The sequence below is a fragment of the Hymenobacter montanus genome, from assembly GCF_014699115.1.
Taxonomy (GTDB): domain Bacteria; phylum Bacteroidota; class Bacteroidia; order Cytophagales; family Hymenobacteraceae; genus Hymenobacter; species Hymenobacter montanus.
Genome location: NZ_JACXAD010000010.1, coordinates 1 through 57,671, shown reverse-complemented (window position 1 = coordinate 57,671; position 57,671 = coordinate 1). Strand labels below are relative to the sequence as shown.

Below are 57,671 nucleotides of genomic sequence, written 5' to 3'. Positions count from 1 at the left end.
TATGCTGGGGCCGCCAGCGGGGTTGGCGTAGTTGATGTATTCGACGTAGGGCGCAATGGCCACCGAAATCAGGTAATAATCAATGGGATGGCGGGATTTCCACTCGTAGCGCACCTTATTGCCGGGCAAGGGCACCGTGCGCACCAGCACGCCATTCGAGCCCACTTTGTTGGGCAGCGTGGTCGTTACCCACACATCCGACGAGTCGGCTTTGTCGGTGAGCACCTGCTTGCACGGAAACCACTCGTGCGCCGAAAATGGCTCCGACAGCGACCAGGTAATGTTGTAAGGAAATGAGGGAGCCCCACTATACGTGTCGAGGTGTACCTGGCTGCGATTATTTAATCCATTACCGATGGCGGCCGAACTGCCGCTTGGGGCGGTGCCGTGGTAGTAAATGCGGGCATCCGCCAAGGAGTTGGCGGGAGCGGGCTGGGCCAACCGGGCTGTGGCATCGGGCCCGGCCCGGCGGATGCCGGGCGAGCGGCGCCCGTTTACCACCACTGAGTCGATGAGCAGCGTGGCCGTGCCGTCGGGCGAGCCCACCGGCGCTTGATATAGCTCGAACGCTAACGAATCCAGGTCCTCACCCTTGACCCGGACGCGCATCCAAACGGAGCCGGCTACGTTCAGCGAGTTGTTTTCGAGCGCGACGTCCAGCTTGTAGTACTTCACGTCGTACCGCTCCATCTTGCGGCGGTGCGGCACCGAGGCAGTGGCCTCGCGCGGGGCGGATGGCACCCGCGCCGCGGCGCAGGCCCGGCCGCCATCCGGGGCTTCCTCACTGAGTTGGGGAACGTAGGCCGCCCTCAACGGCTCCTGGGCCCTGGGCCGAAATGGCAACGCCGCCAGTACACTGACCGCGAAAACGTAAATTAACGGGCGCATAGATAACTAGAAGTGACAAGAAAAGAACCTTACAAAGTAGTTATAAACGACTACTCTGATTTAGCGTCCGCTCCAAAAGACGAATTTTAGCTCCCGAAGGTAAGACGGACAAATCAAAATCCGATTTATACCACCTGGGAGTCAGGGCTATTTGCCGCCTCGCTCCCGAAATCGGGCGTTGGCTTTCGGCAGCGTATATTTCGCATTAATTAGGGTATTAGTTACTTGTTTTTTTGTCGAATGCCTTTTCGCCTTTGCTTACCAGACCCGGGACTTCCTGCTTTGCTGCTGTTTATCTGCGGTTGGCTGGCATGCATCGGCCCGGCGTGGGGGACCCACATCGTGGGCGGCGAAATGGAGCTGGTTCATACTAGTGGCAGCTCCTACACCCTGGTACTCAACCTCTACATTGATGCGGTGAATGGTAGCGCCTCCGCCCTGGATGGTGACCTGACGGCTTCCATTTTCGAGAAAGGCAGCAACAGGCGCATGGCCAACGTCTTGCTGCCCCTGGCCAGCAACACCTTCGTTAACTACACCAACCCGGCCTGCACCAAGCCCACCCTCAGCACCCGCAAGCTGGTATACAGCCGGAACATTACTCTGGCGGCCGATACCTATGATAGTCCGCAAGGATACTACGTGGCCGTGGAGCGGTGCTGTCGCAACGTGAGCATCGGCAACATCGTGGCCCCCTCCAATGCCGCGCAGACGTTTTACCTGGAGTTTCCGGCGGTAGTGCGGCGCGGCCGACCGTTCCTCGATTCCACGCCGCGCATTTTCCCGGCCCTGGCCGATTATGCCTGCGTCAACGAGCTCTTTTACTACGAGTTCGGCGGCGTCGACCCCGACGGTGACTCCCTGGTATACAGCCTAGTAACCCCGCTCAACGGACACGCCGACAACAACGTGCCCAAGCCCGCCGTGGCCGCTCCCGCGCCCTATGCCCCCATTACGTGGAGCCCTTCGCCCCCACCTATTCCGGGCGTGCCGATCCGCCCCCCGCTGGGCACGCTCAACCAGATCCCGGGCAGCCCCACGCTGGCGATTGATCCGGCCACGGGCCGGCTCACGGTACGGCCCCTCGACCAGGGCTTATTCGCGTTCGGAGTGAGCTGCTCGGAATACCGCAGAGGTGAGAAAATCGGCGAAGTCCGGCGCGATTTCCAGCTGATGGTTTTAAGCTGCCCCTTCAATACCAAGCCCAAAGTGCTGCTGCTGCCCAACCCCGCCAGCAAAGTACCCTACCGGCCCGGCCGCGACACCCTGCACCTGACGCCGGGCAGCAACCGCTGCGTGCGGCTACGTTTCACCGACTCCGACCCCCGATCGCAGCTGTCGCTGTCGCTGCATCCGGTCAACTTTGCGGGGCTGCTGCCTAATTTCACCACTGCCACCAGCGGGCTGGTCCGCAGCCCCGGGGCCCCCGACACCCTCACGGCCACGCTCTGCTTCCCGGAATGCTTCGATACCAGGGATCGGGTTTTTTTGCTGGATGTCGTGGTAGCGGACGATGGGTGCAGCCTCCCCAAACGCGATACCGTACGGGTGGCTTTCACCGCCGTGCCGCCGCCCAACTCCCCTTCGACTATTACCACCACGGCCGGCCCAACGCAACCGCTACGAGTGCGGGTGGGCGATTTAGTGAGCTTCGACGTCATCGCTTCCGACCCTGATAATGATCCTCTCCAGTTGGAGATGACCGGCCAGGGGTTTAATCCCAGTACCCTCGGGGCTACCCTCTCGCAAGGCACCGTGGGTAACCAGCAGCACGGCCGCTTCACGTGGCGCGTCGATTGCCCGGCGGTGGGAGCCGACTCGGTTCGCAACTTCCAGTTCACGGCGGTATCGGCGCCGTGCAATGCCCGGGAGGCGGTTACCATTACGGTGCCAGTGGTGGTGCGGTATGCCAATCACCCGCCCGTGCTGGTTTCCGATGTTCAGCCGCCCAAAGCGGGCGAGCCCATTCCTCTAGTGGAGCTGCCACTGGGCCGGCAGTACACCGCCACTTTTAGCGGCACTGATGCGGACCGTGATGGACTTACCCTGACTGCGACCGGCAGCTCGCTCGACGGCAATGGGGGCTTCGACCTGGCTAGTGCCGGCATGCGTTTCACCCCTACCAATGGCACGGGCGGGGCAACGGGCGCCTTCCACTGGGATGTGAGCTGCGCCGCCGCGAACCTACACCGCGACCTCGTCGTGACCTTTCAGCTGATTGATGCGACCTGTAGGCCACTGCCCCAAGTGCAGCAGGTTCGCTTCCGGGTAAAAAGCCCGGATTCGCTGGAGGTGAAGCTCTACAACGTCATTACGCCCAATCGGGACGGGCAAAATGACGAGTTCCGGCTACCCGACCTGCCCGTGAATTTTTGCGACCGGCAATTCATGAGCATTAAGATTTTTACCCGCTGGGGCCAACCGGTGTTTGAGTCGCCCGACCGGGATTTCCACTGGCCCGGCCAAGGCAGCGGAGGCCTGTATTATTATTTCGTCACGTACACCGACGGCCGTAAGTACCGGGGCTGGCTGGAAGTCATTCCGTAGCCGGCCTTGCGCTACGCTGGCTGGGTTGATTTATGCCGCCCCTGCCCCAGAGCAGCCAGCAGCGGCACTTAACGGCTCTTTTTTGGCCGTGGCCCTAGAGTGTTGCTTTTTTTAGTGAGGGTATAACGCTCAGACCATTTGAGGCAGGCGTTTTATTGCGTCTCAACGATTGGCGGGCCGCGATTCTTCTAGTCTAAAAGGGTGGTTGAGCCGGGCGTTTAGCCGGTTAATACATAAACAGGAACACCGCAAAGAGAACAACCCAGAGCACATCAATGAAATGCCAGTACGTGCCGAGCAGGCTCAACTGGCGACGGTGGTAGGGGTTACGGATAAAAACGAGGGTGCGCACCGCATCGCGGTTGGCGTGGATGACGCGCAGCAGCAGCGCCAACAAAAACAGCATGCCACCCAGCAGATGGGCCACGTGCAGGGCCGAAATCAGGTAAATAAACTGGCCGCTACTGCTGCTGGCAGGGCCCTGAAAGGCAACTCCCTGCGTCAGCAGCTCCCGCCAGCCCAGTACTTGCAAACCCGCGAAAATGGCGCCCAGCAGCAGAGTCGCGCCGAGGCAACGCGCGAGGCTGCCCAGGTTGTCCTGCGCGTACAGGCGGGGGGCCTGCCCGATAGTGTAGCTGCTCACCACCAGCACAATGGTGCTCAGCGAGAAATAGCGGGGCAGCGCGTACAGCCCCGTAGGCAAGCCGCTGCGTAGGCGGGTAACGACGTACGCTACGACCAGCATCACGAACATGACGGTGATGGCCACCAACGCCAGGTACAGCGCCACCAGCAACGGCGGCAGCCGCTCGATGCGGCTGAATGGCGATGGACGCCGCCGGGCCCCGACCCGGTGTTCGTGTTCGTGTTCGGAGTTCATTGGGTTGGGGAGGAATGTATCTTTCCAAACTAATCGAGCCAAAATTAGTTGCAGCAAACCCCCATTTGCCCCTAAAAAACGCGCTATCGAAAGAATGATCCTATTTTGCCCAGCACGGCATTGAGGGTAATCTTGGGGGTGCGCTGCACGCCAAAAGTGACGTACGTTTTGCCGCCTACCCGCAAATCGAGCACCCAACCCAACTGCCGGGCTAAGTCGTTGATTTGCTGCATGGGATCGGGGCCCGCAGATTTGGGAGCCTTGGCCGCGCCCGGCGGCCGGGGCGGACCGGCCGTGAGCTGGTCGAGCACCTGCTGGCTGGGAATGTTCAGGATCAGGTAGGTACCGGCGGCGGCGAGCTGCAGGGCATGGCCGTTCCAGGTAAGGACCAGCTGGGCCTCAATTTCGAGGGTACTAGGCACCGGTTTCGGAGGAGCTGGCCGGTAGTTGGGGAGCGGCGGGCGTGGCCCGGGTACCACCGGCCTGTTCGCCCCGGGTACGAATGCGGAGCGAGCCATTTAGCTTCCAGGTGGTCGCGGGCCCGTTGGGGTTCTGCGGATTGGGCATTTGCAGCTCGATCTGGTCGAACGCGCAGCTGAGCTCGACCCCACCCGAAAGCTTGCCGAGCAGCGAGGCAGCCATATCGGCCCAGTTACTGTTATTATTAGAAGAAGAATCTGGCATGGTTGCGGTTAGCTGAGGTGATACGAGAGGGCGCCCTTACGAGCGTCGCCTCCCAACGGGCCGCAAAGTACGGCCTTGGAGTTGCTAACGCAACGAAATGCCCCGGGTTGCTCAGCTCATGGCACCGTTGATGTAGTACCGATTTTCACCACTACTTTCCACTGATTTTCTGCTTTTATGTCCTATTTCACTCTTCGCTCTCTTTCCGCGGCGGCTGGTTTGCTCCTGATTTCGGGCCCCGGCTGGTCTCAGCCTTCGACCGATTCGCTGCGCCGGGCCGACGCGGCCCAGCGGCCCATTCAAGCAAGTGCCACTGGCTGCACGCACCCGTTTGGGCTGCGCGAAGGCCAGAGCATCGACTACCAGCTGCTGGATGCCAAAGGCAAGCCTGTGGGCTCCTGGCGCTACCGGGTGCTCAGCATCCGTACCGAATCGACGGCGGCCAAGAAAAAACAAAAGGCGGTGGTGACGACGAGAGTTCAGCTAAAAAGTGGCTTGTACAGCCCGAGCAACCAGGTGCTGCAACAGCAAGACCTCTCTTACCTGTGCCGCCACGATACCGTCTTCACCGACGGATTAGACGAAATTAACTATGAGGGGCTCAAGCCTTTTCGTGACCGCCGGTTCGCCTACGAGGGCTCGTCCCTGGCCTGGCCTAACCAGCCAACTCCTAACACGGCCTTGCCTCAGGGCGGCGCCATGGTGCAGGTCAGCAGCCCTTCAGTGAGCGTGGCTAAAGTCCGGACCCTGGTGCACCAGCGCAAAGTGCAGGCCGGGCAAACCAGCGTCACTGTTCCGGTCGGAACCTTCAACTGCTACGTCGTAGAAAGCCAGCGCGAACTCGCCACCGAAGCCCGCGTCGACCTCACGCTGAAAAGCACTGGCCGACAAGTCGACTACTACGACCCGGCCGTGGGCCTCATTAAAACCGAGTACTACGACAAAGGAGGCAAGCTGGTGCAAGCCCGGGTGCTGGCCCGCCGGTAAGAAAAACTGCCCCGCCGTGCCGTGGCGGGGCCTACAACATGACCCAGCCGGTTTCGCCCTGCGGGCCGCGCACCAGGCTATAGGCTTCGGCTTGGCCAAGGACTGCGACCGGCGTTCGGGCAGGCAGGGCCCCCTCGGCCGGAGCGCTGGGGGCCGGCTGAGCCAGCAGCTCGGTGGCGGCGGGGAGCCGCAGGCGCCGTAATGGGGTAGCGGCGGCACCCACCACCGCCTGCAAGTCGAGGTAGCCGAGCTGGCCGGCGGGAGTCTGCACGCGCAAGCTCGTTCCTTGCTGGCCTACTACCAACAGCGGCAATTGCCCGGACAGCTGGATCAGCCGCCGCGAAGCGCGGCCTTTTCCGGCGACCAGGGTTGGCCGCAGCCAGGCGGCCGTGCGGAGCCGGACGTACTCGCCCCGCCGGTCGGGCCCGCCGGGCAGGGCGGTAGCCGGGGCGGGGCGGCGCACAAAGGGCAAAGGGTCGAGGGGGCCCTGGCCGCTGCGGTACACGCCGAAGTGCAGGTGCGGGACCGTGGTGCGGGCGTTGCCGGTGTTGCCAACCAGGCCCAGGGTATCGCCGGCCCGCACGTGCTGGCCTGGCTCCACCAACTGCTTATCCAAGTGGGCGTAGTACAAGTGGTTGCCGTGTTCAGTATCGGCGAGCCACACCACCCGGCCGCCGAGGCGCGTTTCGCCGGTGCGGGTGATGTAACCGGCCGTGGCCGCCACCGCCGGGGTGCCGCGCGGGGCAAAGATGTCAATGCCTTCGTGGCGGCGCGTGCCGGCGTCCCGGGCGGCCCCCCAAAAACTACCGACCGCTGCATCGGAGCGGCCTTGCACCGGGAAAACGCCCAAACTGGGCTCGCGGGCCACGCGTAAGGTGTAGCGGCCCGCAGCCAGCAGCTCGGGCTGCACCCGGAGCAGGTGCTGGCCGTCGGCCTCGGCCCGGTAGCGAAACTCCAGTACGAGCGTGTCGGCGCTGGCCAAGGGCGCGGGCGGACGGCCCGGCACTACTTCAAACGCGTCCAGAAACACCCGGACCGCCGCACTTTTGGCCAGCGCAAGGCTTACGTGCACCTGCTCGCCGGCTCGAACGGCGTAGCGGTAGCTGGCGGCCGTGGGCCGCTCGGGCCGGAAGTAGCCCGTTTCGGCAAAGGGCAGGCTCACCACCAGTGAATCGCGCAGGGCCTGGTCGGCAGCGGCGAGCCAAGCCCGGCCCGCCGGCCGCCGGTCAAGGTTGGCCTGGTGCAGCTGGCGGGCGTAGCTCTGGTGGGGAGTCGACTGCTGAAACAACGCTTGCAGCGTCTGTTGCTTGCTACAGCCGCTGAGCCCAAGCAGCCCCCCGAGCAGGACTGGCCGCATCAATCCCAGGAGCGGCTGCGTAAGGCGCCGCTGCGGGATAAAATCCGTGATAAAAAGCATGCCCTCTGAACATGAACCAAGGCGGCGTAGTTCGTTGGCCACCGGGTAGGCACGCCCCGCGGAATTAGTTGATCCACCGGCCATCCTACATTTTAGAACGGTTCTTTTGGAATTAAAAATTAAAAATGAAGAATTAAAAAATGGACCATCTGAATTTTTAATTCTTCATTTTTAATTCTTCATTTTTAATTTTTAATTCTTTTCTCCTAGGCGAGAACTGCTCTAAAAAGCGCATACCGCTGCCCAAGCCCACCCCGGACCGGGCCCGGAGTGAGCTTTGGCAGCGGAGAGAAAGCCTCGCCGCTCGTCGCCCCGCCTGAACCGAGCTGCTACCTTTACGCGGCCGCTTTGGCTGTGCTCACCCTCTCCGACCATGAAGCTAATCGAATGCCCCCGCGACGCCATGCAGGGCCTGCCTGATTTTATTCCCACCGCAACCAAAATCGCCTACCTCAACGCCCTGCTAAAAGTCGGGTTTGATACGCTGGACTTCGGCTCTTTCGTCTCGCCCAAAGCTATTCCGCAGTTGCGCGACACCACCGAGGTGCTGGCGGGCCTGGACTTGACCGACTCCCCCACCAAGCTGCTGGCCATCGTGGCGAACGTACGCGGGGCGGAGACGGCCATTCAGTACCCCGAAATCAGCTACTTAGGGTTTCCGCTTTCGGTGTCGGCCACCTTTCAGCGCCGCAACACCAACCAAACCACCGCCGAGGCCCTGGCCGACGTGGCCACCATGCACGAGCTGTGCGAGCGCACCGGCAAAACCCTGGTCGCCTACTTATCAATGGGCTTCGGCAACCCTTACGGCGACGCCTGGAGCCCGGAAATTGTGACCGACTTCACCCAGCACCTGGCCCAGTTGGGCGTCCGGGTCGTGGCCCTGTCCGACACCATCGGGGCCTCCACGGCGGCCACCATCGCCCCACTGTTCTCGGCCTTGATTCCGGCCTTTCCGGCGATTGAGTTCGGCGCCCACCTCCACACCACGCCGGCCACCTGGCGCGAGAAAGTAAGCGCGGCGTACGAGGCCGGCTGCCGCCGGTTCGACGGTGCCATCGGCGGCATCGGCGGCTGCCCCATGGCCGCCGATCAGCTGACGGGCAACATGGCCACCGAAAACCTCCTGGCTTTTCTGGCCGAGCGCGGGCAGGAGCCCGGCCTGGACCTGGAAGCATTCTCGCGGGCCCGGTCCGCCGCCACGGAGGTCTTTGCCTTACATTAATCCCCTTAGCATTGCTACCCATGCTGCCCACCGTCGATATTTTTATTCCTTGCTTCGTCGACCAGCTTTATCCCGCCACTGCCCTGAACATGGTGAAGGTGCTGGAACGGGTGGGGGTGAAAGTTCAGTATAACCCCGACCAAACCTGCTGCGGCCAGCCGGCTTACAATGCCGGCTACCAGTCCCAGAGCCGGGCGGTGGCCGCGAAGTTTCTCCAGGATTTTGCCGCTCCTCAAGCGTCGGACGACCGTCCACCGCGCTATGTGGTGAGTCCCTCGGCCTCGTGCGTAGGCATGGTGCGCAACAGCTACTCCAGCTTGTTTGCGGGAACCGCGCAGCAAAGCGCCTGCCAGACCGTGCAAGGCCGTACCCATGAGTTGACCGAATTTCTGGTGGACGTGCTGGGCGTTACCGCCATTCCCGGCGCCCGGCTGGCGGGCACCTACACCTACCACGACTCTTGCTCGGCCCTGCGCGAGTGCGGCATCCGCGCCGCGCCCCGGCAACTGCTGGAGGGCGTGGCCGGGCTGGAAAGAATAGAGATGGCCGAAACCACCACCTGCTGCGGCTTCGGCGGCACCTTCGCCGTCAAGTTCGAAGCCATTTCCGTGGCCATGGCCCAGCAGAAAGTCGAACACGCCCTCGACACCGGCGCCGACTTCATCGTGAGCACCGACGTGAGCTGCCTTATGCACCTGGAAGCCTATATCAAGAAAGAAAAACTGCCGCTTAAGTGTCTGCACGTGGCCGACGTGCTGGCCAGTGGCTGGTAAGGGTTCAGCCTGTTATTTATCAATCTGGAATATAGACCAATATCTTCTTGACTAGGCTTTCACCGAAGCTACTGCCGCAAGGGGTACGTGTCCTTCGGGGCGGCGGGACGGAACTAAGCTCTTCAGAGGCTCGCCGGCTGCGTGCGGTACATTACGTCGGACCGAAGCACGTATTTAACCCCCTGCGTTACCTCACTGCCCGCGTGGTACAGGCTGTGCAGGAAGATAAGCGCCATGCCCTGCCGGGGCTGAATGCTCCGCCCCTGAAACACAGTGTCGCCCCCCTGAAAATTATCGTTCAGATAAACCATAAAGGTGAGGTAGCTGGCTTCCTGGTCGCTGCGAATGTAGCTTTCGTCGAAGTGCCCCTTGAACTGGTGGCCGCGCTGGTAGCGGTAGAACCGGAAAAGCTCGTTTAGCCCAATAGCCGTGCTGTGGCCCAGCTGCGCCGGCACAAACGGACGCGCTTTTTCCCAGAGCGCTTGAGCCAGCTCTTCGCTGCGGTAAAATGCGCGGTTATTATTACGGATATCGGTCCTTAACCGGGCACCGGCGGCCGTGTTGACCTTCGCCGGCTCGTAGCCAATTTTTTCGCTGAGTACAATATTAGCCAGGCATTCCTCCCGAGTCAGGAAATCCTCTACCGTGAATATTGAGTCGGTTAACTGGTTGACTTTCATGAGAGCAGGGATGGTTTACAACGCCTTGCTGATGCGCTCCTTCAGGCCCGGCGTGGCTTCGAGCAGAGGCAGGCGCACGGCCGCCCCGCACACGCCCAAGGCCTCCAGCGCGGCTTTGACGCCCACGGGGTTGCTTTCCTCGTACATCAGGGGGTTCAGGGGCAGCAGGCGGAAAAGCTCGTGGCGGGCCGTGGCAAAGTCGCCCGCCAGGGCGGCCCGGGTCATGTCGGAAAAGCGCTTGGGCAGGGCGTTAGCCAGCACGGAGATGGTGCCGACAGCCCCGCAGGCAATGAGCGCCGACGTGAGCAGGTCGTCGCCGGAAAGCAGCAGGAAGTCCCGGGGCTTGAGCGAGGCAATGGTCAGGCACTGTTCCAGCAGGCCGCTGGCTTCCTTGATGCCGATGATGTTGGGGTGCTTAGCCAGGCGCAGCGTGGTTTCGGCAGTTAGGTTAGAGGCCGTGCGACCGGGCACGTTGTACAGAATGAGGGGCACCGGGCTGGCCTCAGCCAAGCGCAGGTAATGGGCAATCAGGCCGGCCTGACTGGGCTTGTTGTAGGCGGGACTGGCCGACAGCACGGCGGCTACACCGCTCAGGTCGGTGGTGCGCAGCAGCTCTTCCGCAGTGGCGGTGTCGTTGCTGCCGATGCCGTACACCAGCGGTACCCGGCCGGCCACGTGGGCTTTAGCAGTGCGCAGCAGCTCGACTTTTTCCGCGGCCGTGGTCGTAGGCGATTCGCCAGTGGTGCCGTTCACCACCAGGTATTCCGCGCCGCCCTCAATGCAGAAGTCCAGCAGATGCCGCCAGCCGGCATAATCCACCGCAAAACCGGGGGTGAACGGAGTGACCAGGGCTACCCCGGTACCATAAAACGCGGGAAGACGAGAGCCGGAGTTGTTCATGCAGGAGCTTACAGAGTAGTTTTGTGCAAAGGTAGGGGCGCGTCGCACGCGCCCGCCACCCCACCGCCGACTGCTCCACTCATTTATTCCCGCTGTCTTTCTTCAGCAGACGCGTGCGACGCGCCCCTATGCCCATGAAATTGCCTTCCGCTTCCCTCCTATCAGCTGCGCTCGTGCTGGCCGCTTGCGATTCAAAACTGGCTACTACCGGCGAAGCCGCCACCAGCTCCACACCGGCGAAGGCCGCGGTGATTGACCCCGCCGCGGGCACCTCCGGCACCCAGGCCACCTCGACCGACGAGGCCAACGCGGCCCCCGACCCCAAAACCATTCCGGCGGGCAGCACCGCCAATGCCGCCGCTATCCTGGCCCGGCCGCAAGTGCCGATTCTCTGCTACCACCAGATTCGTGACTGGACGGCCCGCGACTCGAAAGGCGCCAAAGACTACATTGTGCCGGTTGCTCAGTTCCGGGCTCACATCAAAATGCTGGCCGACTCCGGCTACCACACCGTTTTGCCCGACCAGGTGTATGCTTACCTGACCACCGGGGCCAAGCTGCCGAGCAAGCCCATCATGCTCACCTTCGACGATACCGACCTCGATCAGTTCACCATCGCTCGCCCCGAGCTGGATAAATACGGGTACAAGGCCGTGTACTTCGTGATGACCGTGAGCCTGGGCCGCCCGCACTACATGACCAAGGCCATGGTGAAGCAGCTTTCCGACGAAGGCAACACCATTGGCTCCCACACCTGGGACCACCACAATGTGAAGAAATATCAGGGGAAAGACTGGGAGACGCAAATCGACAAACCCACCAAAACGCTGGAAACCATCACCGGCAAAAAAATCAATTACTTCGCCTACCCCTTCGGTCTTTGGAACGAGCAGGCCTTCCCCGAGCTTAAGAAGCGCGGTTTCGTAGCGGCATTTTCATTAGCTGAAAAACGCGACCAGAACGACCCACTGTTTACCATTCGGCGCATCATTGCCAGCGGATACTGGAAGCCGCGCACCCTGCACAATAGCATCGTGCAGAGCTTTTAGCCTTGCGCGTAAAGCATAAGTAGCTTGGGCGCCCCCAAATCAGGCCAGGAAGATAATTCGCGGCTGAATGCTCCTGCTTTTAGCCCATCCCGGGGGCCGAAGCATACTCGGGCTTCGTTGCAGCGGCGTCACTACTTGCGCAATAGCCATGCTATTGCTTAGTTAAGCAGAACCGCCTGCTTTTCTGCTTACTACTCAAAGGGGTGTCGACTACAAACGCGGAGGCAGCTTGTTACTATTAACCCTCACGCAGGGCTAACAGTAGCAAGCTGCCTCAAGCTAGCCTCCAGTAGAGCGAGCCGTTAGGCTTGCTATTTCTTGGGGGTAGACACGGGGAAGGCCCGTCCATCAAGGATGGCTCCTTTTTGGTCGGCGAGGGCCCGGCTGGTGGTGTCGGTCCTTTTGGCTGGCAGCATCGGCAAAACCACTTTAGCCCCCGAGTTCTTGGTCGCGTTGTCGGCAGCGGGCACTTGGTGCACCACCACTACGAAGGGATAGTCGCCTTTCATTTGGCTGTAAATAGTGGTCTCGAAACCCTCCCCCTGATACCGAAAGGCTTCACAGTTTGGGCAGGTCACGGCCTGCATCGGGAGCTTGCGGCTTTTCAACTCACTGCGTACCTGACGCACGCAGGATCCCTGGGTGGTCCGGAGAATGACGTCCTGCCCCGGCCGCTGAGCCCGTACCATAAGCTGGGACGTGACCAAAGCGCTATTGCCCTCACCCGGAACCGTCCAAAAAGCGTCGCGTGAGGTAACCGTTGGGGCAGTAAATACCCAATCCGAAGAGAGGTGCGCCGTTACCACCTGCGGCGAGGTCAGGGCCGCAGGCTCCGCGCCAATGGAGAGCATATCAGCTAGCGTCAAGCACTGGGCGCGCACCGACAATGAGGTCAATCCTGGCCCGAAAAGCAGAAGCAAAAGGAGCGTTGCGCGCATAGTCTTAGAGGATTTGCTTTACAAATGTCGGAATTCCAGGCCATAGACAAAAACTTATCCTGTTTTTCTGACATTTTTTTCGATAAAAGTAAGTTAAATTCTATTTTTGAATTATCCGATGAAGTATGTCAATATTAAGCAAAATAAGCCTTTTCAAGCATCTGTTCACCAAAATCACTGCATAGCAGGTTTGCAGCTGACCACTCATGGCGGCATGCCCTAATTAGCAAAGTATTATTTTTTAGACAGAGCAGAAAATGAAAGCGTTCATAGAATTATCCAAATATCCTTCGTTGGTGGGGATCCAACCCCGACCGCTACGGAGCTACGTGAAATATACGCTATCGGTTTAAAACAGGCTCCCGTAGTCGGTAGACGCTACCCAAATAACTCACCCTGGCTGCCCGGTCCGGCAGCGGCTACCGCCTCAGGGGCTGACGGTTCTTCGGCCGTAGGCAGCAGCGCCAGCAGTTCGGCTTCCGAAATAATAGGCACTTTAAACGACAGGGCTTTTTCGCGCTTGGCAGGTCCCATGTTGTCCCCGGCCACCAAATAGCTTAGCTTTTTACTGATGGAACCCGTGATTTTGCCCCCGTTGGAGGTGATAAGCTGTTGCAGCTCGTCGCGGCTGTGCTGCTCGAACACTCCGGAAAGCACGAACGTGAGCCCCGCCAACCGGTCCGAGGCGGGCACGGGGGCTTCGCCGGTTACGGCCAGCTGCACCCCGGCTCGGTGCAAGCGCTCCAGCAGCTCGCGGTTTTCGGGCTGCTGAAACCACTGGGCCGCGGCCAGGGCAATCACGCCGCCGACTTCGGGCACGGCGGCCATTTCTTCGGCCGAAGCACTCATCAACGCCTCGGCGCTGCGGTAGTGCGCCGCCAGCTTCTGGGCCACGGTTTCGCCCACGTACCGAATGCCCAGCCCGAAGAGCACCCGCGGAAACGGCACCTGCTTGCTGGCCGCGATGCCGGCCAGCAGATTGTCGATGCTCTTTTCGCCCAGACGTTCCAGCGTCACCAGCTCGGCGCGCCGGGTGGGCAGGTCGTAGATGTCGGCGGGCGTGGCCACGAGGCCCAGGTCGAAGAAGCGGCCCACGGTTTCGGCCCCGAGGCCATCAATGTTCAGCGCCCGGCGCGACACGTAGTGCTCCAGTCGGGCCTTGAGCTGGGGCCGGCAGCCGCGCTCGTTGGGGCAGCGGAAGTGGGCTTCGCCCTCGGGGCGCACCAGTGGCGTGCCGCAGGCGGGGCACTCGGTGGGGTAGGAAATCGGCACCGCCTCGGCGGGCCGGGCCGCTAGGTCGACCCCCGTAATTTTGGGAATAATTTCGCCGCCTTTCTCCACGTACACCAAGTCGCCGAGGCGCAGGTCGAGCAAGCCGATCTGGTTGGCGTTGTGCAGAGTAGCGCGCTTGACCACGGTGCCGGCCAACGGCACGGGCGTGAGCAGGGCCACCGGCGTCACGGCCCCGGTCCGGCCCACGTTGTAGATAACCTCGTTCAGGCGAGTGCGGGCGGCTTCCGCCGGGTACTTGTAGGCAATGGCCCAACGCGGGCTCTTGGCCGTGTACCCCAACTGGTCCTGCTGCCGCAGATTGTCGACTTTGATGACAATGCCATCAGTGGCTACGGGCAGGTCGAAGCGCTTTTTGGCCCAGTAGTGCACAAAGTCGAGCACCTCGCTGATGTTGGCGGCTCGGCGCCAGGTGTCGGACACCGGCAGGCCGTAGCGGCTCAGGGCTTCGAGGGCAGCGCTGTGGCTGGTAAAGTGCCGGCCCGGAGTGAGCAGCGAGTAAGCGTAAAACCGCAGTTTGCGGGCCGCCACCTGGGTCGAGTCCTGCAGCTTCAGGGCGCCGCTGGCCGCGTTACGCGGGTTGGCCAGCAGGGGCTCGCCATTCTGCTCACGCTCGGCGTTCAGCTCCGCAAAAACCGGCAAGGGCATGAACACTTCGCCGCGCACTTCCAAATCCTGGGGTTGGTCGGGGTCGGGGTCGGGGCGCAGCGCCAGGGGCAGCGTGCGAATAGTACGCACGTTGGCCGTCACCACGTCGCCGCGGGTACCATCGCCACGGGTCACGCCCTGCACCAGCTGGCCGTGCTCGTAGCGCAGGCTCATGGCCACGCCGTCGATCTTCAGCTCGCAGACGTAGGCGTACGGGGCTCCTTCCAGGCCCCGCTGCACCCGCTCGTCAAACTCCCGGAGGTCGTCTTCCGAATACGTGTTGCCCAGGCTCAGCATGGGGTAGCGGTGCACGGCCGTAGGAAACTGCTTGGTGATGGTGCCGCCCACGCGGCGCGTGGGCGAGTTGGGCAGGGCCAGGTCGGGATATTCGGCTTCGAGCCCCTGCAACTCGGCCAGGAGCTGGTCGAACTCCTGGTCCGATACCTCGGACACATCCAGCTGGTAATATTGGTGGTTAAGATGGTGCAGCCGCTCGGTGAGGGCCTGGATGCGTTGCTGAACAGCGGAAGTATCGGGCATGATGGAGGTTCGATGTGCGTGGGCGGTAATCGGAACTTGCCCAAAAATAAGGCGGGCCTGCCGAGCGGAGCCCATCGCGGGAATGGCTGGGCTGATTTTGTCGGCACACCCCGGATAAGAGGCTCTCCTTTAGATGAGCTTTTCGTTGGGAACAATTCCAGGTGAGCACGGGGGGCGGACCGCCAGCGCGTGATTTTCACGGAGGCTCCTGATGGAAGGCCCGCCTGCTTCATACTAGTTGAGTTAGTCAGTTCCTTGATCCCATAATCAGTTCGCTGTGAAACTCCAATCGTTCTTGTTTGTCAGCTCAAATACATAATAGCCAATCGCTTTTTTGTCCGTAAGCTAATTAAAGAACCCACCCACTGGGCGTTTGATAAAATCCATTTATTGCAAAACGAGGCTCGGGCACTGGGGCCACTCTTGAGAAATAAAGCGGTTGGGAAAAACTCATGTCCGATTCGCAAATATCGAATTCCTTCATTCCAAATATTAAAGCGTCATGTAGTATGGATAAAGCCAGGGCGTACAGGCCTCTGGTTTCAACCGTTCCTCCTTTAGTTTCAAGATAATCACCAGCTTCCTTCACCTTTCCGGCGGGCAAATCGTGGGGAAGCTGATATTCCTCGTAATTTTTTGAAGCACCAGACATTCTTATATCGTCCAGAGAAAGCTGTGCTTTTCTAGCTACTGGCTTATTTATAAATTGTAAAAGATCCTGATACTGATACTCCTGCACACGGAAACCGCCATAGCCATGCAAAGTCATACCTACTATAGGGTTAGCCTGGCTTTGAGAGGCTTGCCATATCTGGTGTGCATGCTTCCCAACAGGATGTTTGGCATAAGACAAGGATTTGAAAAAAGAAGTAGGTGTTTCGTCTTTTATTTCAGCTATATCCGAAATAGGTTTCAAATGGTGCCTCTTCTCCAATGCATCAAAATCCTCTTCTTCACTTTCGCCATTTGCATATAATGCATCAAACTTCAAAAAGAAATAAGCCTGGCCTACTTTCGCCATTCGGGAGAGCCAAACAAGGTTACTAGGTTGAGAACTTGAATACCTGTATTCAAACCCTTCCTTGGAACGTAGATATCTGCCCATCTTCTAAGTCCATGAGCATACGTAAGCATACGAAAAAGAGCATCCTGCTTCGACCAACGGACGCCAGATGAGGCATGATGCTCTTTTTCGTATGCTTACTTATGGTTGACACTTAAATACATTTTCTCTACTTAAGAAAGACCACAAGTCCACCAAACAAGTTTGCCCGGCGGCCGGCTAGTTATTGCCGATTCAATCCTGCACCAGAACCCCATCAGCCAAAAACGTCACCTGCTCCTCGTTCTGGGTGATGGCCGCAATTTCCTGGCTGGACTTGCCGGCGTCTTTGGCGTAGTGCTGCAGCTCTTCCTTGGGCACGGTGCTGCGGTGGGCCCAGCCGCTCACAACTACGGTGTGGCCGCTCAGGTCTTTGGGTACGAAAAAAGCATAATCCCGAAAGCGCACGCGCATTTGCCGGCCGTCGGCGGTAGGCAGGGTCATCCAGCAACCGCGGGCCTGGCACACGGCCGAGGCTTTGCCCGCCAGCTTCAGCTGGGCCGAATCGCGGGTGCCCAGAGTGGTGTTGAGGGCACTCATCGGCAGGGCGCCCTCGGCGGTGATAACGGCCCCGTAGGTTCGGCCGGGCAACGCGGCGGGCACCTGGCTGCTGGCTCCTTCCTCGGCTTCTTCAGCTTCTTCTGTTTCGTTGGTAGCGTCAGGGTCAGCGTCGCCCGGCGGTACGTCGGCGTTGTGCCCGTTTACCTCTTTTTGGGGCCCAATCGGGAGCACTGGGTTGATGGGGGCGGTGGGCACAAAGCGCACCAACAGTAGAATGGCGGCTAGCACGCCGAAGAAAGAAAGCAAAAACTTCATAGCTCAGAAAGTTGCGAAAGGTTTTAGGCGGTGAAAGTAGTCAATACGTAAAACCTGGGCAACAGCGCCGGGTTTTCCCCAGCTTCGGGCTTAGCTATTTCTTTTCTATTGATCAATGACGATGGTTTTACGCAGCTTACGGACGTAAGCCATGCGGCGCTCGGCTCCGCCCGTGCTGGGGTAGTCGAAACCCACCGCAGTGCTGTCACTGCTCAAAGCCGACCAGATTTTGCTGTCAACTTCCGTCGGCGGCGCGGCATCGGTGGGGATGGCGGGACGGGAGAAGTTGCCCGCCGCGAAGAAGCTGTTCATGCTCTGCAAAATGGCTATTTCCCGGTCGCGTACGCTGCTTGCCAATGGGTCGCGCGAGGCAGACTCGCCGAGCAGGGCCCGGGCGGGGAGCACCTCATGCCGTAGGGTATCACCGGCGCTATTGGTTACAATGAAGTGGGCCTGCCCCGTAAGCACGCGGGGACCGCGCAGCTGCAGCGTGAAGTTGTCCAGAGCTTTAGGGTTAGAGAAGACGTGGGCGATGCTCACGGTGTTCAGCACAGTGCGGCTGTTGACGCGAATTCGCGAGCCGGCAACAGGTGGCCGGTAGATGGCGCGGGCTTCCTGCTTAACAATGCTGGCTTCGTGCTCGGTGCTCACGCAGGAGGCGAGCTGCAACGCCCAGCAGCTGGCAACCAACGCGCGGCCCGCGCTTTTAACGATACAAGATTTCATGGGGAGTATTTAATAAAATATGATAGAATAAAGACGCTAGCAAGAATTTAACACTCGAAAGATAAGCTGGGAAAGCGTAAGTATAAACACCAAAAAAGGGCAACGGCGGAAAAAACCGGCTGGGTGAAAGCATCCGGCTGGGTGAAAGTCTGCGGTAAAGGCCCAACGGCGGTAAAGGCTCGGCGAGAGAGCTAAAAATGGAGCAGCTCTTGCTCAGAATATTCCCAGTTCAACACCCAGCACCCAGCGAGGCAACTCCGGCCAGCTAGCATAGTCCGGGCCAAAAGCCGAGGTCAGCCGGTAGCGGCCCACCAGGGCGTAGCGGTCGAAGCCCAGGCGGGCGCCCGCGCTGCCGGTCCAGCGCCGCAGGTAAGGCAGCCCGTACTCGGTGGTCTCCACCGATTTAATACCAGGATTGGGCTCGTCCTCGGTAGTATGACTCGAGCCGGTTACCAGCCCCACCCCGGCCAGCAAGTCCAGGTACTGCCCGACGACGTTGCCCCGGCGGCCAGTGTTCAGGCGCAGGCTGAATTCCGAGTACAGCTGGTGCAAGCCCAGGCTTTCGCGGCGGTGCGGGGTAGGCGTAGGCACGGTTTTGTGGGCGTTTTGCGCCAGTCCGTAGTGCTGGTAAGCATAGCCCAGGTCCAGGTTCAGCGCGAACGTGTTAGTGAGGCGCGCCTTCAGGCGACCGCCGACGCGCAGCTCGGCGGAAGCAGGCCCGTACCGCAGCGCGGCGCCGGCACCCGCCGGGCCGGCGGCCAGCCCATACCCCAGGCAGGCATGCGCAAAATAGGCGCGGTTGGGTCCAAACCTGGCTTTCACCGTGTCGTCGGCCACGTTAGCTTGCACCAGCACTTGCTGCGCCCGGGCGGCCGGGCACGGCCCCGCCAGCGCCCCAAAACCGAGCGCCAGCCCGAGGCGCCGCCACCGAGCAAGCCGCGCCGCGGGCCGACTGACCATAAACTTTGGGTACACGCGCATCATTCCGAATACCTGGCGGTATAGCCTTTGAAATAAACCTGTAGTACGTCGCCGCCCCGCAGCAGGCGGCGCGGCACCTGCACTACCACCCGCTGGATGACGGCGCGGGTTTCGTACCGGCGGAGCACCCCGCGGCGGTTGGCCAGGTTCCAGTAAAGATAGGCCGGGTAGTTGGGCTCGGGTAGCGGAGCCAACGGGGCAGTACCCGGCGCCAGGGGCTGCTCACGACCCACGGGCGCCACCGCCTCAGCAGGGTTTGCAGGGCCGTCCGGGGCGGGCGCCACGGGCCCGAGCCCTTGGCTTTGGTCGGCCACCAAGGGCAACTCTTCCGCCGGGCGCCGGGCCGCGGCGGGCCGCAGAACCACCGCCACCAAGCTGTCGTGTAGCACGAAGTCGAAGGTCGGCACAACCGCCGCCGGGGCGGACCTGGCCGCCCTGGTGAAGGGCTGGTACCGGGGCCGCCCAAAGCCGTGGGCATAATCGAAGTACGGGTACAGCTCCGCCGACTCCTCCAAGCGGTGAAACAGTTGCACGGCCGTCAACTCGCGGTTCTGCTGCCATAGACAAGCGGCGAACCCGGCCACGAGCGGCGCGGAGAACGACGTGCCTTCCAGGCGCTCGTAGCCAGTAGGTGTGGTGGTGAGCACAATGCCGAAGGCGGCCAGGTTGGGCTTGGCCCGGCGGTCGGCCGTGGGGCCGTAGGAACTGAAATCAATGTGCAGACCGGTTTCCGGGTCGAGGCCGCCGATGGCCAGGACCGAATCGGCATCGGCCGGCGTGCCAATGCGTACCCAGTCGTTGTCGCCGTCGTTGCCAGCAGCGCTTACGACCAGCATGCCTTTGCGGGCGGCCAGGTTGGCGGCGCGGGCAATGAGGCTGCGCCGGCCGTCCATTTGTTCCGGGAAATAGCGTTGCTCGGTGTAGGCCAACGACGAGTTGATGATGTCGGCCCCGAGGCGGTCGGCCCACTCGGCGGCGGCCAGCCAGGCTTCTTCCTCGGCGTACCGCTCGCGGCCCAACTGCTCGGTACGGGCCAACAAGAACTCGGCGCCCGGGGCCAGGCCCAGGACGGGCCCGGGCGCGCCGCTGGGCCCGGCGGGCAGGCGGCCCGCTAAGCACCCTAATACCTCGGTGCCGTGGCTGCCGCCCTGGTACACGTCGGCGCGGTTCTTCAGGAAGTCGTGGGTAGCCACAATACGCCGGCTGGCGACCAGCTCCTGGTAGCCAGGATGCTCGGGTACCCCACGGAAGCCCACGTCAAAGATGGCGATGCGGAGCCCGCGGCCGTTCAGGTTCGCCGCCCGGAGCGCCGGACCGTCGAGGTGCGCGGTTTGGCGGCGAGCCAGGAGGTAGTCGTTAGCCAGAATGGGCTTGGGGGAAGCCCCCGGCGTAGCGTGAGGAAGCAGTGCACGGGCCGCATGCCCCGGCTGAGCCGCCGCGTTGGCGCGGGCCGCCGGCCAGGCCTCCACGCGGGCAACCCCGGGCAGCGCGCGCAGGGTGGCGGCTTGCGCAGCCGTGGCCCGGCAAGCCACCGCGTTAAACCAGCGGCTCACCAAGGTAATAGTATCGACCCGAGCGCGGATGGCGGCCAGGTAATCAGCGCGCACGGGCAGGTCGGTGGGCTCGCAGGGCGGCAGGTGCTGGCGCGCCCGGCGCGCCCGGGCCGCCGCCGTGAAGTAGCGAGTGGGGTCGAAGCGAACTCCAGCCTTGTCGCGCAGGCAAACCCAGTAGCGAGCCGATTCGCTGGCGCCCCTCCCCTGCGCCACGGCCCGCGCCGCCAGGCCCGGCAGCACTCCCAGTCCCCACAAAAGCCACAGCCAGTATTTAACCATTCACGCCTGCTTCTCGTCGTTTAACACCATCAAGAGCCCACCAACTGAGCGAAAAGTTTTCCGGCCAGTGGCGGACCCAATCCTTCCAGCGCCCTGATTCATAGGTTGGCCGGCATCGAGGCTTCGGCCCGGCCCCGGCGGACGGTTTTTCTGCTTATCCGGGCGGTAGGACCATCTATATTCAGCGGGAACCAACGCTACGGGCGGATCACTTATCCAACCCGTGCTCCAATTACAGCCCATACTTGCTCAACAGATAAATCAGGGAAGCCATGCTGGCCCCGCCCAACTCCAGCTCGCGGCGGTTAACCTTGTCGAAGGTATCGGCGGCGCTGTGGTGGAGGTCGAAGTAGCGCTGCGAATCGCAGTCGTAGCCGATAAGGGCCTTGGGGTGCACGGCGGCGCGCAGCGGCTCGATGTCGGTGCCCGCGTGGCCAACGGTGATGTCGGCCGCGTGGTAAGGCCGCAGCAGCGGTGCCCATTTGGCCAGGCTGCTCACCACGCCCGGCTCGGCTTCGACGTTAAAGCCGCGCGGCGTGAACCCCCCACCGTCCGACTCAATGGCCGCCAGGTGGGTTTCCTTGTTCTGGCTGGCCAAGCGGGCGTACTCGTTACCGCCGCGCACGCCGTTTTCCTCGTTCATGAACAGCACGGCCCGCACGGTGCGCTCGGGCTTGAAGCCGGCGGCGCGCAGCAGGCGCAGGGCCTCCATGCTCTGCACCACGCCGGTACCGTCGTCGTGGGCGCCCTGGGCCAGGTCCCAGGAGTCGAGGTGGCCGCCCACGGTAATGATTTCCTGCGGAAACTTGGTGCCTTTGATTTCGCCTACCACATTGTAGCTTTTCTCATCGGGCAGCGTAACGCACTCGAGCTCCAGCTCAAACTGCAACTCCGGATTGGCCTTGAGCAGCTGGCTGAGCTGATTGGCGGCGTTGGTGCTCAGGGCCGCCCCGGGCACTTTAGGCACGTTTTCGGCGTAGCGCATGGCTCCCGTGTGGGGGTTGTCGTCGCGGGCGCTGGTCATGGAGCGAACCAGGGCGCCCACGGCCCCACGTTTGGCCGCCTCGATGGCCCCCAGGGCGCGCTGGTCGACGGCGCCGCCGTAGGCCAGGCCGGGCTCGATAAGGGCATCGTTAAACGGCCGGTTGTAGAACACAAACTTGCCTTTCACGGCCGCCTCGGGCAGCTTTTTTACTTCGTCCAGGCTGTGCACTTCCACCACCCCGGCCTTGAGCTTGCCGTTGGTACCCACTGAGCCGCCCAGCGCACACACTGGCACCTTAATGCCTTTATCTTTATTGCCCACAATTTCGCCGCGCTCCTTGGCGCCGCGCACCCAGTGGGGCACCATCACCTCCTGCAAGTACACGCGGTCGAACCCCGCCTTTTCCATAGTGGCCTTGGCCCATTCCACCGCCTGCTGCGCCTGCGGCGACCCCGACAGACGGGCGCCAATGGTACCAGTGAGATAACGCAGGTTGTCGTAGCTCTCGCCACGCAGCAGGGCCTCGTCGAAGAGTTTGCGCAGGGCCAACGAGTCGGCCCGATCGGGTTCGTGAGCGGTTTTTGAGGGTACCGGCTTGGGGTTTTTAGGGGCCGGCTGCGCATGGGCCGGGGTTAGCCCGGCGAGTAGCAGGGCAGTCAAAGCGGTGCGACAGCACCAGGCCAGCGGATAATAAATAGTAGTCATAAATCGAAAAATAGGCGCCCGACACGCGAGCCAGAGCTACGAAAGTATGTATGCCGGGCCGGCTAATGGAGCTGGGTATGCTTGGTCGGAGCCTCGGCCCAGCCCTTGGGCCCGTAGCCTTGTACGGCCACGGTGGGCAGCGCGCCCTCCCTAAGGTGCACCGTGAAGAGGTAGCCGTATTCCTTATCCCCGATTTCTTTGACCGGGGGCGTGGCACCTAACGCCGCGATGAGCGGCAGCAGGGTGTTGGAGTGGCCCACTACGACCACCGTCTTTCCCCGGTATTCCTGCCGAATCCGAGTGGCCAGGGCGCTTGGCACTTTTGCATCGTACACCTGCGGCTCCACGCCGATGGCGGCGGCTAGGGGGGCCAGGGTAGCGCGGGTGCGCTTGGTATTGGTAGTGAACAATGCCGTCGGCCGGCGGGTAGCCAACATTCGGCTCAGGGCCTGCGCCCGCTCTTCTCCCGCGTCCGACAGGCCCGGGTCGGCCGGATTCGAAGCGGAGTCTTTTTCGGCGTGGCGCACCAGGTAGATGGTCGTTACGCGGGGCTTAGACTTTTGCTGAGCCTTACTGGTAGCGGGGGCCTGAGCAAGACTGCTTTTAGAAAGAGCAATCCCGGCGAATAGCAGAATAAGCCATTGGAAAGAGCGGATGGCCATGGGGCAGAAAGAAATTAGCGGGGCAAAATACACCGCAACCGGCAAAGCCCGAGCGCCCTCGGGCAGATGCAACAGGGGCTTAAGCTTTCGCTGGATGCAAACTAGTTTAGTGGCTCCAAGCAAGGAAGGGGCGTGCCTTCCCTTCGACGGACAATCGCAGACCAGGAGGCGCGAGCGCCGCACGCAAATGTTCCTGACCCGGGCGCCAGTAGCGGTTATCGTCGTCGGAACTGTTGTCAGGATCGTCAGAGTAGCCCAGTACCGCGTAATCGCCGGGCAGGGCCAGCATCTTCATCGGGCCTTAGCCGCTTTCACTTTCATTCATCCACCAGTAATTGAAACCATTTCTTTTGTTGCAAGGCCGGGGGAATATGAGTGAGGGGGTTTTGACGCGCATTCAGTACTTTCAATTTTTTTAACCATCCCAAGCGTTCGGGCAGGGCCTGTAGCTGGTTAGAAAAACAATGAAGTTCTTTCAAGTTTTGTAACGCTCCCAGGCTTTCGGGCAAGGCTTGCAACTGATTACTACTGCAATCGAGCTTTTCCAAGCAGGGTAGCTGGCCGAGGCTTTCGGGTAAGGCTTGGAGCTGGTTATTGAAGCAAATAAGCTTTTCCAGGCTGTGTAGCCCTTCCAGGCTGTGGGGCAGGGCTTGGAGCTGGTTAGAAGAACAACTGAGCGACTGCAGGTTTTGTAACGCCCCCAGGCTTTGGGGTAAGGTTTGTAGCTGATTATGATCGCAATAGAGTCTTTTCAAGTTTTGGAGCTCCCCCAAGCCTTCGGGCAGGGCTTGGAGCTGGTTAGAAGAGCACTGGAGTTCTTGCAATTCGTATAATTGTCCCAAGCTTGTTGGTAAGGCTTGTAGCTGGTTATCAGAGCAATATAGCCATCCCAAGTTTTGTAGCTGCCCGATGCTTTCAGGCAGGGTTTGTAGCCGGTTGTGATCGCACGAGAGAGATTGTAAGTTTTGTAATCGCCCTATACTTTCAGGTAAATTCTGTAACTGATTATAAGAGCAATAGAGCGTTTGCAACTTGTGTAGCTGCCCGATGCTCTCGGGCAGGACTTGGAGCTGGTTAGTCTCGCAAGCTAGCCATCCCAGACTGTGTAGCTGGCCGATGCTTTCGGGCAGGGCCTGTAGGGAGTTAAAACGACAATTGAGCTGTTGTAAGTTTTGCAACTCTCCCAGGCTTTCAGGTAAGGTTTGTAGCTGGTTACGATCGCACCAGAGCTTTTCCAGGCTGTGTAGCCTCCCCAAGCTTTCAGGTAAGGCTTGGAACTGGTTAGAAGCGCAATAGAGCTCTCGTAAGTGGAGTAACTGTCCTAAGCTTTCAGGTAAGACTTGGAGCTGGTTATCCTGGCAATAGAGTTCTTGTAAGTTTTGTAATCCTCCCAAGCTTTCAGGCAGGGCTTGGAGCTGGTTCTTACGGCAATTGAGTTCTTTTAATTGGTGTAGCTGGCCGATGCTTTCCGGCAGTGTTCGTAGCTGGTTATTATGGCAATCAAGCTTTTCTAAGCGGTGTAGCTGCCCTACGCTTTCAGGCAGGGCGGCAAGTTCCTTGCCCGATATTTCAAGCCGGGTAAGTTGAAATAACTTGGCCAGGGCAGCGGCGTCCCACTTTTTTCGCTGGCGCCCAAAAGCGAGTTGGTAAAGGGGTAGCAGTTCGTCCAGGTACTGCTGGAAAGCGGCCGGGTTGCCTAAGTTCTCGGCTAAAAGGAAGGCGAGCTTGATATTAGCCCCCTCCCCGGAGCGCACCAATCGAATTAACTGGGCTACTTGCTCGTCGATTTCGGCTGAGCCGGAACGGGAATCCTGTTCTGAAGGAAACGCTTGGTCGGGAGTCATAGGAAGAAGGGAGCGCTCGAACCACAAAACGAGCACAAATTATGGTGGATAGTACTTTATCGACACTGTTTGCAGCTAGTCGTTATCGCAGTAGACCTCTTGTAAGTTCTACAACTGTCCCATTCGGAAAGGGCTTGGAGTGGGTTAGAAAAGCAGTGAGGTTCTCGTGATTTTTATAACTGCTTCATACTTTTAGAGCGGAGCTGGAAGTTCATTACTACTATAATCGAGTGTTTGCAGGTTATTATAGGGCCTTCTTGCCGGTATCTTTAGGTAAGTACGCAAATCCAAAAGCAAGCAAAAGCTATTGCCATGAACTATGAAATCTTGAAGGACGAACAGCAATTTCTGCAATTTCTGCGCTGGCTACCGGAGCTGGCCAACGACGAGTGCTACCTCCTGTGTCTCTTTGCTCGCAAGAAGTACGCGCCGGTCGGTTCGACTATTAAAGACGACAAGTGCCAGCTCAAGCGGGTTACCTGCACGAAACAGAACATCGGGCAGAAGATTTGTCAAATGCAGGTTGAAATAGGAGCGTACGCTGTTAACGGCATTCCCGTGCCGCAGGAAGCCCTGGCGCTTTACATCACGGTAAATCCCCGCTCACACAGCAAGGCCGCCAAAAACTTACTGATTAAGCTGGCGGAAGTTATTACCAAAGACTATAACGGCTACAACGCGCAATCACTGGCCCTGAGTGAGATTCAGAGGACGCCGAGCCGCAAACCCTTCTTTGACCTGGACATTGATGGCATGAAAGCCGAAGAGGTACGCGCCCTTATCGCAGGCAAAATCAACCTTGATGCGGTGAGTGTACTCACCACCCGGGGCGGAATTCATTTACTGGTGGAAGTAGAGCGCATCCAAGGACAGTTTACCAAAAGCTGGTACCAGCAACTGGTGGCCTTACCAGGTGTCGACGTGCGTGGCGACAATCTTATTCCAGTACCAGGCTGTTGCCAAGGCGGCTTTGTGCCAATGCTGCGGCAGCTTACTGATTGAGCCAACCTCCTGTTTGATTAAGGACTGCTACCGGAGCGCCGCGTTTAGCTCTGTGTGGCCGGGCCATAATCGCCGGAGGGCACGGGCTGAGGAGGAGCCCCGACCTGGGCCGGCTCGGGGAGTGGCAATTGCCAGTGTTCATTCAGGTGCGCCAGGCCGTGGATAGCGGTCAGGTCGAACTGGCAGGGCACCACGGAAACATAATTGTTGGCCAGGGCCCACTCGTCGGTGTCGGTGCCGTGATCGAGGTTCACGAAGGAGCCGATCAACCAGTAGTACGGGCGCTCGTAGGGGTCGAGGCGGCGGTCGAACTCCTCCTGCCACTTAGCCCGGGCTTGGCGGGCCAGGCGTAAGCCGGCAATGGGCTCGGCCGACTTTTTGGGGATGTTCACGTTCAGGGCCGTGCCGGCGGGCACACCATGGTCGAGCGCGTGGCGGCATATCCGTTCTACCCACTCGGCCACGTGCGAGAAATCGGCTTGCGGGCCATACTCGCAGAGGGAGAAACCAATAGCCGGCAAGCCCTCAATAGCCCCTTCAATGGCGGCCGACATGGTGCCCGAGTACAGCACGTTCACCGAAGCGTTGGAGCCGTGGTTGATGCCGGACACTACTAGGTCGGGGTTGCGGCCCTTGAGCACGTAGTGCTTGGCAATCTTCACGCAGTCGGCCGGGGTGCCGGAGCACTCGTAGGCTTCAATGTCGGGGCCGAACACCGGATTTTTGGTGAGCCGCAGGGGGTGGCCGATGGTGATGGCGTGCCCCATGCCCGACTGCGGCGAATCGGGCGCGACCACTACGACTTCGGCCCCCAGCTGGTGCATGATTTCGACGAGGTGGCGAATGCCGGGGGCGGTGATGCCGTCGTCGTTGGAAACGAGGATGAGGGGTTTTTTCAAGGCGGAGAGCACGTAAGGAAATGGAGAGAAGACGTAAAGGTAGGGCCCGACTAGGCGAGCTTTCCCCTCCTTAAACGCGAAAGGGCCCTTTTAGCCCAAGCCGGAACCAGGGTGGTTGCCGTTGTTGAACGCGGGGCGCACGACGAGCCGCGGGCTGATCTGAAGCGGAGTTCCGCCCTACCGTTTCCTAAGCCGTTCTTTTGCACTCATGTTTGCCTTCCTTCTTGCTTCGCTGATGTCCCTCGCTCCTACTCCGCCGCCCGCCGCCTGGCGCACGCCCTTCGAAAACGACCCCACCGGCAACACTACGGCCACGTACGCCGAGTGCATCGCCTATTACCAAAAGCTGGCCGCCGCCTACCCGCAGGGGCTGCACCTGGCCGAGGCTGGCCCAACCGACATCGGCCAGCCCCTGCACGAAGCCGTGCTGTCGGCCGATGGCGACGCTGACCCCGTCAGCACCCGACGGAAGAACCGCCGGGTACTGTTCGTTCAAAACGGCATTCACCCCGGCGAGCCCGAGGGCATCGACGCCAGCATGATGCTGACCCGCGACCTGCTGCAACAGCCCCAACTGCGGAAGCTGCTGGCGGACGTCACGGTGGTGGTCGTGCCCGTCTACAACGTGGACGGCATGCTGAACCGTAGCGCCAGCGGCCGGGCCAACCAGAACGGCCCGGCCGCCTACGGCTTTCGGGGCAACGCCCGGCACCTCGACTTGAACCGCGACTACATCAAGCAAGACTCGCGCAATGCCCGCTCCTTCGCGGCCCTGTTTCAGAAGTGGCAGCCCGACGTGTTCGTGGAAACCCATACCTCGAATGGCGCCGACTACCAGTACACCATGACGCTGATTGCTACTCAGCACAACAAGCTGGCCCCGGCGCTGGGCACCTACCTGCAAAGCCAGCTGCTGCCGGCCCTATACCAGGGCATGGAACAGAAAAAGTGGCCCATGACACCCTACGTGGACTTCGAGGGCTCAACGCCCGAGAGTGGCCTGCAAGCGTTTCTGGAAAGCCCGCGCTACTCTACGGGCTACGCCGCGCTGTTCCACACCATCGGCTTCATGCCCGAAACCCACATGCTGAAGCCCTTCGCGGCGCGCGTGCATTCCACCTACGACTTCCTGAAAACCGTGCTCGAAACCGTGGGGCAGCAGTCGGCCGCGCTGGCGGCGGCCCGCCTCGCGGCGCGGGCCGGGCAAGCAACCCAAACGAGCTTCCCCCTGGCCTGGGCCCTCGACGACACCCAGGCCGAAACGGTTCAGTTCCGCGGCTACGAGGGGCGCATGAAGCCCAGCGAGGTCAGCGGCCAGCCCCGCCTCTACTACGACCGCGCCGCACCCTTTACCCGGCCGGTTAAGTACTTCAACACCTATAAGCCAACTGCCGTGGCCCGCCGCCCCACCGCCTACCTCATCCCCCAGGCCTGGGGCGAAGTAGTGGACCTGCTGCGTCGTAACGGCGCGGCTCCCGAGCCGCTGGCGCAGGACCTGACCATTCCGGTGGAAGTGTACTACCTCGAAGATTATAAAACCACCCCCAAGCCTTTCGAGGGCCACTACCTGCACAGCCAGGTGCAGCTGCGCCTGGTATCCGAAACGGTCACCTACCGCAAAGGTGACTACGTGTGCTACCTCACCGACGCGGCCCCGGTGCGCTACCTCATCGAAACGCTGGAGCCTCAAGCCACCGACTCATTTTTCGCGTGGGGCTTTTTCGACAGCGTGCTGCAGCAAAAAGAGCATTTCTCCGACTACGTGTTCGAGGACGTAGCCGCCGACCTCCTGCGCCGTGACCCTGCTCTACGCCAGCGCCTGGAAGCGCTCAAGGCCCAGAATGCAGCCTTTACCGGCCCCGCGCAGTTGGAGTGGGTGTATTTGAACTCGCCCCACCACGAGCAAGGGTTCAACCGCTACCCGGTGGCGCGCTGGCTGGGCCCGGGCAAGCTCCCCAGCAATTAGAGAGCGGCTCTGTCTGGATCGGCGCACCCGGCTGGATTCAGACGAATCAACGTACTATCATTCTAGAGACCTTCTTAGCAGCTGTTTAAGTTATTTATTCGCTAAAAATCAGATTCTTACCAATGCATTTGCCACCTTTTGGCGCGTTTGAAGGCCCCCTGAATAGTTGTTTCAGCGCACGGCCAGGCTGAGAAGGTGGTCTAACCGCAGGAAGAAGAAATAACTTAAACAACTTCTTAACAGAATTGCGGAAGTCCACGTCTCAAACGCACCGCACCCATTTTAAAACGAACTGCTCGCCATTAACCGTAATCAGTCTAACTCCTTTTTTCGGTAAGGTCATCGCTACAGGTTTATCAGCATGTGTATGGTCACACCAGGCTGCTACTTTACTCCCAGCAAAGGTGGGTAGGTTCAACTGTCAAGTGCCTTGAGATCAATCAAGGAGCGGCAGGAAGTAAGCTTTTGACTCACTCCAAGCTCAGCCAAGCTAAAGAATAGCTGCCATCCCCGTTACCAATTCAACCCTAATCAGAACAAAAAAGCCCCCTACATTGCTGTAGGGCGCTTTTTTTGGCTACTTCATAAATTCAATCTACCGCCGACGGCGCGGCTTTTCGTCCTCTTCCTCATCGTCGTCATCCCCAAAAGTGGGCATGGTGAACATGGAGGAGAGCAAGTCCTTGAACTGGGCACCCGAGGTGAGGCGGTTGCGCGAAATCAGGCTGTGCTCGGACAGGCCGTGGAGCAGGAACTCCATCAGGAAGTAGGTGTGCTCCGGAGTTTCGTGGGGGTGCAGCTCGGTCACGATGTCGCGCAGGCCCGGTACCAGGTCGAGGGCGGCGCGATAGTCGGCCGTGCTGGCGTCGTGCAGCAGGTCGAGGGTGTGGCCATTGCCGAACCACTCCTGCACGGCTTTGTAGGGCGAAGGACGGTTTTTGAGCTTCTTGGACTTGTCGGGGTCGGGGAAGTACTGGAGGAACAGCGTGCGAATGGCCTTGCCCATGAGCTTCTCGGCCACGATGCCCGCCCCTTCCTGCTCGCCCTCATACACCAGCTCCACCTTGCCGGTGATAGCCGGCACGGCCGAAATGAAGTCGCCCACCCGCACGTAGGTGTTCGGCTCGCCGTTTACCAGGGCCCGGCGCTCCGCCCCCGCTACCACCTGCTCGTAAGCCGAGATGGTGAGGCGGGCCGATACGCCCGACTTGGCGTCGACAAACTCGGAGCCGCGGGCTTCCACGGCCACTTGCTCGACCAGGTCGTGGACGATTTCGTTGCTGGTCACCAAACCCTTCTGCTCATCTTTGATGCGGGCCTCCTGCTTGGTGATGCGCTTGCCGATTTCGATGGACTTGGGGTAGTGGGTGATAATCTGGGCGTCAATTCGGTCTTTAAGCGGGGTCACGATGCTGCCGCGGTTGGTGTAGTCCTCGGGGTTGGCCGTGAACACGAACTGGATATCCAGCGGCAGCCGCACCTTAAACCCACGAATCTGGATGTCGCCTTCCTGCAGAATGTTGAACAGCGACACCTGAATCCGGGCCTGCAAGTCGGGCAGCTCATTAATCACGAAAATGCCACGGTGGGCCCGCGGAATCAGGCCGAAGTGAATGACGCGCTCGTCGGAATACGGCAGTTTGAGGGTGGCGGCTTTGATAGGGTCGGCGTCGCCAATCAAGTCGGCTACCGACACGTCGGGCGTGGCCAGCTTCTCGGTGTAGCGCTCGTCGCGGTGCAGCCAGGCCACGGGGGTGTTGTCGCCGTGCTCGGCAATGAGGTTTTTGGCGAATACCGACAGGGGCTGCAGCGGGTCGTCGTTCAGCTCGGCCCCGGCCACCACGGGCAGGTACTCGTCGAGCAGGTTAATCAGCAGGCGTGCGATGCGGGTTTTGGCCTGGCCGCGCAAGCCGAGCAGGTTGATGTGGTGCCCGGCCAGGATGGCGCGCTGCAGGTCCGGAATCACGGTTTCGTCGTAGCCGAAAATGCCTGGGAATACTTCTTCTTTATTGCGCAGCTTGGAAATCAGGTTTTCCCGCAGCTCTTGCTTAACGGTGCGGGGCGTGTAGCCACTGGCGCGGAGCTGGCCCAGGGTGTGGATGGTTTCGTGCTTCATGGAGACAAATAAGGGGAAACCGGTTTCCCGGCCTCCTTAACCGTTAAGGGCGGGCAGAGGTTCAGCGACCCTATGCAACCGGGCCGCGTTCCGTTTCGGCGTCCCGCTCCCTTTCACGAAGTACCGCAGTTTTTTGGGAAGCCCTGTAATATTTCGGCGGGCAACAGCTACTAACTGCTCAACTTTCCCCCTTGCCCCGATGCCGCCCCCGCTGCCCCTTGCTTTCGAAGATGCCCTGCGCCAATACGAAGGCCTGCTGCGGCGCGTAGCCCGCCTGTACTGCGCCGACGCCGACGACCAGCAGGACTTGTACCAGGAAACCCTGGTGCAGCTCTGGCGGGCTTGGTCCAGCTACGAGGGACGCGCCCAACGCAGCACCTGGGTGTACCGCGTGGCCCTGAACGTGGCCGTAGTCCAGCAGCGGCAACGCAACCGGCGGCCCCTTACTCGCTCGCTCGATCAAGCAGCGGTGCGCCAGCTAGCCGCGCCGGCTGCACCGGGGCCCGACGCGGATGAGTTGGCCCAACTCTACCAGGCTATTGGGCACCTCTCCGACGTCGATAAAGCATTGGTGCTACTGCGCCTGGAGGACCGGCCCGACCAGGAAGTGGCCGAAATCCTGGGCATTACGCCCAACAATGTGCGCGTGAAAATGCACCGGGCCCTGGATAAGCTCCGCCGGCTAATGGCCCATTAAACCGACGCGAAAAATCGCCTGGCCTTTTTCATCACCCCAAATTCAAACTTTAAGCACTTTTTACCATGACTACCCCCCACTTTTTCGACGAATTAAGCCGTCGTTGGCAACAGCAGACCCTTGCTCCAGCCGGCACCCCGGGCCAGTGGCAGGCCTTACTGGCCGGCGGCTCGCACGGCCCCGTCACCCAGATGATACGCCACGTATGGGCCGAGCTGATTGCTGGGGCGCTGATTACGGCTCCGCTCCTGGTCGCCTTACTGCGCATGCCCAGCGGTTGGGCCCAAGGGCTAGCTGCGGGCCTGGCTGGCCTCGGCGGACTTTCTCTTTTCTACTATTACAGCCAGCTGCAGCTGTTGCGCCAGCTGCAACACTCCGCCGACCCGCTCCGCAGCCACGCCGCCGGGTACCTGCGCCAGTTGCGCGGCCTGCTGCGTCTTAGCCACCGCGCTAGCCTGGGGCTGACGGTTGTTTTGGCCGCGCTGGCACTCTATGGCGCCAAACAATTCGTGCTGCCAGCCTTGCCCGCGGCAGCCACCTGCTCTTTCCTGCTGTGGTTTGGCTTGACGGTAGCAGCTAGCCTGGCCTTGGTGCACTGGCTCACGAAATGGCACATTCGTGAGTCCTACGGTCAGCATATCGACCGGCTCGAAGCAGTGCTGCAAGAGCTGCCCCCCGAGTAGACCAGTTTCTCTTACAGCCTTACGCATCGGTTTCTTACTGGCCTCAAATACGAAGTACCGAGACCTTTCGCCGCCAAATAATTAAGCCCTGCCCCAGAAAGGCAGGGGCACCAACACAAAAGGAGCTTGAGAACGGCGGCTGGGGCTGCCGTTCTCAAGCTCCTTTCTATTTCTTATTCTTAGCTCTTAAGGCTTATTCTTCGCGCACCACCAGTTGTGTGGCGCGTCCGTCGGCCGTGCGCACTACGTACAGGCCCGCCGCCAGCCCGCTCAAGTCTAGCGTCATAGCCCCCGGCTTGTAGTGGCGCACCATCCGTCCCAACCCGTCAAACAACTCCGTTGCTGCTTTCGGGCTCGCGTCTACCAGGCGCACCGACCGGCTGGCGGGGTTAGGGAAGATGAGCAGCGCCCGGTCGGCCCCAGAGGTAGTGAGTGGCCCTCCGCTTGTGGTCGACAGGGGCGTGCTGCCAAACTCGTACGCACCAGCGTCGGGCTGCCCTACCCGGGGCGCGCCGCGCTGGTCGGTAGCCGGGGCGCCGGGGGCCGTGCCGATGTTGATTGCCGGGCTACCCGCGGGCAGCGCCTGGGTTGGCGTCGGGCCCCCGTTGTTGGCCAGCGGCGCCAGTCGCGCGTCGGCCACGAGCACGTCATTGGTTAGCCAGCCTTCGCGCACGGTGTTACCGTCTACGACGAAGTTTTCCGGCCATTGCAGGTTACCCGCGGCTACCGTCAGCTCACTGCCATTATTGATGGTTCCTCCGGCGTACGCGTTGCTCTGATTGGCGCTGCCCGTCAAGTTGTTATAGAAGATGGAATTACCAAGAGTCAGGGTGCCAATGTTGAAGATGGCACTGCCAAAGTTGCCGGCTCGGTTGGCGCTAAAAGTTGTATTTAGCAAATTAGCTCGTTTTTCGGCGCCGCCGCTAATGGCCAGGCCTCCACCCAAGCCGGCAGTCACATTGCCGGTGAAGGTACAGTTGCGCACGTTCAACAGCGTGTTGGTCAACCACACTCCGCCACCGGCTCCGGGCGTGGTGTTGCGGGCGAAAGTGGAGTTGGTAAGCGTGAGTGGCCCGTTCAGGTAGTAAAGGCCCCCACCGAGGTCCCCATCTGAGTTTACGGTGTTGTCCTCGAACGTGCAGCGGTCAATGGTAGCGGTGCTCTCCTTGTTTTCATAAAAAATCAGGGCTGCAGCACCGCCCTGCTGGTTGGCCGTATTGCGGCGCAACTGACAGCCGCACAGGCTCATGGTGTTGGTCACGCCGTTTTGGTCCACGCCGTCCACGTACACGGCCCCGCCAATACCGCCTTTGTCAAAGGTGCCGCCCGTGCCCGTGGCCTGATTGTTTTCAAAGAGGCAGTTGATGAAACGCTGAGCCGAGCCGATGGTACCCACGGCTCCGCCGTTGGCCCCGCGGTTGTTGGTGAAGGAGCAGCCGACAAAGGAGACGTCGTCGTACACGACGGTGTGAACCGCCCCGCAGGCGTCGGACTGCAATACCGGCCCCACGTTGTTGATAAACTGCACGTTGGTTACTTGCAGCCGGCCGTTGGCCCGGCCCCGGATGGCCGCCCCACCCAAGCGGTCGTCGGTGCCGTTGTCGACCACGAAGCCATCGCGCAGGATCATGTTTTGCAGGCCCAGCAGGGTAGCGTCGCCCGGGCCCGCCGCGGTAGCCTTGTCGAAGATGCGCACCGTATTTCCGCCGCTGATGGTGAGCCGGTTCAGCCCGTCAATTACCACCCGCACGTTGGGAACCTGCAGGGTGCTGGTTAACGTGAGCGTGTACGGTGCGGGGCCGCAGTTGCAGACAATATTTCCCCCCGCGTTTATTAATTGCTGCAAGGCCGCCTGGGTGCAGCTGCCCGGAGTACCGTTGCCAAAAGAGACCGGATTTGTCATAGTAATGGGCGGTGGAGCGGGGCATATAGGGGTTTGAGCCTGGGTAACCAAGTCGCCGCTCAAGATGGCAAACAGAATCAAATAATATTTTTTCATAGTACGATTAAAAAAGAGAGTGGATGAGATAATGTTTTGGTGAGAGCTAAGATACGTAAATCTAGCACAGAGGGCGACTTTTTCTAATAAGTTAGTCAAAACAAGAAACACCTTCATGGCAACCTGAAATGAAATGTTTTCAATATCACCGTAGGCCCTTAGCTATTCGAAGCAATTTTATCGCGAAGTCCGATAGGTTTTCTGAATATATAATAAATATATCTAAAAATACTGAACCGAACCTGTTCAGAGCACTTATCACAATTGTTTACATGCCCAAATACTGGTTGATATTAGTGCCCAAGAGTCCCTCCAGTCCTTGGCTGGGAGAGGGTTTTAAAATTAGGAATTAAAACTAACAGGATAGCAACCGTATTACCCGCCACCCGACCTTCCTTTGTTACAACGGCTTACGCTCATAGCCCATTGGGCTCAGTCAGAAGGCCCTCGCACCTCTGCACAACCAGCCGCTAGCACGCCCAGCTATGCTATAGTTGAAGAATTTTACCTCCCAAAATTAGCACTACGAGCAGGTTTTGGGGCCAAATGAGTGGGTGCTGCAGCGACTAACCAGTAAATATTCTGAAGTGGTTCGGAGCCAGGTATTGAATTTCACTAACTCAGTAAAAGATGAAACAAACCCAATTTCCTTAACCTGGAAACTTCTTTTAAACCGTGCCGAGGCGCTGCCTCGGCTAAGCAAAGCCAGCCTAAGCAGGGCCAAAAATTCAGGTGCGACACCGCTTATTAAATTATTGTTAAATGAAAATGCCAAGCTTTTGGGGTGCTACCCCAAAAGCTTGGCATTTTCATCGAAAGAATTATTCTTTGGGGTAACCCCCTTCTCAATCCTTGAGAACGATGAGGGAGGTATTACCAGTAAGCTTACAGGGTCTTGCGGCGGTTCTTTTTGTAGTCTTCAAACACCAGGTGGCCTAAGCCCTTGAGACCGGAATAATAGGCCTTACCCTGATTTACCTCGGTGAATTCCTCCACGAATTTTTGCAGGTACGGGTCGGAGGTAATCATAAACGTGGTGATGGGAATTTTCACGCGACGGGCGGCGGCGGCCAGGTTCAGGGTTTTGTTCACCACTTTGCGGTCGAGGCCAAAAGCGTTTTTGTAGTAGCCGTTGCCCTCTTTCAGGCAGGTCGGCTTGCCATCGGTAATCATGAAGATCTGCTTGTTGGGCGTTTTGCGCTTGCGCAGCAGGTCCATGGCCAGCTCCAGGCCGGCCACGGTGTTGGTATGGTAGGGGCCCACTTGCAGGTAGGGCAGGTCCTTGACTTCAATCTGCCAGGCATCATTGCCGAACACGATGACGTCGAGGAAATCCTTGGGGTATTTCTGCTTCACGAGCTCGGCCAGGGCCATGGCCACTTTTTTGGCTGGGGTGATGCGGTCCTCACCGTAGAGAATCATCGAGTGCGAGATGTCAATCATGAGCACGGTGCTGGTCTTGGACTTGTGCTCATTCTCACGCACTTCCAGGTCGCCCTCGGTCAGCATAAAGTCGTCGCCGTCCATGCCATGGTTGAGTTGGGCGTTGCGGATGGATTCCGACATCTGAATCTGCTCCAGGGAATCGCCGAAGCGGAACTCGCGCAGGTCGGTGCTTTGCTCGTCGCCCTGACCGGTGTGGGGAGTGCGGTGGTTGCCGGTACTGCTTTTCTTCAGCTTCCCGAAAATCTCCTCCAGGGCGCTTTTGCGGATGCCCTGCTCGGTTTTGGGCGTAATCTTGAATTCGCCCCTCTCTTGCTCGTTTTCGTCGATGTAACCCTTTTTTTTGAGGTCATCAATGAAATTGCCCATGCCGTAGTTATCGTCGGTCAGGCCATACTGCTTGTCGAGCTCATTGAGCCACTGCAGGGCCTCGCCCACGTCGCCGGAAGTGATGGTGACGAGCTGCATAAACAGCTTAAACAACGACTCAAACCCTTTTTCGGGCTGATCTTCAGGTACAAAATCGCGGAAGCGGAAGCCAACGGCCATAAATTCTTATTTCAGGATAGACCCGGAAAACAACGGGCGCGCGGGCAATGTTCAATTCGCAGCCGGCCGCCGCCTTCGTAGCAGCGGCCACCCGGGCCCGGACCGCTTTCCGGCTTACTCTTTTTTTGTAGTTTACCACCGTTCAACACCCCCGCCACCCAGGCCGTACACCACCTAATGAAAGCCATCTGGAACAACACCGTCGTAGCCGAAAGCGACGACACCATCGTGATTGAAAACAATCATTATTTCCCCGCCGACTCCCTCAAAAAGGAGTTTTTTGAAGATAGCATCGCCCAAACTACCTGCCCCTGGAAAGGTCGGGCCAGCTACTATTCGCTGCGCGTGAACGGGGAGCAGAACAAAGATGCCGCCTGGTACTACCCCGACCCCAAAGATGCCGCCAAGGAAATCAAAGGCCGCGTAGCCTTCTGGAAAGGCGTGAAAATTGAAAAGTAGCAGCGGTAGAAAAGCCCGCCGTTAGCGAGCCACCGCACGTCATGCCCCGGCTGCGCTCGGCATGACGTGCTTTATTGATCCCCCACCTTAATCCCCACCGGCAGTTCCAAACTGCGCAAGAATCGGGTTTCCGGGGCGGGCGCACCGGGCGAATTTTGCAGTCACTCAGCCCCCAACTGCCATGACTGACTACCAACGCATTGCCGCCGCGCTCACTTTCGCCGGCACCCATTTCCAGCAGCAGCCCACCCTGGAGGAATTAGCCGAACAGGCCCATTGGAGCCCGTTTCATTTCCAGCGCAAGTTTCAGGAGTGGGCGGGGGTTTCGCCCAAGAAATTCCTGCAATACCTCAGCCTCGACCACGCTAAGCACCTGTTGCGGCAAAGCGCCTCGGTGGCCGAGGCGGCCGAGGAAACCGGCCTTTCCGGCACCGGCCGCCTGCACGACCTGTTCGTGACCCTGGAAGCCATGACGCCCGGCGAATACCGCCAAGGCGGCGCCCACCTGACCATCCACTACAGCTTCGGCGAAAGTCTGTTCGGGCCTTATCTGGTAGCTTCTACCGGCAAAGGCATCTGCAAGCTGGTGTTTATGGACGACGCTGAGACGGCGCTGGCGGAGCTGCGCCGGGAATGGCCCAAGGCCACCCTGACCGCCGTAGAAACTGCATTTCACGCCCAGGTGGCCCGTTTTTTCGCCCGCGACTTCGCTCCCACCACCCGGCTGCGGCTTCACCTTCGAGGCACGCCATTCCAGCTCAAGATTTGGGAATCTCTGCTGCGGATTCCGGAAGGCGAGCGGCGAACGTATGCCCAAGTGGCCCACGCGGCCGAAAATGGGGCGGCCGTGCGGGCGGCCGGCACGGCCATCGGGGCCAATCCAGTGGGCTACCTCATCCCCTGCCACCGCGTAATTCGGCAAACCGGCGAGTTGGGCCACTACCGCTGGGGCCCTACGCGCAAAGCAGCGCTGCTGGGCTGGGAGGCGGCCCGCACTGAGGCAGGGGCCGTTATGACTCCTCTGGACGCGCCGGCCGCTGGAGCTCTGCTTCGCTCGTTTGACGGGGTCGACAAGCGAGCTCCTGAGCCGTAAAAACCATTTGTTCCCGGCAGTTGCCGCTCATCACGAAAGCAGCCGGCTTCTACTCCCCGCCGGGCAGTTGCTGAATTCTTATGTTCCGGGGCTGCAGCGTATCGATGTATACTGCCAGGCGGGTAAAATCGCCCAGGATTTGGTAGCGCTGCTCACGGGGGTGCTGCGGGGGCCGGAACCTGGGCAGCTGCTTTAGTTTCAGTTCGGTAATGTTACCCGGCCGGGCTTTGGGCACCACGACCAGCTTGCCTTCGTCCTCCACGAAAACATAGGCCCGTGCGGCCCTGGCCCACACCCGCAGTAAATCGGAGCCCATTGCTCCGGAAACCTTCAGCCGAAACCGGCGGATTACCCGGCCGCTGGTGCTCATAATAAAAGCCGTAGGCAAACGCCGTTGCGCCGGCGTGGTCACAAAATCGTATCTGGCCGGGGGCGCGGTTACAACCGCCCCGGGCACTGGGAGCGGCCCCTCGCTCCCCGACTCTACCACTGGCTCCTGGCTTGCTTTGTAATCGCCATTGGCATAGACCACCAGCAAGGTCGTATCGTTGAGAAAACGGGCGGCTTGTAACTCCGCGTGCGATTTATTGAGCTTTAAGGGTGGGTGGCCCGCCCGCAGCACTTCGGAGCAGGTAAGCACGGCGCGGCCCGAGGGCGAAACCTGGGGGTCGCAGTCGGCCGCGCTGGAGTAAGCCGGGCCGCTGGGCGAAAGACGCCGGACCCGGCCCTGGCGGTCGAGGAGCAGCGTGGCGCGCCAGCCAAGGTCGGTATTTGGCACGTTGAGGTAACAAACGAACACCAGCGACCCGAGGGCCGCGCTGTACCCCAGGTAGCTGGGGCGGGGCATGTTCATCACCGTTACTGCATCGCGCGGGCCCACGGAATAGAAGTCCGGCTTGCGCAGTTTTCGCCGGAATACCAGCGCTTTTCCCACCGAATCGCGCAAGGTAAACGTGTACGTTTCCTGGTAGCCCCGCACCCGATGCGCCTGCCAGGCCGTGTCGCTGGGCGCGGCAAAACCTGGCCCCAACGATTCGGACGGCTCAAAATCGATTGGGCGAGTCGAATCAGTTTCCACCCGCACAGCCAGGCGGTAATGCCGCGTACCCAGGCGAATCAGCGAATCGATGGGGCCGGGCGCGCGCGAATAGCGGCGCGTCAGGTCAGCGGTGTCGGGCGGAACAGTAGCCGGCTTGGGGGCGACTGTGGAATCGGGCAGCGCGGCAGAAATTGCCGCCGCCGGTTGTTCCGCCGAGTGGACGTTGCGGCGCGTTTCACAGGCGCTCAACAAGAGAAAAGTGCTCAGACCGAGCAGGGCGCCAGGAAGCAGTCTCATACAGTTTGGGTAATCAACTGCAATAAACGACGACAGCCGCCCAGCAAACCCAGAGGCAGGCTGAACGGCTGTTACCTATTACTTGATGTTTGTTATCTCAAGTTGCGAACCAGCCTCATAGCGGCGGTAGATTGGTAGTAATTCAACGAGGCCTGGTGGTTGAGAGCCGCGTAGCGGTGACAGATAGTTCAGACGGTTCTATCACCGCTACGCGGTTCTCATTTGGCCTGGGTTACCCTTCTCTACCAATCTACCGCCGCGACGCGGCTCTTCCCCTTGGGTTTGCTAGGTGACCTACGAAATCCACTTGAACTTGTATTCCAGCTTGGGCACGGGCATGCGGTCAGCCACGCGGCGCAGGCGGTTGGGCAGGGCCATAATGTAGTCGCGGGCCTTTTCGGCGGCGCTGTTGAGGCCGCCGAGGTGCTCAATTTTCCAGTCGTGAATGAGCGAGTCGAGGATGTCGGTGTAATCGGTGCTGGTGTACACGCCGAGGCGCTGGGCGGCGTCGGTGAAGTGGCCGAAGGTCTTGCCCATTTCGATGCCCATTTCGCGCATGTAGTGGGCCGGCATCACGATTTTTTTGCGCATCATGTCCTCGAAGGCCAGCATCATTTCGTTGGGGTCGACCTCAAAGATTTTCTCCACAAACGTCTTGTATACGCGGGCGTGACGGTTTTCGTCGCCGGCAATCATGCCGCAGATCTTCGACAACTGATCTTCGCCGGCGGCGCGGGCCAGCTGGCCCACCCGGCGATGCGAAATGTTGGTGGCCTGCTCCTGGTAGCTGGTGTACACGAAGGCCCGGTACGGGTCGTGGGCCGTGCCGAGGTCGAAGCCATCGTTGATGAGGTATTGGGTGCTGACCTCAAACTCGCGCATGTTCACGCGGCCCGAAAGGTAGAGGTAGCGGTTGAGCAAGTCGCCGTGGCGGTTCTCCTCGGCCGTCCAGCCCCGGATCCACTGCGCCCAGCCGTTGTCGCGGTCGCGGTTCAGGTCGTCGAGCTCGTGGAACCAGGCTTCGTAGTTCGGGAGGGCTTCTTCGGTAACCGTGTCGCCAATAAGCACGGCGAGGAGGTCGTAGCTCAGGTTTTTAGCTTTTTCGCGCAGCTCCTTCACCTGGTCGAAAAACGAGTCGAGGCGCGAGTCGGGCAGAAAATCGGCGGGCTGCCAGCTTTCTTCTACGCTCTTGAGGAAGGAACTCATGTTGGATTTGAGGAAGCCTTCGAGGTGCTGCAGGACTTCGCTGCGGGAAGTCATCGTGGACGTAAGCATAGGATAGGAGGCAAAAACGTGAGTAATGAATTAGGAAACGCTTTCGCGGGGACAAAGGTCTGTTGCGCGCACAGGCAGGTGGGTATAAGATTATGGCATTAGCCTAACCGAATCCGCTCACCCGCCCAGGGCCGGCTTAGCAATTGCACTTTATCCCCGATCCATACCTCAGCATTAGGGCGCGAGAGGCTGATAGAAAAGCAGGGCGGTATCGGCCGCCAGGGGGGCTGTGGGCCGCAGAACCACGGCGGGGCCCGCCCCGGTGTCGTTCCGAAAGCGGCGATTCAGCCACTGAGCGGTTTCGCGGGAAAGCAGCCAGCGAGTGCCGCGGGTGGGCTCGGCGAGGCGACGCAGGCAAGAGCTTTGGTCGGCGGTGCCGGTCAGGCTGCGGCGCAGCTCCCGCTGCGATTGGTCGTGGGACTGCCAGCCCGAGAGCATCAGCACCGGGCCCGGGCCGGGGGTGCGCACCCGCCACGGCGACAGGCTCTTGAGCACGTCGGTCGCCCCGGCCAGCACCCGCACGCGGCCCGCGGTACGACGGCTGATTTCGGCCAACACCCTTTCGTGGCGGCTCCGCTCCTGCCCCAGGGCCTGGCGGCGGTGTAGCATTTTGGCTCCGTACAGTGCCAGGAGCACCAGCAGAGCCACTAGCGCTACCAGGCGCCAACTGGCGGCCGGTCGGGCTGCTGAGTCGCCAGGGCCTATTTTTGCCGTTAACCAGGCGTAGGGGAATAAGCCGGCTGGGTAAGCCTGGGCGTCTTTTAGTAAAAGTCCCAGGTTGGCGAGCAGCCAAAAGTCCAGCACCGGCAATTCGAGACGGGGTGGCAGTTTGAGCAGGCCCGCTAATACCACTAGCGCAGCAGCAAAACCCGCTTGAACACCCCAAAACCAGAGTTCTCGGCCCCGGCGCCGGCCGGCGACCACCGCCGTGGCGACCAACGCCAGCAGCAGGAGAAAATAGTCGCGTAGCAACAGTTCGGCCCGCAACCGAAGCTTGGCAGGCACCACCTGGCCTAGAAAGTCGGCGGCCTCGAACCGGTAGGCCCGGGAGCAGAAGCCTTCGTTTACGACGGTGGAATCCCCCATCAGCCACAGCCCCAGGGCTGCCGTGCCCAGGCTGTCGGCCGCCGTACGCGGCCGTGGGCGCAGCTGGTCAAAATCGAGAACGCGGGCAAACGCCCGGTCGCGCGCCTGCGTGCGTGCCGCGGCGGGGGTTTGCCACAGGGCGGCCCCGCCCGCCAGCAGCCCCAGGCTCACTGCCGTGCTTAACACCACCGGCCGGGCCCGGCGCCAGCTGCCCGCCAGCAGCAGGGCCGCGGGCAGGGCGGCCCCGTAGCCAGCCCAGGCCAGGCCCGGCCGCAGCAGCCACGCCGCCCCCAGCCCGGCCAGCCCGACCAGCAGCGCCCCGCGGTGGCCCGGCCGCTGGGCCGCGAAGAGCAGCGCCGCCCCCGCCAGCACCAGCACCACCCGCACGTGGCTGAACCACAGCCAATGCTCCAACCACGCCCCCGCAAAAAACAGCACCAGGACCAACCCCAGCGCCCCTGCCCGCAGGTGCGGGCGCAGCATCCGATCGAGCACCGCAAAGGTGAGTACGGTGCCTGCCGCCAGCAGCCCTGCCAACAGTACCCCAACCCACGACACCCCGGGCCAGGCCATATACGCCGCCGCCAGCACGTGCCCGTAGCCGTGAAAATACAGCGGCAGCGATGGCACTGGCGCCCCGGTTAGCACGCCCGAAAAAAGCCAGGCCAGGGTGGTGTCGTCACTGGTTTCATAATAGCTGCCCAGGCCCGCTACGGTGGCCAGGACCAGCGCCAGGGGCAGCAGCACCACGCGGGCAAAAATGGCTAGGCGGGAATGGTTGGGCACCGGGGCAGCGTGAGATTGACTGCGAATAAACGGGACGCGGCGGCATTGTGCCCACTCAGCCGGTGTTTTGAGGGACAGCCCAGGCGGGGCAAGGCCCGTGAAGATAGGTTGCCGGGGCAACTAGCATCCTACAGTTGTTGCGGGGTAAGACGGTTCAACCCAGGGTCGAGGCATATTCCAAGCTGAGCGGGGCCTCCCGCGTGCAGTCGCTCAGCACGTGAGAGGCCCCGCTCGGCATGGCGACCATAATTAGCTAATTTTTACTTTTTAACATTTATATATGTACAGTAACTCCGAAATCGCTCTAACGCATTGGCGCTGAACAACCGCATTATACTGGCGCCGCAACCACGCTAGGGAACCAGCTGGCTCCAGGCAACCAACGCCCAGTCGAGCAGCCGGGGCCGGGCGACTTGCCGCAGCAGGGCGAACAAGGCCTGCGCTTCGGCGGAACGGCGACGGCGGGCGGCCTGGCGTAGCTCCCAGCGCAGGCGGGTGGCCAGGGCGGCGTGTTCGGCGGGGGTGCGGGCCAGGGCCAGGGCCTTTTCGCATACGCGGATGGTGGAGGCCAGGTAGGGGTCGTGGCGGCGGTAGGCGCGGCTGCTCATGCTGCGCGGGTGCTTGCGCTTGCGGGTCGTCACCTCATCGAGGTACACGAACTGCCAGTCGCAGCTGGCGCGCACCCAGAAGTCAAAGTCTTCGTAGGCCAGGGCCTCATCGTAGCCCCCCAACTGGATTAGGCAGGCGCGGCGCATCATCATGGTGGGCGTGCTGATGAAATACCGGCGCAGCACTTCAGCGAATACCCACCCGCTGGCGGGTTGGGGCCGTAGGCCGCCGTGGCCGTCGGGTCGGTGGTGGAGTCCCAGCCTTCCGCCGCCTTCGTCAATTAGCTCGGCGTTGGAATATACCACGCCCACCGTCGAGCCAGCGGCCTCAAACGCCGCGACCTGCTGGCTCAGCCGCTCGGGCAGCAGGACGTCGTCGGTGGCGAAATCAATTACCAGCTCGCCCCGGCTCTGACGAAAGGCGGTGTTGAAAGCACGGCAGTTGCCCACGTTTTCGGGCAGCAGCAGCAGGTGCCAGCCGGGATTTTGGGCCGCGTACTCGCGCAGAATGGCGGGGCTGTCGTCGGTGCTGGCGTCATCCACCAGCCATACTTCCACGTTCGGGTAGGTTTGGCTGAGAATGGAATCCAGCGCCTCGCGCACGAACAGCGCGTGGTTGTGGCACAGCGCCACGATGGTGACCAGCGGCTTACTGGCGCTTACTGCAGGCGAAGGGGCGGAAGAGTTGGGCATGAAGCAGAAGCGCAAATCAAGCACCGAAAAACTATCCGCTTCTCATTCTTTCCTCCTCAGCTGCATTCCCACGCAGGCCAGCAGCAGCAGGCCGTACCGGGCCGCGTGGGCCAGCACGGCGCCTTCGAGGCCCAACCGGGGCAGCAACACGGCCAGCAAGCCCCCAAACACCGCGGCCGAGGCCGCCTGCACGGCCACGTAGGGCCCCGTCCGGGCCCGGGCCGTGAGCTGAAAGATGAATAGCCAACTGAGAAACTTAGCCCAGTCGCCGAGTAATTGCGGGGCCAGCAACTCCTCCGCGCCCAGCAGCCGGGGCGCAAATAGCAGGGGCAACAACCAGTTACGAACCGCGAAAAGCAGTCCCAGCCCCACCGCCAGCCCCGGGGCCAACAAGGCCGCCACGCCCCACAGATAGCGCTGTGCGGCCCGGGGCTGGCCGGTCAGAGCCGCCAGCTGCGGGTAGAAAACGCTGCCCATCACGGCCGCAAATACCATGGTATAGTTGTCCGAGAGCTTGGCCACGGCCTGCCACAAGTCGGTGCGGGCGGGCCCAAAGGCCTGCAACAAGTAGTTGCGCAGCCCAAAATCCACGGCCTTGCCAAACAGCAGCGTGCTCCCGGCCATCAGCAGGAACTGGGCTAGGCGCCGCAGGGCCAGGCGGCTCACGGGGGCGGCCAGGTTCAGGTGCCGCAACAGCCCGGCGCGCGCGGCCAGCACCAGCGCGGGCCCGGCAGCCAGGCCCTGCCCCAGCAGATAGGCCAGCAGCACCCTATTCAGGGGCCAGCCAAGCCACAACGCCCCCGCCGCCGCCGCCGTACCGAGCATGGCCAGCAGCACCGATAGGGTCAGGTAAGCCCGCAGCTGCCGGGCAGCCAACAAGGCGGCCCCCAACAAGCTCTGCCCGGTGAGCAGGGCAATGCCACCCAGAAACGCGGCCAGGCTTGCCCACCCCCAACCAAACAAGCCGCGGCTGGCCAGCACCACAGCACCGGCCAGCAGAGCCGCAGCGTTGAGCCCGACTGCTGCGCCAACCCACACGCGGTAGCGGCGACTACCCGGCCGCAGCGGCGCCAGATACGTAACCAGGCCCACCTGCACCCCGTCGTTGGGCAAGGTGGTGAGCAGGGCCATAAGGTTCTGAAACTGGGCCAGCAGCGTCAGCCCCCCCGCCGGCGCGTACACCGCAAACAGCTTGTTGACGACCAAGGCCCCCCCCGCCCGCGCCGCTACGGCCAGGGCCGTGCCCAACGAGCCGCGCACGAAGCCCCGCCATACTGGAGGCGGCGGGGTAACGGCGGGGTTAGGCGGCGGGCTGGACATGGAGATTCACAAGATTAGCGCATTCCAGTAAAACCTCCCAGTAAATTATTCACCTTTCCCTCATTCGCTCACCCAGTGTTTTGCCCGCTCAAAGCGTTTTCTCCCAACTGAGGCGCAAGCCCGCCACGCCGCCCAGGTGCCGCTTAAAGCGCAGCAGCGAGGTATTGGGCCCCGAATCGAGCGTAGAGGTGCCCAGGTCCAGCACAGTCAGGCCGCTCGCCCGGGCAAAAGCGTGGAGGCCCTCGTTGAGCAGCACTACCGGGCTCAGGCTGTTGCAGCGCAGGGGGCTGGCCGGATAGAAGTTGTAGAGCACCTGCTCGCTAACCTGAATGGCCACCGTGAGGGCCGCCCACTGCCCATCGGCCTGGCGCACCGAGAACAGGAAATGCTTCGCGGGAAAATGCCGAAACAGCTCCTGCACCCGGGCCAGCGGCAACGACAGCTCCTGGCCCCGCTCCTGCCGACAGGCCCGAATGAACTCGTAGGCGGCCGGCAACAAAAAAGGGGGCTCTTGCTCGAAGTGCAGGCCGTGCCGCCGGCATTTCTGCAGCCGGCGCCGCTCCGACGGGTGCAGGTGGGGTTCGTAGGGACGGCCCGGGTCGAGGTGGTAGTTTTGCTCGGCCAGCACGACCCGGTAGCCGCGCTGGCGCAGGGCTTCGGCCAGCCCGGCGGCCCCGGCGGGGTCGTAGGCAAACGGGTAGCCGCGCAGGGCCACCCGGCTGATTCCGCGCTGCCGGAGCGAGTGCTCGGCCGCCGCCAGCAGCTCGTGCAGATTGCTCACCGTGACCCCGGCCGCCAGCTGCACGGCGCCAAACGGCGCTTGCCCAGGGCTGCGGGCCCAAACTCCGTCGGCGGCCAGGGCCCAGTGCAGCTGCGCCACGGTGCGGCCCGCCGCCGCATCCTCCAGGTAAAAGCTAAGCCCCCTTCCACTGCCGGGCTGCAGCGCCTGGTGGGCCGGCAGCAGGTATAGAAACGACTCAAAAGCCAGGGGATACCGCGGCTCGGCCGGCCCCCCCGGTCCATAGGGAGCCTCGTACACGGCCAGGGCGGCCGGCCCGGGTAGGGAGCCCGCTTCGGCGGCAGCGAATGAATTGGTTAGTTTCAAACCCAGATGTGGTGGCTAAGCCCGGCAAAGTACGGCACAGAATAGCCGGTCCGGGCCACTTTCTTCGGCCAGCGTCCGTAAACTGCGGCGCGAACTGCATTTTCGCAGCTCCTCGGCGGGCGGGGCTAACCCGACCCGCGCGCCAGTGCCTTTGCTTCTCTCCGCATGAATCCCCTTAACCCCAGCAAGTCCCTCACCGATATTACCATCAGCGACCGCGAAGCCACCCGCCAGGCCCGGGAGCAGCGGGTGGGCCAGCGGCCAGGTACGCTCACGATTAAGGAGGACGCCCTGAAGCCCCGGCTCTTTTTAGTGTCCTACAGCGAGTCGGAGCTGGTAGAGGAAGAGTACACGGACCGGTACGAAGTGCTCCTTCACTACCTGCGCGAGCACCCCGAGCTTAAGCACTGGATAGACGTGCGCGGTTACGGCGACCTGCCCCTCATGGAGCAGATAATGAAAGACTTTGGCCTCCACCCGCTGCAAATGGAAGATGTTCTCAACGACTACCAGCGGGCCAAAGTGGAGGTGTTTGATGACGAGCGGCTGTTCATGGTCTCGCGCATGACCGAGTTTACCGCCGAGCTGGAAATCGACGACGACCAGCTCTCCCTCTTCACGGGCCCAAACTACGTGCTCTCGTTTCAGGAAGATTATGACGACTGCCTCGACACGCTGCGGGTGCGCATGCGCGCCAACTTCAGCGTTTTGCGGCGCCAGCCCAGCCTGTACCTGGCCTATGCCCTTACCGACGTGGTGCTCGACCACTACTACCCCACGATGGCCGCCATCGGCGACTACATCGACGACCTGGAAGCCGCCATTTTTGCCGATAAACGCCCGCCGCGCCTGCTCAGCCGCATCCTGCACATCAAGAAGGACGTGGTGCGCTTCCGCCGACTCGTGTACCCGGAGCGCGAAAAAATTGCTGAAATCCTGCGGATGCCCGCGGAAATCATCCCAGAATCGCTGAAAATATTTTACCGCGACGCCTACGACCATGCCATTCAGGCCCTGGACCTGGCCGAAAGCTACCGCGACAACATCTCCTCGCTCACCGACCTCTACATGTCGGACCAGAGTAACCGCATGAACGAAGTGATGAAAGTGCTGACCATCATCAGCACCATTTTCATTCCCCTCAGCTTCGTGGTCGGTCTCTACGGGATGAATTTCCAGCGCGAGAACCCCAACGGCACCATCAACTACCTCAACATGCCCGAGCTTTACAAGCCCTGGGGCTACCCTTTGGTGGTAGCCGTTATGCTAGTCGTGGTCGTCATCCAGCTGGTGTACTTCTATCGCAAGGGCTGGCTGACCAACCGGTAGGCTTCGGGGTCAAGAGGTGGGCCTACGCATCGTCAACCATTCCCAACGCCCTTCTTACCTGGGCCACCCGCTCGGCTACGGAGCCTTCGACAAGGACGTAGGGAATGCGGTAAAAATCCAGCTGCATCAGAATCATGCCGTGCTGGAAGCTGCGCAGGGCCTCGGGCCCGCGCCACCCATCCTGCTCGAACGGCACGGTGGGAGCGCACACGAACGTGTGGGCGTAGCGCTGCCCGCAAACGGCCGCCATAGCTTGCAAAGCCGGGTCGCAGCGGTGGAAATAATAGTAGGAATACAGCGCCGTAGTGGCGGCGTTGGTGTCGCAGAACAGCACTTTCCGGGCCTTATGGGCGGCCTCATCCTCCAATTCAGCGTGGCGCCGGGCAATGTAGAGCAAGTCTTCGTAGGCCAGGTTGCCGTTCTTCTGCTCGTGCAGGGTACGGCCGTACTCCGGCACCCAGGCCGTGTGGCAGGCCTCGGCCAGGGCCGCGCACAGGGTCGACTTACCGCTGCTCTCGGCCCCGAGCAACACCACCCGGGGGATGGCCGCGGGCGGCACCACCCCGAGCTGAGCGGCCACCAAGGGGTGCAGGTACGCGGCCGTAGCCAACGGATTTTTCCGCACCAGCGTGCCCGACACCGGCACGTGCCGCCGGGCAGCATCTACGCTCACGTGGGCCGCGCCCAGGTGCTGCGCAAACCCCGGTCCGTAGGCTTCGCTGGAGAACACCGTGGCCACCGCGATGCCCTGCCGGGCCAGCCACTGGCGCACAAACTCCCGGTGGACGTCGTCGGGCGCGGCATCGGGCGGCACCCCATCACCTTCGGCCGATAGCGCGAAAACCCGGAGCGGCGTAGTCCCGATTCGTGGTCCTTGAGCCAGCTCATCGCCCCGGTACAATTCCCGAATCCACTGGGCCCGGGTGGCTGCGGGCAGCCGGTCCGCAGCCGGCCCGGGCCCGGCCGGGTTGGCGTACACCAGCACCACTAGCTCCGCTACCTGGGCCGCGGCCGTTTCGAGCAGCAGCTGGTGCCCGCGGTGCGGCGGCCAGAACTTACCAACCACCAAGCCGGTATTCGTCGATTCTGAAGATTTCATGGCAAGCAAGGGGCCGCCCCTGGTTTAATTCGCTGGTTACGGCGTGGTCACTTTGAGTTCGGTACGACGCAATTCGCGCCCCACCAGGCGCACCAGCTGATAGGAATTGGTGGTGGCATCGTAGCTCAAGCCCACGCTGGTGCCGGTGCTGGGCAGGGGCGCCCCGCCCAGCAGCCGGCCCCGGCCATCGTACAGAAACACCTGGCCGGGGCCGGGCTCGGTCACGGCGGTGATTTGCCGCGCATCCCCAAAATCGAAGAACTGGATTGGTTTTTCGCCCGAGGTAATAAAGCGCTGGGTGAACAGCGGAGCCTCTTGGGTCGGCCGAAACACGTCGAGCTGGCTGCCATCTTCACGCGCCACCACGAAGGTCCGGCCCCGAGGGGCGGGCACCAGGCGGAAGCGGGCGGTGCGGCTCCAGGTAGCCACCCGGCGCCGGCTGAGAATGTCGCCGCTCAAGCTGAAAGTTACCAGCTCGCCGTGTTGGTTCACTACCGTGAAGCGGGTGCGGCCCAAGGTAGTGCCGCTCTGCACCAGCACGTCGCCGGCCAGGCGTCCGCCCATACTCACCGGAAAGCCGGGAAACAGGTCGCCTTGGCCATCAAAGGCGTAGACGTAGCCATTTTGCAGGGGCGCCAGCACCACGTCGCGGCCCCCGACCCCGAGCAAGGCCGGGCGCCCCGCCAGCGGGAAGTCGAGCCGCTTGGGCTGCCACCCGGGAAACAGCCGTCCTTTAGCGTCCAGCAGCAGCAAGGCATTGCCGGCCGTCACGGCGAGCAGGCGAGCCGGAACGCCGGGCCCACCGGGAGCGGCCAGCACGGTGGCGACGCGCACAGTATCGGGCAAGTGCAGGGGAAAGGGCAACACCTCGCGGCCGTCGTTGGCCAGCAAGTGCAGGCGCGGACCGGCTCCGAGCAACAGGCCGCCCGGCCCGTCTCCGCCACCCGGCAACAGGCTCACTCCTACCGCCGGGCCGTCCAGCGTATCGGTCCACAGCACGGTATGGTCGGCGCTCACGAAATGCAGGGCGCGGGCCGAGTCTTGCACCAGCACGGCCGGCACCCGGGTGCCCGGCACGGGCACCAGCGTGGGCCCACCCACCAGCTCGTGCGTGAAGGCCAGGACCCGGCTATTGGCCGCCGCACCACCCGCCTGGGCCAGCGCCGGGCCGGGGTTGGGATGCCGCAGCAGGAACTGCGTGAAATACTGCGCGTCGGGCGCCTGCTCGTTGTCGGCGGGCGCGAACTGCAGCGCCATTTGCGGAAAGCGCTTAAACAATGCTTCGTTGCGCAGCAGGCCGGCACGGCGCTCTTCGGTCAGCGCGCCCAACAGGGCATTCCAGCTGTTGCGGGTATCCACGAAAAGGCTCAAGCGGGCCGCGGGCAGGGTTTCCTGCAGGAAAGCAACCTGCGTCGGGGACTGGGCCCAGGTGCGGCCAGCCACTACATCCGCCAGGTAGCCATTCAGGGTTGGCTCGTCGGAAAACACCAGGTAGTTGCCCACCAGCGTGCTCGCGCCCGCTATGGCCTCCGCAGTAAAGGGCTGGCGGGGGGCCAAGAGGGGGCCCAGCACCACGGCTTCGGAAAAACCGACCGGGTGCACCTCATAGGGCCCGACCTTATTAAAGGCCGGCGAATTGCCGTAAAGGCGGCGCAGGCGCGCCAGCCACCGGGTGGTGCGGGCGGGCACCCGGCACCGGACGAAAACCAGTTGCCGAGGTCGACTGCTGGCCGCGGCCGTAGCCAGGTAAGCAATGGCCATTTCTCCGCCGAAAGAGGCTCGCAGGCTATCCAGCGCGGCGTTACGCCCCAGGGAGTCGGCCTGCTGCTGGCTTGGGCCCGGCCAGGTTTGGGCGGGGTTGGCCGCCAAATGAATAAGGAGCGCCGTGCGGAGGCTGAGCACGCCGGCCAAGTCCTTGGGCCGGGCCGACGGCTGGCCGCGCAGGCGCTGTTGGAGGGTGCCCCCCGCGCTTTCGGGGTTGGAGAACCCTCGCAGCTGGGCCCGGCTGCCGGCCAGCTTCACTCCCAACAAGCCCTGCGAAACCAAGCTCGCCAGCTGGTCGAACGACCCGTGGGCCTCGCGGCGAAACAACACGTCCAGGAACTGCGGCAAGCGCCGGTAATTAATCAGCAGCGAGGCGTCCGTATCCCGCAGCTGCAGCAGGTCGATCGAGCTGAAGGCGGCGAGCACGGTAGGGGCCTCGGGATGAGTTAGCCGCCGCACCACCGCTTCTACCAGCTCCGGGGTGGCGCTGATGAGCAGATGGTTGCGGTAGTTGAACACCGTGAGGCTGGTTTCACTGCGCCGCTCGGTGAGCACGGTGAATTCCTGGTCCCGGTAGGTGCGGGTGGCCAGGCGGTAGCGGGCGTCACGGCCCAGGGTTTCGAGCAGGCCCCGTACCTGGCGGTACTCGCCCACCCGGGCCAGCGGGACTTGGTACAATACGCCTAATTCACCGGGGCCGGTTACGTGCACCGAGGTTATTACCAGCTTGCGGCCGAGCAGCCGCAGGAGCCGGTTTCGGCGCCGGGCGTTGCCGCCGCCCAGGCTGTCGGCCACCGCCAGATGGCCGGCGGCCTGCTGGAAGTAGCGCACGGCGGTGAGGTTATCCCACAGCTCGGTTTCCTGCAAGTGGCGAACCAGAGCGGGGTGGTCGTGGGTGCTTAGCACCAGCACCGCATCGTCGGGCACCAGGGCGTACGGGTCCACGGGCACGGCGGCTACGGTGCGGCGGTAGTAAACGTAAGTGGCCAGCGCGAGTAGCAGCAGCAAGGCCGTGAATAACGCCAGGAGCTTTCGGGACATGCAGAAAGAAGCGAATGACGGGCCACGAAAGTACGGCCGGATGGCGGATGGCAGCGGCCCCATCACCGCCCCGCACCTAGCGAGGGCAAGACGCCGTACTGTGGGGAATTGGGGTGGTTTACTTGATGGCCTCCCAACCAACCCGAGGAGCGCCTCGCTCCTACCCGGCGAAAATACCCTGCCCAGGCAACCGGACTGCCGGTCCCAGCCATTCGTCGGCGAGGTCGCTGCTTGCTTTGGGCGTATTGAAGCACCCTCCCGGCTTTCCTCATGCCCCGCCAGCTGGGGCCCTCCTGGCTTGGTTCCGGTGCCCGCCGCCAAAGCTTGCTTTTACCACCTACTGGTTGGGTCGGGCGGCGGGTTAGTCGCGGCAGAGTACAGCTCCGGGGCCCGGTTCCTGCGCCGCGTTCTATCTTCCCGGCTTCAATAAAGGGCCTACCAGCACTACATGACTGAACCACAATCAGCACCGCCGCACTTTAAGCGCGCCATCAACCTCTTCGACGCCATTATGCTCGTCACGGGCAGCATGATTGGTTCGGGCATCTTCATCGTATCGGCCGATATTGCCCGGCAGGTGGGCAGCGCCGGCTGGCTGGTGGTGGTGTGGCTGCTCACCGGCTTTATCACCATGGCGGGGGCCATCAGCTACGGCGAGTTGGCCGGCATGTTTCCCAAGGTGGGCGGCCAGTATGTGTACCTGCGCGAGGCCTTCGGGCGGCTCACAGCTTTTCTTTATGGCTGGACGCTGTTCCTCGTCATTCAAACCGGGGTAATCGCGGCGGTGGCGGTGGCCTTTGCCAAGTTTACGGGCGTACTGGTGCCGTTTTTCAGCGTAAAAAATATGCTGTTTCAGGTGGGCAGCTTCGGGGTTAGCAGCGTGCAGCTCCTGGCCATTGCCCTTATTGTGGGCATCACGGCCCTCAATGCCCAGGGCGTGCGCACCGGCAAGCTTATCCAGAACGTGCTGGGCAGCACCAAGCTCATTGCCCTGGGCCTGCTCATTATCTTTGGGGTGGCCCTGGGGTTGAATCACGAAGCCATCCTCGCCAACTTCGCCGATTTATGGACGGCCACCCGCTCCCCGGCTCCGGGGGCGAGCGCGGCGGTGCTGCCTATTAGCGGCAGCGCCCTGGTTATTGCCATCGGCATGGCCATGACCGGCTCGCTGTTCTCTTCCGACTCGTGGAACAACATTGGCTTTGCCGGGGAAGAAATTCAGAACCCCGAGCGGACCCTGGTTCGCAGCATGGCCATTGGCACGGCCATCGTTACGGCGCTTTACATCCTCATCAACGTGGTGTACCTGCTGGTGCTGCCTCTGCACGGCTCCCCCGAAGCCACTACCCTCGCCGGCCGGGGCATTCAATACGCTACCGACGACCGGGTAGCCACGGCCGTTGCCGAATCGGTGCTGGGCCAGGCGGGTGCCTACGTTATGGCAGTTCTGATCATGCTCAGCACGTTCGGAGCCAACAACGGCATCATTCTCAGCGGGGCCCGGGCTTATTTTGCCATGGCCCAGGATGGCCTGTTCTTCCCTGGGCTGGCTCGCCTGAATGGCGCGGGGGTTCCCGGCCGCGCCCTTTGGGCTCAGTGCCTGTGGGCCTGCCTGCTCTGCCTGAGCGGCTCCTACGGTCAACTGCTGAACTACGTGATGTTCTCGGTAATCCTTTTTTACGTGATCACCATTCTCGGCATTTTCGTGCTGCGGCGCACCCGGCCCGCGGCGGCCCGGCCGTACCGGGCCTGGGGCTACCCGGTGGTTCCGGGCCTGTACGTCGCGCTGGCCTCGACCTTCTGCCTGATCCTGTTGATTGCCCCCGACACCGCCGAGTTCTCGCGGCGAGGGTTGGGGCTAGTGGCGCTCGGAGTGCCGGTTTACTTTTTGTTTGGGCGGCGGTTCAGCCGCAAAGCCGCTTAGCCCGGCACAAACGCAGGTGTTTGGCCTGCCCCTTTAGCCAACGAAAAGCCGGATCCCTCAGCTAAAAGATCCGGCTTTTTCTTTTTATTATCCAAAATCTATTCCTTTCCCTTCTTGCTGCCTTTTGCGAGTGGGGTTAGGATAACATTGGCAAACTTAGCGCCGGTGCCGCGCACTACTTCATCCTCGTAGCCCGCGTACCCAAATATCAGGGCATTATCGGCGCCGTTGGGCACCTCGATTGAGTAGTTGCCGCTGGCATCCGTGCTGGTGCCTTTGCTGCTGCCCTTTAGTAATACCGTGGCCCCCACGAGCGGCCGGCCGGTCTCATCGGAAATATGGCCGGACATAATTACGGTGGCCGAAGGCGCCGCGTGCGCCGCGGGGGCTACGGGGGTTACTGTGGTTGGAGGCGCTACGGGGCCGGGCGTCGGCTCAGAGCTAGACTCGTCCGAAGAGGGCGCAACCGACGACAGCGCGGCAGCCGCGGCGGACGTCCGGGCAGATTTCCCGCTGGCCTTAGTGCGAGAGGCCTCGGCCGGCTTGTCGGCTTCCTTCGTGCTGGTGGTTTCTTCACCAAAACCATTGGCCCCCGTAGCAGTAGCCACGGTTGAAGGTGAGGCGGAAGTTGGGGTTACGGTCGAAGCTGGATCCGCGGCAGTATTGAAATCCGCGGCAGAGTTGAAATCTGCGGCGGCACCATCGGCCGAAGTTTGGGCTGTCGCATCTGTCGCGGGGGCATTCGTCTTTGCCGCCGTAGTGTCGAGCACAGCCGAGGAAGTTGCCGATGAAGGGCCCGGGTCCCCTCCTTTGGGTAGGGCCACGTAACCAACTACCAGTGCCACTACGATGGCTACCAGGACATACATCAGTCGATTGCCGCCGCCCGAGGTAAGCTCTTCGGCCGGGGCATCCAGGTTGGGATTGTATTCTTCGTTCTCGACTTTGGGTAGCTGTTCCGGCTTCATAATATAAAATTTTTAAGATTCTATTAGAAATGATTAAAGATTCACTGACTGATAAATTTACTATTTCCCATTATGGCACGCAAGTTAAGCGTTTGTCGCGTTATCTATAGCAGTTCTCAAATTTTTCTCGGACCAGTACCCGCAGTTTGACCACCAAACTCTTCCTTATCACCGGTAAGCACGGTATGCCACACCAAACCAGGCACCACCCCTGCCTGTGCTCCCCCAGGTGCCGGCCAACCCGCCGTCAGCCCACGTTCCACCTCAAACACAGCGCGCATTACCAGCCGCAGCGGTTGGGTCGGACCCGGCGCTACTGTCGGCACGGGCTAAAAAAGGCCGTTGGCCAAGGGTAGTTGGGAAGACAGGAGTAGGACTCAATATTCTGGTTACAGCTGGGTGGAAAAAATATCCTAAGCCATCATTATAAGCCCCCTATTGCTTCGCCACGCCGTCGGAAGTTATAAACCAGCCCGAGCAAGGTGCGAATGGTGCCTCCATCGAGGTGGGCGTTGGCGTAGGGAGCCAGTTCGAACACCACCTGTACGTTGCGGGAATTCCCCAAGGGCTTGATGCGGGCCCCAACCGTAAAGGAGTAGCCGTTCACCAGGGGGAGGGAATTTACTGCTGCTAACGGGTTGGTGTTCACCCCAAAGCCGGCGTAGTAGTTTACCCCCTCCCCTTTTTTTAGATTAGCCATGCCGTGCCACTCCAGATTGACGTTGGAGAGGAACGCGTTGGTTTCGGCGTTTACCCCTCCCCACAGGCGGCGGTCGGTATCTGATGCCACGCCCAGCACCGACTGAAATGGAAAGTAGGTAACCGCGACCTGCGCCACCGCGGGCTGGGCTAAGGCCAGCGCGGTCAGGAGCAGCGGAGTGGCTTTTATTCAGAGCCGGGCGAGCAGGCAAAACGCGGGCTCGGTTTATCGCGGCCGAATGGTAGAACTGGGGAAGCTAGGACCCAACGCCGGGCCGCCTCCTGGGTCGCGGTGCTAGCCAGTTTATGCGTCCCCTGCTACGGTCCCCGCTGCCGAGTGAGCGCGAAAAGTGCCATTCCGAATAAAAACAGAAGCGGGGCCGGAAGCGCCGGGACAGCTTGCGCCCCCGGCCCCGCCTCGTATGGGCAGGAAAGAGCTGAACCGACCTTATTCGTCGCTGATGGTTTCGTTGTGGCCGGCGGCCGTGGGAGCACCACCGGGGGCTTTTTCGCCAAATTGCTGGTCGCGGGTGCGCAGGTTATGATCGATTTCGTAGCTGCCTTCGGCTTCAAAGCCCGGGCCTTGGGCCTGCTCACCGGCCGTGTTGTGCTGGTTGCCCCCGCTCGGCTCAATATCTGAACCACCAATGTGTAGATTGTCGAGCTGGTCTTTCTGGTTGGAGCGTTGCGTGTAGCCGTTGGCCCCGTTGTGACGGGCAGCCGTGGGGTCGTCGCTGGCTTTGTTGTCGCTCTGGTCCTGCTTGTATTCTTTTTGCCGTTCCAGCTCTTCGTTCTGGGCAAAATCCTTGTTCTCGGTGATGTCCGCGTGCTCGCCCTCGTTGGGGGTGGTGCCGTTGCCGGAAATAGTGTCAAGAATCATAAAAAATCAGATTAAGTGACCGTAGGAATGGGGGGCCGTAGCCTCTGCTCCTCAACCTTACGCACCCGCCCCCGTTACGTTGCTGAAACGTGAGGGGCGCTCTGCTTTTGTGCTATTCAAAAAATAAATTCGGTCGATCCGGCATGCTGCTTAAGATGCAGCGAGCTGGATCGACCGAATTAGAGCGGTGCTCCCATCAGGTACCTTTTTTAGGAATTAAAAATGAAGAATTAAAAAAATGGACCAGCAGATTTTTAATTCTTCATTTTTCATTTTTAATTCTCTTCTCCTATGCGAAAACTACTCTAGTTCAGCGCCTTTCCCGGGTTGGTGCTCGTTGACTTACCCGGTGCTTCCAACAGCGGGTAAGGGCTAGAGGAAACCGAGAGCAAGCAGGCAAACCTTGCGTTAGGGCAGCCGGAGGAGTTTTTGCCGCTGCTCATAGCCGTGCCGGCCGCGCACGATGAGCAGGTACACCCCTGCCGCCAGGCCCCCGCTGGGAACCGTGAGCTGGTGCCGGCCCGCCCCCTGCTGCCCCGTTAGCAGCAGTTTGGCCCGGCTGCCATTCACCGCTTGCAGCAGCACGCTTACCTCATCGGCCTGCGGCAGCTCATAGGTGAGGGTAAAGGCTTCGCCCACGGGGTTGGGGTAGACTTCGATGAGTTTTTCTCGCCCCGGGTGCCCCGGGGCTGAGCCGAGCAGGGACCGGCTGGAGGGCACGCTGCCGCCAGCCGAGCCGACATGGATGTTGAGCGGCTTGTGGTCCTCCAGCACGGTGCCATCCTTTAAATAAGCCCGTGGCTTGAACACGTACGTCCGATTTTCCGTGGGCGTCCAGGTGGTGTAAAAGCCATTTTCTATGGGATCTACCTGACGGCTGGCGGCAATGTTCCGCCACAACGGAACGACAACCCCATCGAGCAATAACTCAACCCGATCCAGGTTTTCAATGATCTTTGATTTATCCTGCGGATCAACGTCCAAATCGTTCCCGTAAACGTCTTCCGGGCTTATTTCTACCAGCGCGCCCAACTCAAACTCCTTGTTTAACCCATCCGGTACCGGGTAGTTTTCCTTATCCCAGAAGGTGGGCGCATGGTGTCGGACCACAATATTGTGGGGATTGTTGTTGAGGTAGAGAATGGGGTACTTGGCCGTACTGCTGCCTTCATAGGAGCGGTTTTGGTGGGGGGCCACTACTTTGATGCGCTCATTGGCCGCCAGGGGCCGGCCTAAGTTGAAACAGATGATCCCGTACGCATCGGTCGACCAGCTGTTGACGCCCCCGTTCAACAAAGGTGTTTCGGCGCCACCAGCGACCAAGAACGCCTGGATCCCGCTTTGGTTGATCAACAAGTCGCCCCACTTTTCGGCCACGAACAGGCAGGGCGTCGCCGAGGGCATCGCCGGCCACTTCTCGCCGTACGGAATGGCGTTCAGCAGCGCCTGTAGGTCTCTATAGGAAATGATAGTGGCCGGGGGAATGTTAAAATCCGAGCGCTTTACCTCTTCGACCCCCGTGGCCTGAATCGGGCCGATGACGAAAACCTCCTGCTCAGACAGGATGTTGTTCGGCGATTTGACGGTGAACTCCGGATCGATTTCCAGCTGCATGATGACTCCCTCCTCCGTGAGCTGTTGGCCGGGTGGCACATAGAAGGCATCTACCGCGAATTTGGCCGCTACGGCATAGGAAAGCGACCAGGACGTGAAAATGCTGAAGTTGGAGACCGAACTGTGATGCCGGGCGGGA

47 protein-coding genes (1 of these 47 running past the window's edge) are annotated in these 57,671 nt (G+C 61.2%); 13 read left to right on the top strand and 34 right to left on the bottom strand.

Annotated elements, in window-relative coordinates; translation table 11 throughout:
• Positions 1-888 carry the beginning of a M1 family aminopeptidase gene (locus tag IC235_RS10505; RefSeq protein ID WP_191005142.1) on the bottom strand. 1,194 nt of this gene lie to the left of the window's left edge, so 888 of the gene's 2,082 nt are visible here — the first part of the coding sequence; its start codon is at positions 886-888; its stop codon lies off the left edge, out of view.
• Positions 889-1,128: 240 nt separating this feature from the next.
• On the opposite strand from IC235_RS10505, the gene IC235_RS10500 reads away from it, so the two are divergent.
• Positions 1,129-3,435: a T9SS type B sorting domain-containing protein gene (locus tag IC235_RS10500; protein WP_191005141.1), complete on the top strand. Its 2,307-nt coding sequence runs from the start codon at positions 1,129-1,131 to the stop codon at positions 3,433-3,435.
• 226 nt (positions 3,436-3,661) lie between these two features.
• Here the strand turns inward: IC235_RS10500 and IC235_RS10495 are convergent, their stop codons facing one another.
• From IC235_RS10495 to IC235_RS10485, 3 genes are all read right to left on the bottom strand, one after another.
• Positions 3,662-4,315, bottom strand: coding sequence for a cytochrome c oxidase subunit 3 (locus IC235_RS10495; protein ID WP_191005140.1), 654 nt, complete (start codon positions 4,313-4,315; stop codon positions 3,662-3,664).
• A gap of 83 nt (positions 4,316-4,398) precedes the next feature.
• Positions 4,399-4,737 (bottom strand): hypothetical protein, encoded by a 339-nt coding sequence (locus tag IC235_RS10490; RefSeq protein WP_191005139.1) that lies wholly within the window; start codon positions 4,735-4,737, stop codon positions 4,399-4,401.
• Positions 4,730-4,999, bottom strand: coding sequence for a hypothetical protein (locus IC235_RS10485; RefSeq protein WP_191005138.1), 270 nt, complete (start codon positions 4,997-4,999; stop codon positions 4,730-4,732). The genes IC235_RS10490 and IC235_RS10485 overlap by 8 nt, the downstream gene beginning before the upstream one ends.
• 177 nt (positions 5,000-5,176) lie before the next feature.
• Here IC235_RS10485 and IC235_RS10480 point away from each other — a divergent pair, with 177 nt between their 5' ends.
• On the top strand, positions 5,177-5,986 hold the full coding sequence (locus IC235_RS10480) for a TapB family protein (protein WP_191005137.1): 810 nt from the start codon (positions 5,177-5,179) through the stop codon (positions 5,984-5,986).
• Between the two features lie 31 nt (positions 5,987-6,017).
• On the opposite strand, the gene IC235_RS10475 is transcribed toward IC235_RS10480, so the two are convergent.
• Positions 6,018-7,403 carry a M23 family metallopeptidase gene (locus IC235_RS10475; protein ID WP_191005136.1) on the bottom strand — a complete coding sequence of 462 codons (1,386 nt, stop codon included), beginning with the start codon at positions 7,401-7,403 and terminating at the stop codon, positions 6,018-6,020.
• A gap of 373 nt (positions 7,404-7,776) precedes the next feature.
• Between IC235_RS10475 and IC235_RS10470 the strand changes: the two genes are divergently transcribed.
• Positions 7,777-8,628 carry a hydroxymethylglutaryl-CoA lyase gene (locus tag IC235_RS10470; protein ID WP_191005135.1) on the top strand — a complete coding sequence of 284 codons (852 nt, stop codon included), beginning with the start codon at positions 7,777-7,779 and terminating at the stop codon, positions 8,626-8,628.
• Positions 8,629-8,648: 20 nt separating this feature from the next.
• Positions 8,649-9,401, top strand: coding sequence for a (Fe-S)-binding protein (locus tag IC235_RS10465; protein ID WP_191005134.1), 753 nt, complete (start codon positions 8,649-8,651; stop codon positions 9,399-9,401).
• A gap of 122 nt (positions 9,402-9,523) precedes the next feature.
• Here the strand turns inward: IC235_RS10465 and IC235_RS10460 are convergent, their stop codons facing one another.
• Both IC235_RS10460 and dapA read right to left on the bottom strand, forming a co-directional pair.
• Entirely contained in the window at positions 9,524-10,081 is a 558-nt protein-coding gene (locus IC235_RS10460) for a 2OG-Fe(II) oxygenase (protein WP_191005133.1), read from the bottom strand.
• A gap of 15 nt (positions 10,082-10,096) precedes the next feature.
• Positions 10,097-10,981 (bottom strand): 4-hydroxy-tetrahydrodipicolinate synthase, encoded by an 885-nt coding sequence (gene dapA / locus IC235_RS10455; protein WP_191005132.1) that lies wholly within the window; start codon positions 10,979-10,981, stop codon positions 10,097-10,099.
• 134 nt (positions 10,982-11,115) lie between these two features.
• Here dapA and IC235_RS10450 point away from each other — a divergent pair, with 134 nt between their 5' ends.
• Entirely contained in the window at positions 11,116-12,030 is a 915-nt protein-coding gene (locus IC235_RS10450; protein ID WP_191005131.1) for a polysaccharide deacetylase family protein, read from the top strand.
• 311 nt (positions 12,031-12,341) lie between these two features.
• Here the strand turns inward: IC235_RS10450 and IC235_RS10445 are convergent, their stop codons facing one another.
• The 11 genes from IC235_RS10445 to IC235_RS10400 all read right to left on the bottom strand — a co-directional run bounded on the left by IC235_RS10445 (position 12,342) and on the right by IC235_RS10400 (position 25,099).
• Positions 12,342-12,881, bottom strand: a complete 540-nt coding sequence (locus IC235_RS10445; RefSeq protein ID WP_191005130.1) for a hypothetical protein — start codon at positions 12,879-12,881, stop codon at positions 12,342-12,344.
• Between the two features lie 465 nt (positions 12,882-13,346).
• Entirely contained in the window at positions 13,347-15,446 is a 2,100-nt protein-coding gene (gene ligA / locus IC235_RS10440) for an NAD-dependent DNA ligase LigA (protein WP_191005129.1), read from the bottom strand.
• Positions 15,447-15,795: 349 nt separating this feature from the next.
• Entirely contained in the window at positions 15,796-16,467 is a 672-nt protein-coding gene (locus IC235_RS10435; RefSeq protein ID WP_191005128.1) for a hypothetical protein, read from the bottom strand.
• A gap of 276 nt (positions 16,468-16,743) precedes the next feature.
• Positions 16,744-17,364, bottom strand: coding sequence for a DUF4920 domain-containing protein (locus tag IC235_RS10430; RefSeq protein WP_191005127.1), 621 nt, complete (start codon positions 17,362-17,364; stop codon positions 16,744-16,746).
• 105 nt (positions 17,365-17,469) lie between these two features.
• Positions 17,470-18,090: a hypothetical protein gene (locus IC235_RS10425; RefSeq protein WP_191005126.1), complete on the bottom strand. Its 621-nt coding sequence runs from the start codon at positions 18,088-18,090 to the stop codon at positions 17,470-17,472.
• A 213-nt stretch (positions 18,091-18,303) separates the two neighbouring features.
• On the bottom strand, positions 18,304-19,050 hold the full coding sequence (locus tag IC235_RS10420; RefSeq protein WP_191005125.1) for a hypothetical protein: 747 nt from the start codon (positions 19,048-19,050) through the stop codon (positions 18,304-18,306).
• A gap of 20 nt (positions 19,051-19,070) precedes the next feature.
• Positions 19,071-20,903 carry a S8 family serine peptidase gene (locus IC235_RS10415; RefSeq protein ID WP_191005124.1) on the bottom strand — a complete coding sequence of 611 codons (1,833 nt, stop codon included), beginning with the start codon at positions 20,901-20,903 and terminating at the stop codon, positions 19,071-19,073.
• A gap of 232 nt (positions 20,904-21,135) precedes the next feature.
• Positions 21,136-22,593 (bottom strand): M20/M25/M40 family metallo-hydrolase, encoded by a 1,458-nt coding sequence (locus IC235_RS10410; RefSeq protein WP_191005123.1) that lies wholly within the window; start codon positions 22,591-22,593, stop codon positions 21,136-21,138.
• A 62-nt stretch (positions 22,594-22,655) separates the two neighbouring features.
• Entirely contained in the window at positions 22,656-23,255 is a 600-nt protein-coding gene (locus IC235_RS10405; protein WP_191005122.1) for a SixA phosphatase family protein, read from the bottom strand.
• Between the two features lie 106 nt (positions 23,256-23,361).
• Entirely contained in the window at positions 23,362-23,544 is a 183-nt protein-coding gene (locus IC235_RS22065) for a hypothetical protein (protein WP_223847204.1), read from the bottom strand.
• A gap of 28 nt (positions 23,545-23,572) precedes the next feature.
• A complete protein-coding gene (locus tag IC235_RS10400) occupies positions 23,573-25,099 on the bottom strand; it encodes a leucine-rich repeat domain-containing protein (RefSeq protein WP_191005121.1) in 1,527 nt (508 codons plus the stop codon).
• 312 nt (positions 25,100-25,411) lie between these two features.
• Between IC235_RS10400 and IC235_RS10395 the strand changes: the two genes are divergently transcribed.
• Positions 25,412-26,101 (top strand): bifunctional DNA primase/polymerase, encoded by a 690-nt coding sequence (locus IC235_RS10395; protein WP_191005120.1) that lies wholly within the window; start codon positions 25,412-25,414, stop codon positions 26,099-26,101.
• A 44-nt stretch (positions 26,102-26,145) separates the two neighbouring features.
• Here the strand turns inward: IC235_RS10395 and surE are convergent, their stop codons facing one another.
• Entirely contained in the window at positions 26,146-27,000 is an 855-nt protein-coding gene (gene surE, locus IC235_RS10390) for a 5'/3'-nucleotidase SurE (protein WP_191005119.1), read from the bottom strand.
• Positions 27,001-27,235: 235 nt separating this feature from the next.
• Here surE and IC235_RS10385 point away from each other — a divergent pair, with 235 nt between their 5' ends.
• Complete coding sequence (locus tag IC235_RS10385; RefSeq protein WP_223847203.1) at positions 27,236-28,966, top strand: M14 family zinc carboxypeptidase; 1,731 nt, start codon at positions 27,236-27,238, stop codon at positions 28,964-28,966.
• A gap of 595 nt (positions 28,967-29,561) precedes the next feature.
• Here IC235_RS10385 and IC235_RS10380 read toward each other — a convergent pair.
• On the bottom strand, positions 29,562-31,082 hold the full coding sequence (locus IC235_RS10380; protein WP_191005117.1) for a sigma 54-interacting transcriptional regulator: 1,521 nt from the start codon (positions 31,080-31,082) through the stop codon (positions 29,562-29,564).
• 199 nt (positions 31,083-31,281) lie between these two features.
• Here IC235_RS10380 and IC235_RS10375 point away from each other — a divergent pair, with 199 nt between their 5' ends.
• Positions 31,282-31,779 (top strand): RNA polymerase sigma factor, encoded by a 498-nt coding sequence (locus tag IC235_RS10375; protein WP_191005116.1) that lies wholly within the window; start codon positions 31,282-31,284, stop codon positions 31,777-31,779.
• Between the two features lie 65 nt (positions 31,780-31,844).
• Positions 31,845-32,462, top strand: coding sequence for a hypothetical protein (locus tag IC235_RS10370; RefSeq protein WP_191005115.1), 618 nt, complete (start codon positions 31,845-31,847; stop codon positions 32,460-32,462).
• 193 nt (positions 32,463-32,655) lie between these two features.
• Here the strand turns inward: IC235_RS10370 and IC235_RS10365 are convergent, their stop codons facing one another.
• Both IC235_RS10365 and IC235_RS10360 read right to left on the bottom strand, forming a co-directional pair.
• Positions 32,656-34,461 (bottom strand): choice-of-anchor Q domain-containing protein, encoded by a 1,806-nt coding sequence (locus tag IC235_RS10365; protein ID WP_191005114.1) that lies wholly within the window; start codon positions 34,459-34,461, stop codon positions 32,656-32,658.
• 885 nt (positions 34,462-35,346) lie between these two features.
• Positions 35,347-36,453: a vWA domain-containing protein gene (locus IC235_RS10360; protein ID WP_191005113.1), complete on the bottom strand. Its 1,107-nt coding sequence runs from the start codon at positions 36,451-36,453 to the stop codon at positions 35,347-35,349.
• Positions 36,454-36,630: 177 nt separating this feature from the next.
• Here IC235_RS10360 and IC235_RS10355 point away from each other — a divergent pair, with 177 nt between their 5' ends.
• Together IC235_RS10355 and IC235_RS10350 are read left to right on the top strand one after the other, a co-directional pair.
• Entirely contained in the window at positions 36,631-36,912 is a 282-nt protein-coding gene (locus tag IC235_RS10355) for a DUF427 domain-containing protein (protein ID WP_191005112.1), read from the top strand.
• Between the two features lie 181 nt (positions 36,913-37,093).
• Positions 37,094-38,005, top strand: coding sequence for a bifunctional transcriptional activator/DNA repair enzyme AdaA (locus IC235_RS10350; RefSeq protein WP_191005111.1), 912 nt, complete (start codon positions 37,094-37,096; stop codon positions 38,003-38,005).
• Between the two features lie 49 nt (positions 38,006-38,054).
• Here IC235_RS10350 and IC235_RS10345 read toward each other — a convergent pair whose 3' ends face one another.
• The 6 genes from IC235_RS10345 to IC235_RS10320 all read right to left on the bottom strand — a co-directional run bounded on the left by IC235_RS10345 (position 38,055) and on the right by IC235_RS10320 (position 46,214).
• The gene (locus tag IC235_RS10345) at positions 38,055-39,341 is read right to left on the bottom strand and encodes a hypothetical protein (protein ID WP_191005110.1); all 1,287 of its coding nucleotides are present in this window, start codon (positions 39,339-39,341) and stop codon (positions 38,055-38,057) included.
• A 294-nt stretch (positions 39,342-39,635) separates the two neighbouring features.
• On the bottom strand, positions 39,636-40,616 hold the full coding sequence (locus IC235_RS10340; protein ID WP_191005109.1) for an acyl-ACP desaturase: 981 nt from the start codon (positions 40,614-40,616) through the stop codon (positions 39,636-39,638).
• 174 nt (positions 40,617-40,790) lie between these two features.
• On the bottom strand, positions 40,791-42,488 hold the full coding sequence (locus IC235_RS10335; protein ID WP_191005108.1) for a hypothetical protein: 1,698 nt from the start codon (positions 42,486-42,488) through the stop codon (positions 40,791-40,793).
• Positions 42,489-42,841: 353 nt separating this feature from the next.
• Positions 42,842-43,789: a glycosyltransferase family 2 protein gene (locus IC235_RS10330; RefSeq protein WP_191005107.1), complete on the bottom strand. Its 948-nt coding sequence runs from the start codon at positions 43,787-43,789 to the stop codon at positions 42,842-42,844.
• Between the two features lie 42 nt (positions 43,790-43,831).
• Complete coding sequence (locus IC235_RS10325) at positions 43,832-45,109, bottom strand: MATE family efflux transporter (RefSeq protein ID WP_191005106.1); 1,278 nt, start codon at positions 45,107-45,109, stop codon at positions 43,832-43,834.
• A gap of 88 nt (positions 45,110-45,197) precedes the next feature.
• Positions 45,198-46,214: a hypothetical protein gene (locus IC235_RS10320; protein WP_191005105.1), complete on the bottom strand. Its 1,017-nt coding sequence runs from the start codon at positions 46,212-46,214 to the stop codon at positions 45,198-45,200.
• 165 nt (positions 46,215-46,379) lie between these two features.
• Here IC235_RS10320 and corA point away from each other — a divergent pair, with 165 nt between their 5' ends.
• A complete protein-coding gene (gene corA, locus IC235_RS10315) occupies positions 46,380-47,543 on the top strand; it encodes a magnesium/cobalt transporter CorA (RefSeq protein ID WP_191005104.1) in 1,164 nt (387 codons plus the stop codon).
• A gap of 22 nt (positions 47,544-47,565) precedes the next feature.
• Here corA and IC235_RS10310 read toward each other — a convergent pair whose 3' ends face one another.
• Together IC235_RS10310 and IC235_RS10305 are read right to left on the bottom strand one after the other, a co-directional pair.
• On the bottom strand, positions 47,566-48,642 hold the full coding sequence (locus IC235_RS10310) for an AAA family ATPase (protein ID WP_191005103.1): 1,077 nt from the start codon (positions 48,640-48,642) through the stop codon (positions 47,566-47,568).
• Positions 48,643-48,678: 36 nt separating this feature from the next.
• The gene (locus IC235_RS10305; protein WP_191005102.1) at positions 48,679-51,447 is read right to left on the bottom strand and encodes a hypothetical protein; all 2,769 of its coding nucleotides are present in this window, start codon (positions 51,445-51,447) and stop codon (positions 48,679-48,681) included.
• A 448-nt stretch (positions 51,448-51,895) separates the two neighbouring features.
• Between IC235_RS10305 and IC235_RS10300 the strand changes: the two genes are divergently transcribed.
• Entirely contained in the window at positions 51,896-53,371 is a 1,476-nt protein-coding gene (locus IC235_RS10300; RefSeq protein WP_191005101.1) for an APC family permease, read from the top strand.
• A 98-nt stretch (positions 53,372-53,469) separates the two neighbouring features.
• On the opposite strand, the gene IC235_RS10295 is transcribed toward IC235_RS10300, so the two are convergent.
• The 4 genes from IC235_RS10295 to IC235_RS10280 all read right to left on the bottom strand — a co-directional run.
• Entirely contained in the window at positions 53,470-54,339 is an 870-nt protein-coding gene (locus tag IC235_RS10295; RefSeq protein ID WP_191005100.1) for a carboxypeptidase-like regulatory domain-containing protein, read from the bottom strand.
• Positions 54,340-54,763: 424 nt separating this feature from the next.
• Positions 54,764-55,177 (bottom strand): hypothetical protein, encoded by a 414-nt coding sequence (locus tag IC235_RS10290; protein ID WP_191005099.1) that lies wholly within the window; start codon positions 55,175-55,177, stop codon positions 54,764-54,766.
• A 309-nt stretch (positions 55,178-55,486) separates the two neighbouring features.
• Complete coding sequence (locus tag IC235_RS10285; RefSeq protein ID WP_191005098.1) at positions 55,487-55,918, bottom strand: hypothetical protein; 432 nt, start codon at positions 55,916-55,918, stop codon at positions 55,487-55,489.
• 408 nt (positions 55,919-56,326) lie between these two features.
• On the bottom strand, positions 56,327-57,671 hold a 1,345-nt coding region (locus tag IC235_RS10280), incomplete at its 5' end, for a T9SS type A sorting domain-containing protein (RefSeq protein ID WP_223847202.1).

What these genes read in the sequence shown, in the direction of transcription:
- IC235_RS10500 (WP_191005141.1), top strand. Translation starts at nt 1,129, where the DNA reads ATGCCTTTTCGCCTTTGCTTACCAGACCCGGGACTTCCTGCTTTGCTG.
- IC235_RS10495 (WP_191005140.1), bottom strand. Translation starts at nt 4,315, where the DNA reads ATGAACTCCGAACACGAACACGAACACCGGGTCGGGGCCCGGCGGCGT.
- IC235_RS10485 (WP_191005138.1), bottom strand. Translation starts at nt 4,999, where the DNA reads ATGCCAGATTCTTCTTCTAATAATAACAGTAACTGGGCCGATATGGCT.
- IC235_RS10480 (WP_191005137.1), top strand. Translation starts at nt 5,177, where the DNA reads ATGTCCTATTTCACTCTTCGCTCTCTTTCCGCGGCGGCTGGTTTGCTC.
- IC235_RS10475 (WP_191005136.1), bottom strand. Translation starts at nt 7,403, where the DNA reads ATGCTTTTTATCACGGATTTTATCCCGCAGCGGCGCCTTACGCAGCCG.
- IC235_RS10470 (WP_191005135.1), top strand. Translation starts at nt 7,777, where the DNA reads ATGAAGCTAATCGAATGCCCCCGCGACGCCATGCAGGGCCTGCCTGAT.
- IC235_RS10465 (WP_191005134.1), top strand. Translation starts at nt 8,649, where the DNA reads ATGCTGCCCACCGTCGATATTTTTATTCCTTGCTTCGTCGACCAGCTT.
- IC235_RS10460 (WP_191005133.1), bottom strand. Translation starts at nt 10,081, where the DNA reads ATGAAAGTCAACCAGTTAACCGACTCAATATTCACGGTAGAGGATTTC.
- dapA (WP_191005132.1), bottom strand. Translation starts at nt 10,981, where the DNA reads ATGAACAACTCCGGCTCTCGTCTTCCCGCGTTTTATGGTACCGGGGTA.
- IC235_RS10450 (WP_191005131.1), top strand. Translation starts at nt 11,116, where the DNA reads ATGAAATTGCCTTCCGCTTCCCTCCTATCAGCTGCGCTCGTGCTGGCC.
- IC235_RS10445 (WP_191005130.1), bottom strand. Translation starts at nt 12,881, where the DNA reads ATGCTCTCCATTGGCGCGGAGCCTGCGGCCCTGACCTCGCCGCAGGTG.
- ligA (WP_191005129.1), bottom strand. Translation starts at nt 15,446, where the DNA reads ATGCCCGATACTTCCGCTGTTCAGCAACGCATCCAGGCCCTCACCGAG.
- IC235_RS10435 (WP_191005128.1), bottom strand. Translation starts at nt 16,467, where the DNA reads ATGGCGAAAGTAGGCCAGGCTTATTTCTTTTTGAAGTTTGATGCATTA.
- IC235_RS10430 (WP_191005127.1), bottom strand. Translation starts at nt 17,364, where the DNA reads ATGAAGTTTTTGCTTTCTTTCTTCGGCGTGCTAGCCGCCATTCTACTG.
- IC235_RS10425 (WP_191005126.1), bottom strand. Translation starts at nt 18,090, where the DNA reads ATGAAATCTTGTATCGTTAAAAGCGCGGGCCGCGCGTTGGTTGCCAGC.
- IC235_RS10420 (WP_191005125.1), bottom strand. Translation starts at nt 19,050, where the DNA reads ATGGTCAGTCGGCCCGCGGCGCGGCTTGCTCGGTGGCGGCGCCTCGGG.
- IC235_RS10415 (WP_191005124.1), bottom strand. Translation starts at nt 20,903, where the DNA reads ATGGTTAAATACTGGCTGTGGCTTTTGTGGGGACTGGGAGTGCTGCCG.
- IC235_RS10410 (WP_191005123.1), bottom strand. Translation starts at nt 22,593, where the DNA reads ATGACTACTATTTATTATCCGCTGGCCTGGTGCTGTCGCACCGCTTTG.
- IC235_RS10405 (WP_191005122.1), bottom strand. Translation starts at nt 23,255, where the DNA reads ATGGCCATCCGCTCTTTCCAATGGCTTATTCTGCTATTCGCCGGGATT.
- IC235_RS22065 (WP_223847204.1), bottom strand. Translation starts at nt 23,544, where the DNA reads ATGCTGGCCCTGCCCGGCGATTACGCGGTACTGGGCTACTCTGACGAT.
- IC235_RS10400 (WP_191005121.1), bottom strand. Translation starts at nt 25,099, where the DNA reads ATGACTCCCGACCAAGCGTTTCCTTCAGAACAGGATTCCCGTTCCGGC.
- IC235_RS10395 (WP_191005120.1), top strand. Translation starts at nt 25,412, where the DNA reads ATGAACTATGAAATCTTGAAGGACGAACAGCAATTTCTGCAATTTCTG.
- IC235_RS10385 (WP_223847203.1), top strand. Translation starts at nt 27,236, where the DNA reads ATGTCCCTCGCTCCTACTCCGCCGCCCGCCGCCTGGCGCACGCCCTTC.
- IC235_RS10380 (WP_191005117.1), bottom strand. Translation starts at nt 31,082, where the DNA reads ATGAAGCACGAAACCATCCACACCCTGGGCCAGCTCCGCGCCAGTGGC.
- IC235_RS10375 (WP_191005116.1), top strand. Translation starts at nt 31,282, where the DNA reads ATGCCGCCCCCGCTGCCCCTTGCTTTCGAAGATGCCCTGCGCCAATAC.
- IC235_RS10370 (WP_191005115.1), top strand. Translation starts at nt 31,845, where the DNA reads ATGACTACCCCCCACTTTTTCGACGAATTAAGCCGTCGTTGGCAACAG.
- IC235_RS10365 (WP_191005114.1), bottom strand. Translation starts at nt 34,461, where the DNA reads ATGAAAAAATATTATTTGATTCTGTTTGCCATCTTGAGCGGCGACTTG.
- IC235_RS10360 (WP_191005113.1), bottom strand. Translation starts at nt 36,453, where the DNA reads ATGGCCGTTGGCTTCCGCTTCCGCGATTTTGTACCTGAAGATCAGCCC.
- IC235_RS10355 (WP_191005112.1), top strand. Translation starts at nt 36,631, where the DNA reads ATGAAAGCCATCTGGAACAACACCGTCGTAGCCGAAAGCGACGACACC.
- IC235_RS10350 (WP_191005111.1), top strand. Translation starts at nt 37,094, where the DNA reads ATGACTGACTACCAACGCATTGCCGCCGCGCTCACTTTCGCCGGCACC.
- IC235_RS10345 (WP_191005110.1), bottom strand. Translation starts at nt 39,341, where the DNA reads ATGAGACTGCTTCCTGGCGCCCTGCTCGGTCTGAGCACTTTTCTCTTG.
- IC235_RS10340 (WP_191005109.1), bottom strand. Translation starts at nt 40,616, where the DNA reads ATGCTTACGTCCACGATGACTTCCCGCAGCGAAGTCCTGCAGCACCTC.
- IC235_RS10330 (WP_191005107.1), bottom strand. Translation starts at nt 43,789, where the DNA reads ATGCCCAACTCTTCCGCCCCTTCGCCTGCAGTAAGCGCCAGTAAGCCG.
- IC235_RS10325 (WP_191005106.1), bottom strand. Translation starts at nt 45,109, where the DNA reads ATGTCCAGCCCGCCGCCTAACCCCGCCGTTACCCCGCCGCCTCCAGTA.
- corA (WP_191005104.1), top strand. Translation starts at nt 46,380, where the DNA reads ATGAATCCCCTTAACCCCAGCAAGTCCCTCACCGATATTACCATCAGC.
- IC235_RS10310 (WP_191005103.1), bottom strand. Translation starts at nt 48,642, where the DNA reads ATGAAATCTTCAGAATCGACGAATACCGGCTTGGTGGTTGGTAAGTTC.
- IC235_RS10305 (WP_191005102.1), bottom strand. Translation starts at nt 51,447, where the DNA reads ATGTCCCGAAAGCTCCTGGCGTTATTCACGGCCTTGCTGCTGCTACTC.
- IC235_RS10300 (WP_191005101.1), top strand. Translation starts at nt 51,896, where the DNA reads ATGACTGAACCACAATCAGCACCGCCGCACTTTAAGCGCGCCATCAAC.
- IC235_RS10295 (WP_191005100.1), bottom strand. Translation starts at nt 54,339, where the DNA reads ATGAAGCCGGAACAGCTACCCAAAGTCGAGAACGAAGAATACAATCCC.
- IC235_RS10285 (WP_191005098.1), bottom strand. Translation starts at nt 55,918, where the DNA reads ATGATTCTTGACACTATTTCCGGCAACGGCACCACCCCCAACGAGGGC.